This window comes from Cetobacterium sp., assembly GCF_977044495.1.
Genome location: NZ_CDRRQU010000004.1, coordinates 1 through 57671 on the forward strand (window position 1 = coordinate 1; position 57671 = coordinate 57671).

The 57671-nt window shown below is 31.5% G+C and carries 58 protein-coding genes and 1 other RNA gene (1 of these 59 running past the window's edge); 18 read left to right on the top strand and 41 right to left on the bottom strand.

What is annotated here, in order from left to right; all coding sequences use genetic code 11:
• From ACWI69_RS01505 to ptsP, 4 genes are all read right to left on the bottom strand, one after another.
• On the bottom strand, positions 1-789 hold a 789-nt coding region (locus tag ACWI69_RS01505; protein WP_448820101.1), incomplete at its 3' end, for a S1 RNA-binding domain-containing protein.
• Positions 782-1648, bottom strand: coding sequence for a 4-hydroxy-3-methylbut-2-enyl diphosphate reductase (gene ispH / locus ACWI69_RS01510; RefSeq protein WP_448820102.1), 867 nt, complete (start codon positions 1646-1648; stop codon positions 782-784). The genes ACWI69_RS01505 and ispH, both read right to left, overlap by 8 nt.
• Positions 1649-1657: 9 nt before the next feature.
• Entirely contained in the window at positions 1658-1927 is a 270-nt protein-coding gene (locus ACWI69_RS01515; protein WP_448820103.1) for an HPr family phosphocarrier protein, read from the bottom strand.
• Positions 1924-3681 (bottom strand): phosphoenolpyruvate--protein phosphotransferase, encoded by a 1758-nt coding sequence (gene ptsP / locus ACWI69_RS01520; RefSeq protein WP_448820104.1) that lies wholly within the window; start codon positions 3679-3681, stop codon positions 1924-1926. Before ptsP ends, ACWI69_RS01515 begins: the two co-directional genes overlap by 4 nt.
• A 210-nt stretch (positions 3682-3891) precedes the next feature.
• Here ptsP and hrcA point away from each other — a divergent pair, with 210 nt between their 5' ends.
• From hrcA to smpB, 10 genes are all read left to right on the top strand, one after another.
• Positions 3892-4887, top strand: coding sequence for a heat-inducible transcriptional repressor HrcA (gene hrcA, locus ACWI69_RS01525; RefSeq protein ID WP_448820105.1), 996 nt, complete (start codon positions 3892-3894; stop codon positions 4885-4887).
• A complete protein-coding gene (gene grpE / locus ACWI69_RS01530) occupies positions 4877-5407 on the top strand; it encodes a nucleotide exchange factor GrpE (RefSeq protein WP_448820106.1) in 531 nt (176 codons plus the stop codon). Before hrcA ends, grpE begins: the two co-directional genes overlap by 11 nt.
• A gap of 36 nt (positions 5408-5443) precedes the next feature.
• Positions 5444-7255: a molecular chaperone DnaK gene (gene dnaK / locus ACWI69_RS01535; RefSeq protein WP_448820107.1), complete on the top strand. Its 1812-nt coding sequence runs from the start codon at positions 5444-5446 to the stop codon at positions 7253-7255.
• 80 nt (positions 7256-7335) lie between these two features.
• Positions 7336-8505 carry a molecular chaperone DnaJ gene (gene dnaJ / locus ACWI69_RS01540; protein ID WP_448820108.1) on the top strand — a complete coding sequence of 390 codons (1170 nt, stop codon included), beginning with the start codon at positions 7336-7338 and terminating at the stop codon, positions 8503-8505.
• Positions 8506-8580: 75 nt separating this feature from the next.
• Positions 8581-8853, top strand: a complete 273-nt coding sequence (gene yajC, locus ACWI69_RS01545; RefSeq protein ID WP_448820109.1) for a preprotein translocase subunit YajC — start codon at positions 8581-8583, stop codon at positions 8851-8853.
• A gap of 72 nt (positions 8854-8925) precedes the next feature.
• Positions 8926-9957, top strand: coding sequence for an N-acetylmuramoyl-L-alanine amidase (locus tag ACWI69_RS01550; RefSeq protein WP_448820110.1), 1032 nt, complete (start codon positions 8926-8928; stop codon positions 9955-9957).
• Between the two features lie 8 nt (positions 9958-9965).
• Entirely contained in the window at positions 9966-10505 is a 540-nt protein-coding gene (locus tag ACWI69_RS01555; RefSeq protein ID WP_448820111.1) for a GerMN domain-containing protein, read from the top strand.
• A gap of 56 nt (positions 10506-10561) precedes the next feature.
• Positions 10562-11125 carry a bis(5'-nucleosyl)-tetraphosphatase (symmetrical) YqeK gene (gene yqeK / locus ACWI69_RS01560; RefSeq protein WP_448820112.1) on the top strand — a complete coding sequence of 188 codons (564 nt, stop codon included), beginning with the start codon at positions 10562-10564 and terminating at the stop codon, positions 11123-11125.
• Between the two features lie 12 nt (positions 11126-11137).
• Positions 11138-13288, top strand: coding sequence for a ribonuclease R (gene rnr / locus ACWI69_RS01565; RefSeq protein WP_448820113.1), 2151 nt, complete (start codon positions 11138-11140; stop codon positions 13286-13288).
• Positions 13288-13731, top strand: a complete 444-nt coding sequence (gene smpB / locus ACWI69_RS01570; RefSeq protein WP_448820114.1) for an SsrA-binding protein SmpB — start codon at positions 13288-13290, stop codon at positions 13729-13731. Before rnr ends, smpB begins: the two co-directional genes overlap by 1 nt.
• Positions 13732-13767: 36 nt before the next feature.
• Here the strand turns inward: smpB and ACWI69_RS01575 are convergent, their stop codons facing one another.
• The 30 genes from ACWI69_RS01575 to obgE form a co-directional block, all read right to left on the bottom strand.
• A complete protein-coding gene (locus tag ACWI69_RS01575; RefSeq protein WP_448820115.1) occupies positions 13768-15069 on the bottom strand; it encodes an OmpP1/FadL family transporter in 1302 nt (433 codons plus the stop codon).
• On the bottom strand, positions 15059-15652 hold the full coding sequence (locus tag ACWI69_RS01580) for a TetR/AcrR family transcriptional regulator (RefSeq protein ID WP_448820116.1): 594 nt from the start codon (positions 15650-15652) through the stop codon (positions 15059-15061). The genes ACWI69_RS01575 and ACWI69_RS01580 overlap by 11 nt, the downstream gene beginning before the upstream one ends.
• Before the next feature lie 204 nt (positions 15653-15856).
• The gene (locus ACWI69_RS01585; RefSeq protein WP_448820117.1) at positions 15857-17173 is read right to left on the bottom strand and encodes an amidohydrolase; all 1317 of its coding nucleotides are present in this window, start codon (positions 17171-17173) and stop codon (positions 15857-15859) included.
• A 32-nt stretch (positions 17174-17205) separates the two neighbouring features.
• The gene (locus ACWI69_RS01590) at positions 17206-17673 is read right to left on the bottom strand and encodes a hypothetical protein (protein WP_448820118.1); all 468 of its coding nucleotides are present in this window, start codon (positions 17671-17673) and stop codon (positions 17206-17208) included.
• Positions 17666-18475: a DUF3100 domain-containing protein gene (locus ACWI69_RS01595; RefSeq protein WP_448820119.1), complete on the bottom strand. Its 810-nt coding sequence runs from the start codon at positions 18473-18475 to the stop codon at positions 17666-17668. Before ACWI69_RS01595 ends, ACWI69_RS01590 begins: the two co-directional genes overlap by 8 nt.
• Positions 18476-18683: 208 nt before the next feature.
• The gene (locus ACWI69_RS01600; protein ID WP_448820120.1) at positions 18684-19970 is read right to left on the bottom strand and encodes a hypothetical protein; all 1287 of its coding nucleotides are present in this window, start codon (positions 19968-19970) and stop codon (positions 18684-18686) included.
• 75 nt (positions 19971-20045) lie between these two features.
• On the bottom strand, positions 20046-20441 hold the full coding sequence (locus tag ACWI69_RS01605) for a hypothetical protein (protein ID WP_448820121.1): 396 nt from the start codon (positions 20439-20441) through the stop codon (positions 20046-20048).
• Between the two features lie 19 nt (positions 20442-20460).
• The gene (locus ACWI69_RS01610) at positions 20461-21285 is read right to left on the bottom strand and encodes an NAD+ synthase (RefSeq protein ID WP_448820122.1); all 825 of its coding nucleotides are present in this window, start codon (positions 21283-21285) and stop codon (positions 20461-20463) included.
• A gap of 10 nt (positions 21286-21295) precedes the next feature.
• Positions 21296-22192, bottom strand: a complete 897-nt coding sequence (gene ylqF, locus ACWI69_RS01615; protein WP_448820123.1) for a ribosome biogenesis GTPase YlqF — start codon at positions 22190-22192, stop codon at positions 21296-21298.
• Positions 22193-22205: 13 nt separating this feature from the next.
• Positions 22206-22871: a 16S rRNA (cytidine(1402)-2'-O)-methyltransferase gene (rsmI, locus tag ACWI69_RS01620; RefSeq protein WP_448820124.1), complete on the bottom strand. Its 666-nt coding sequence runs from the start codon at positions 22869-22871 to the stop codon at positions 22206-22208.
• Between the two features lie 18 nt (positions 22872-22889).
• Complete coding sequence (locus tag ACWI69_RS01625; protein WP_448820125.1) at positions 22890-24167, bottom strand: S41 family peptidase; 1278 nt, start codon at positions 24165-24167, stop codon at positions 22890-22892.
• Complete coding sequence (locus ACWI69_RS01630; RefSeq protein ID WP_448820126.1) at positions 24164-24970, bottom strand: TlyA family RNA methyltransferase; 807 nt, start codon at positions 24968-24970, stop codon at positions 24164-24166. Before ACWI69_RS01630 ends, ACWI69_RS01625 begins: the two co-directional genes overlap by 4 nt.
• The gene (locus ACWI69_RS01635) at positions 24970-25800 is read right to left on the bottom strand and encodes a phosphohydrolase (RefSeq protein ID WP_448820127.1); all 831 of its coding nucleotides are present in this window, start codon (positions 25798-25800) and stop codon (positions 24970-24972) included. Before ACWI69_RS01635 ends, ACWI69_RS01630 begins: the two co-directional genes overlap by 1 nt.
• The gene (dxs, locus tag ACWI69_RS01640; RefSeq protein WP_448820128.1) at positions 25787-27610 is read right to left on the bottom strand and encodes a 1-deoxy-D-xylulose-5-phosphate synthase; all 1824 of its coding nucleotides are present in this window, start codon (positions 27608-27610) and stop codon (positions 25787-25789) included. The genes ACWI69_RS01635 and dxs overlap by 14 nt, the downstream gene beginning before the upstream one ends.
• Positions 27611-27621: 11 nt before the next feature.
• Positions 27622-28083 carry a divergent PAP2 family protein gene (locus ACWI69_RS01645; RefSeq protein ID WP_448820129.1) on the bottom strand — a complete coding sequence of 154 codons (462 nt, stop codon included), beginning with the start codon at positions 28081-28083 and terminating at the stop codon, positions 27622-27624.
• Positions 28084-28110: 27 nt separating this feature from the next.
• Positions 28111-28419 (bottom strand): ribosome assembly RNA-binding protein YhbY, encoded by a 309-nt coding sequence (gene yhbY, locus ACWI69_RS01650; protein ID WP_448820130.1) that lies wholly within the window; start codon positions 28417-28419, stop codon positions 28111-28113.
• A 30-nt stretch (positions 28420-28449) separates the two neighbouring features.
• On the bottom strand, positions 28450-30354 hold the full coding sequence (locus tag ACWI69_RS01655; protein WP_448820131.1) for a ribonuclease J: 1905 nt from the start codon (positions 30352-30354) through the stop codon (positions 28450-28452).
• On the bottom strand, positions 30351-32141 hold the full coding sequence (gene mrdA, locus ACWI69_RS01660) for a penicillin-binding protein 2 (RefSeq protein WP_448820132.1): 1791 nt from the start codon (positions 32139-32141) through the stop codon (positions 30351-30353). The genes ACWI69_RS01655 and mrdA overlap by 4 nt, the downstream gene beginning before the upstream one ends.
• Before the next feature lie 410 nt (positions 32142-32551).
• On the bottom strand, positions 32552-33556 hold the full coding sequence (locus ACWI69_RS01665; protein ID WP_448820189.1) for a LytR C-terminal domain-containing protein: 1005 nt from the start codon (positions 33554-33556) through the stop codon (positions 32552-32554).
• The gene (mtaB, locus tag ACWI69_RS01670; protein WP_448820133.1) at positions 33534-34856 is read right to left on the bottom strand and encodes a tRNA (N(6)-L-threonylcarbamoyladenosine(37)-C(2))-methylthiotransferase MtaB; all 1323 of its coding nucleotides are present in this window, start codon (positions 34854-34856) and stop codon (positions 33534-33536) included. Before mtaB ends, ACWI69_RS01665 begins: the two co-directional genes overlap by 23 nt.
• The gene (locus ACWI69_RS01675; protein WP_448820134.1) at positions 34840-35556 is read right to left on the bottom strand and encodes an RsmE family RNA methyltransferase; all 717 of its coding nucleotides are present in this window, start codon (positions 35554-35556) and stop codon (positions 34840-34842) included. Before ACWI69_RS01675 ends, mtaB begins: the two co-directional genes overlap by 17 nt.
• 9 nt (positions 35557-35565) lie before the next feature.
• On the bottom strand, positions 35566-35991 hold the full coding sequence (locus ACWI69_RS01680; RefSeq protein WP_448820135.1) for an RrF2 family transcriptional regulator: 426 nt from the start codon (positions 35989-35991) through the stop codon (positions 35566-35568).
• A gap of 4 nt (positions 35992-35995) precedes the next feature.
• Positions 35996-36985: a Holliday junction branch migration DNA helicase RuvB gene (ruvB, locus tag ACWI69_RS01685; RefSeq protein ID WP_448820136.1), complete on the bottom strand. Its 990-nt coding sequence runs from the start codon at positions 36983-36985 to the stop codon at positions 35996-35998.
• Between the two features lie 10 nt (positions 36986-36995).
• Complete coding sequence (locus ACWI69_RS01690) at positions 36996-37598, bottom strand: DUF445 domain-containing protein (RefSeq protein ID WP_448820137.1); 603 nt, start codon at positions 37596-37598, stop codon at positions 36996-36998.
• 149 nt (positions 37599-37747) lie between these two features.
• On the bottom strand, positions 37748-39313 hold the full coding sequence (gene rny, locus ACWI69_RS01695) for a ribonuclease Y (protein ID WP_448820138.1): 1566 nt from the start codon (positions 39311-39313) through the stop codon (positions 37748-37750).
• Positions 39314-39335: 22 nt separating this feature from the next.
• On the bottom strand, positions 39336-39683 hold the full coding sequence (locus tag ACWI69_RS01700) for an STAS domain-containing protein (RefSeq protein ID WP_448820139.1): 348 nt from the start codon (positions 39681-39683) through the stop codon (positions 39336-39338).
• A 1-nt stretch (position 39684) separates the two neighbouring features.
• A complete protein-coding gene (locus tag ACWI69_RS01705; RefSeq protein WP_448820140.1) occupies positions 39685-40077 on the bottom strand; it encodes an ATP-binding protein in 393 nt (130 codons plus the stop codon).
• A gap of 4 nt (positions 40078-40081) precedes the next feature.
• Complete coding sequence (locus tag ACWI69_RS01710; RefSeq protein ID WP_448820141.1) at positions 40082-40468, bottom strand: hypothetical protein; 387 nt, start codon at positions 40466-40468, stop codon at positions 40082-40084.
• A gap of 107 nt (positions 40469-40575) precedes the next feature.
• Complete coding sequence (gene miaA, locus ACWI69_RS01715) at positions 40576-41472, bottom strand: tRNA (adenosine(37)-N6)-dimethylallyltransferase MiaA (RefSeq protein WP_448820142.1); 897 nt, start codon at positions 41470-41472, stop codon at positions 40576-40578.
• Between the two features lie 73 nt (positions 41473-41545).
• Entirely contained in the window at positions 41546-42832 is a 1287-nt protein-coding gene (obgE, locus tag ACWI69_RS01720; protein WP_448820143.1) for a GTPase ObgE, read from the bottom strand.
• A gap of 186 nt (positions 42833-43018) precedes the next feature.
• On the opposite strand from obgE, the gene ACWI69_RS01725 reads away from it, so the two are divergent.
• The 7 genes from ACWI69_RS01725 (at position 43019) to ACWI69_RS01755 (ending at position 47819) form a co-directional block, all read left to right on the top strand.
• The gene (locus ACWI69_RS01725) at positions 43019-44020 is read left to right on the top strand and encodes a chorismate synthase (protein WP_448820144.1); all 1002 of its coding nucleotides are present in this window, start codon (positions 43019-43021) and stop codon (positions 44018-44020) included.
• 14 nt (positions 44021-44034) lie between these two features.
• On the top strand, positions 44035-44526 hold the full coding sequence (locus ACWI69_RS01730) for a deoxycytidylate deaminase (RefSeq protein WP_448820145.1): 492 nt from the start codon (positions 44035-44037) through the stop codon (positions 44524-44526).
• An 11-nt stretch (positions 44527-44537) separates the two neighbouring features.
• Positions 44538-45167: a PAQR family membrane homeostasis protein TrhA gene (gene trhA / locus ACWI69_RS01735; protein ID WP_448820146.1), complete on the top strand. Its 630-nt coding sequence runs from the start codon at positions 44538-44540 to the stop codon at positions 45165-45167.
• A gap of 21 nt (positions 45168-45188) precedes the next feature.
• A complete protein-coding gene (locus ACWI69_RS01740; protein ID WP_448820147.1) occupies positions 45189-46526 on the top strand; it encodes an MATE family efflux transporter in 1338 nt (445 codons plus the stop codon).
• A gap of 44 nt (positions 46527-46570) precedes the next feature.
• Positions 46571-46919, top strand: a transfer-messenger RNA (tmRNA) gene (gene ssrA, locus ACWI69_RS01745).
• Positions 46920-47038: 119 nt separating this feature from the next.
• A complete protein-coding gene (locus tag ACWI69_RS01750; protein WP_448820148.1) occupies positions 47039-47443 on the top strand; it encodes an MBL fold metallo-hydrolase in 405 nt (134 codons plus the stop codon).
• A 25-nt stretch (positions 47444-47468) separates the two neighbouring features.
• The gene (locus tag ACWI69_RS01755; protein WP_448820149.1) at positions 47469-47819 is read left to right on the top strand and encodes a hypothetical protein; all 351 of its coding nucleotides are present in this window, start codon (positions 47469-47471) and stop codon (positions 47817-47819) included.
• Between the two features lie 289 nt (positions 47820-48108).
• On the opposite strand, the gene ACWI69_RS01760 is transcribed toward ACWI69_RS01755, so the two are convergent.
• The 7 genes from ACWI69_RS01760 to ACWI69_RS01790 all read right to left on the bottom strand — a co-directional run bounded on the left by ACWI69_RS01760 (position 48109) and on the right by ACWI69_RS01790 (position 56952).
• Entirely contained in the window at positions 48109-49275 is a 1167-nt protein-coding gene (locus ACWI69_RS01760) for a class I SAM-dependent rRNA methyltransferase (RefSeq protein ID WP_448820150.1), read from the bottom strand.
• Between the two features lie 76 nt (positions 49276-49351).
• The gene (locus tag ACWI69_RS01765) at positions 49352-50746 is read right to left on the bottom strand and encodes a potassium/proton antiporter (protein ID WP_448820151.1); all 1395 of its coding nucleotides are present in this window, start codon (positions 50744-50746) and stop codon (positions 49352-49354) included.
• Between the two features lie 8 nt (positions 50747-50754).
• The gene (locus tag ACWI69_RS01770) at positions 50755-50931 is read right to left on the bottom strand and encodes a hypothetical protein (protein WP_448820152.1); all 177 of its coding nucleotides are present in this window, start codon (positions 50929-50931) and stop codon (positions 50755-50757) included.
• Positions 50932-50975: 44 nt separating this feature from the next.
• Positions 50976-51353 (bottom strand): hypothetical protein, encoded by a 378-nt coding sequence (locus ACWI69_RS01775; RefSeq protein ID WP_448820153.1) that lies wholly within the window; start codon positions 51351-51353, stop codon positions 50976-50978.
• 148 nt (positions 51354-51501) lie between these two features.
• The gene (locus tag ACWI69_RS01780; protein WP_448820154.1) at positions 51502-51765 is read right to left on the bottom strand and encodes a glutaredoxin family protein; all 264 of its coding nucleotides are present in this window, start codon (positions 51763-51765) and stop codon (positions 51502-51504) included.
• Between the two features lie 100 nt (positions 51766-51865).
• Positions 51866-53905, bottom strand: coding sequence for a polyphosphate kinase 1 (gene ppk1 / locus ACWI69_RS01785; protein ID WP_448820155.1), 2040 nt, complete (start codon positions 53903-53905; stop codon positions 51866-51868).
• Positions 53902-56952, bottom strand: coding sequence for a Ppx/GppA phosphatase family protein (locus tag ACWI69_RS01790; RefSeq protein WP_448820156.1), 3051 nt, complete (start codon positions 56950-56952; stop codon positions 53902-53904). The genes ppk1 and ACWI69_RS01790 overlap by 4 nt, the downstream gene beginning before the upstream one ends.
• Positions 56953-57112: 160 nt before the next feature.
• Between ACWI69_RS01790 and lon the strand changes: the two genes are divergently transcribed.
• Positions 57113-57671 carry the start of an endopeptidase La gene (gene lon, locus ACWI69_RS01795; RefSeq protein WP_448820157.1) on the top strand. It continues 1823 nt past the right edge of the window, so 559 of the gene's 2382 nt are visible here — the first part of the coding sequence; it begins with the start codon at positions 57113-57115; its stop codon lies beyond the right edge, outside the window.

The following is a 57671-nucleotide window of genomic DNA, read 5'->3' on the forward strand; positions in this document are numbered from 1 at the left end:
TGTTAAAGCTTTTATAGATAGTTTAATATTTCTCTTATCTCTTTCAATCTCTATAATTTTTGCTTCAATCACATCTCCAACCTTATACAATTTATGTAAATCTGATGTTTTCTTCCAATCCACCTCTGAAATATGAATAAATCCTCTTGCTTCGTCAAGTTTTACTGTCAGACCAAAATCTAACACATCTAGAATACTTACTTTTACAACTTCACCTAGACTTAACTTATCTATTGCCTCTAGCTCTTTTGCTATAACAATCTCTTTTCTTGATAAAAGAATCTTCTTTCCTTTTTTATCCTCTTTTATCTCTTTTACAACAATCGGTAACTCTTTTCCTACAAACGAATCCCCTTTCTCTACTGGTATTTCTGACAGTGAATTAGGAAGGAATGCTTGCTGATGATATACCTCAACAATATATCCACCTTTTACTCTTTTTAAAACCTTTCCAGTTATAATTTCATGATTTTGAAGTGCTTTCTCCAGTTTTTCAGCTCCAACTTCCATATCAATTCTTTTCTTAGAACCAATTAAAACTAAAGAATCCTCCTCTTCAGCTTGAGACACCACTAGAACTTCAACTTCATCTCCTACGGCGTATCCTGTTAGCTCTTCTGTTCTTACTCTTACAGCCTTTGGCTCTCCAGGTACTTCTAAATATGTAAAGTTTCTATCCATGTTTACAATTGTTCCAGTCACTTTACTTTTTATTTCTTCATCCTCTTTTACTGGCATGTACTCATTTAATAATGCTTCAAAATCTTCGTAGTAATCAAAGTTAGACATTAAAGTTCCCCCTTATTTTATTTTCTATTTTTTTTATTATATCCTCTGGTGTTGATGCTCCAGCCGCTATTCCTACTTTCATATTTTCAGAAAAGATAGACATATTTAACTCTTTTTCATTTTGAACTAAATAACTATTTGGATTCTCAGCTTTTGCTACTTCCAGAAGTTTCTTGCTGTTTGAGCTTTTTAAATCACCTATGACTATTATTACGTCACAGATTTTTGCTAGCTTTTTAGTAGCCTCTTGTCTCTCACTAGTCGCTCCACATATCCTATCAAATATCTGAGCTTTTGAATAGTATTTTTCTAAATATTCTTTTATCTCTAAAAATTTACTTTTGTTCAAAGTTGTTTGAGTCAGTACCGAATAGTTTTTACTCCTCTCTAGGGAACTTTCTTTTAATTCTTCCAAATTTTTTAAAACATTTACTTTTTTTCCAAAGGAGATAATACCTTTTACCTCTGGGTGCTCTTTATCTCCAATGAAGATTATTTCATCTCCCAACTTTTCTCTCTCGATTAATATCTCCTTTATTTTATCCACAAAAATACACGTAGCATCATATATATTTACCTCTTTTTTTTTAAGTATATCTATTATTTGCGAAGTTGTCCCATGAGCTCTTATCACTATTGTGTCCCCTTTTTTCAAAGGATCGGTTCCGTCTAGTATTTCTTTCTCATCAACCATCATAAAACCAATATTTTCCATCTCTTTTACAACATCTTTATTATGAACAACCATTCCTAAAATATATTTTTTAGATATATTTTTTCTGGATATCTCATAACAAGTTTCAACAGCTTTTTTTACACCGAAACAAAAGCCCATCTTTTCAGCTCTTATTATCTCCATTTTTTTACTTTACTCCTCATTAAATTTTTTTACCTCAATCAAATCAACTAGATCTGCTATCATCTCATCCTCGTCTTTTCCATCACACTCCAAGGTTAAAACTCTTCCTTGTTCAGCCGCAAGAAGCATCAACCCCATAATACTTTTTCCATTTATAATTTCATCATCAAATATAACATTTATGTCTGAGTCATATTTACTTGCTGTTTGAACAAATAATGACGACGGTCTTGCATGCAACCCAGCTTTATTTTTAATAGTTACTTCTACTTTTTTCATCTCTGATTTCTCCTTTCAATCTCCTCTAAATATTCATTTAAGATATTTTTTATCTCCTGTGAATCTTTAGCTTTTAATAATTTTATTTTGATCTCTCCTAATTCTGCTATTTTTATCTTTCTAATTAAATTTCTAACTTTTGGGATATACGCAGGAGCCATACTTAAATCCCTTATACCTAAGCTTAGTAAAGCTATAACTGCCTGATTTTCTCCTGCCATCTCTCCACATACTGAAACTTTTTTATTTTTTTTAAGTCCTGCATTTGACACCATATCTATTGCTCTTATTACCGCTGGATCATAACAATCATACAATTTTTCAGCTATTGAACTATATCGATCTGTTGCAAGTATATATTGAGTTAAGTCATTGGTTCCAATAGAAAAAAAGTCTACATAATCGATAAAAATATCTGCCAACACCACATTTGATGGAACTTCTATCATCATTCCTACCTCTATATTTTCCTTAAACTCTTTTCCTTCAAGTAAAAGCTCTTTTTTACACTCTTCCACTAATTCTTTAGCTTCAACTATCTCTTTTAAATTTGTTACCATGGGGTACATCATCTTTATATTGTGATGCGTAGCTGCTCTTAAAATCCCTTTGATTTGATTTTTAAAAAGACTTTTATTCGCTAAAGTTAATCTCATGCCTCTACAACCTAAAGATGGATTCTCCTCATCCACCATCTCGTAATAAGATAACTTCTTATCCGCACCTATATCTAAGGTTCTTATTATTATTGGTTTATTTGGTTGAGTTTCATCAAACTCCCTCGCTATATTTTCATATATTTTTTTCTGCTTTTCTTCATTTGGAAACTCTACAGCCTCCATATATATAAGCTCTGTTCTCAGTAATCCTATCCCATCTGGTCTTTTTCGACTGACTTGAGTTATATCCAATCTACCACCTATGTTCAAGTGTAGATAAACCCGCTCTCCATCTAAAGTTACAGTTTCTTTATCGATAGTTTCCTCTATCTCTTTCATCTTATTTTTATATCTATTTTTTTCTTGTGCATACCTATTTAAGGTTTTTATATCAGGATTAGTTATAACTTTTCCCTCCATAGATGTTGTGTCTAAGATTATTTTATCTCCCCAATCCACAGAAAAAATGTCATTTCCACCCATTAAAGTAGGTATTTCTAGTGCCTTTGTCAATATTGCTGTATGGGATGTTTCTCCTATGTATTCCATTATAATTCCACTTAGCTTTACTCCACTGTAATAAATCTTTAAAAGCTCTGATGGTAGCAACTCTCTAATTACCAAAATTTTACCATTCAAGTTCGAATCCACATCATCTTCATGTGTTAAATTCATTATTATTCTTTCGCTTATATCCTTTATGTCTAAAGCTCTTTGCTTATAGATTGGATCCACTATTTTTTCAAACATCTCTATATACTTATTAGATACCTTTTTTACAACAGCCTCTGCATTATTTTCTTCTTTTTTTATCCCTTTTTTTATATCACTAATGAACTGTGGATCATCTAACATCATAATATGAACAGTTAAAATTTGTAAATCTTCTCTACTTATTTTACCCTCTAAATTACTTTTTATTTGCTTTATGTCACTCTTAGCTTTTTGTACACTGGCTAAAAATCTTTCTATTTCCTCCTCCACTTTTTCGGAAGAGATTTTATAATTTTCAATGTCTATCTTTTTTTTTCTCTCTATATAGGGTTGACCTATAACTATTCCAGGGAAAATGCTTTTACCTATAATAACTCCCATTTTACTCACCCCTTGACCATTAATTGATATTAAAAATTATACCGTATTTCTATTTATTTTTAAACTATTATTTGTTCATGATCCATTAAAAAATATTTTTTAAATATTTCAAAAAAACTATTGACATTTATTTTATTTTGTATTATATTAAATGCAAGATTAGCACTCCTCTTAATTGAGTGCTAATAAAAAGTTAAAAAGGGTGATTTTATGGTTGTCAGCGATAGAGAAAAGCTCGTTCTTAGTGCCATTATAGATTTTTATCTTCTTTCCGGGGAAACGATTGGTTCTAGAGCTCTTGTAAAAAAATATAATATAGATCTATCCTCTGCAACAATAAGAAATGTGATGTCTGATTTGGAGGATATGGGGTTTATTTCAAAAACTCATACGTCTTCTGGAAGAATCCCCACAGATAAAGGCTATAAGTTTTACTTAGAAGAACTTCTCAAAATTGAAAAACTTTCAAGAGAGGAGCAAGCCAGAATTAATTCTGTCTACGATTTTAAAATGAGAGAGTTGGATTCTGTCTTAAAAAAAACTTCAATGCTTTTATCTAAATTAACTAATTATGTTGGAATTGTTATTGAGCCTACACATAAAAAAGAAAAAATAAAAAAAGTTGAACTGGTTCATATTGATGACTATATGGCTATGGCTGTTATAGTCATGGAAAATAAGAGTGTTCGAACTAAAAAGATTTTCTTTGAAGAGTTGTGTAGTCAAAATGAACTTCAAAAGTTATCACAACGAATTAACAATGAAATTAGAAATAGTTCTGTTGAATCTCACGAAATTGAAAAAATTATTGACTTTGTCTATAGTGAAGTAGAGGGAAAACTATTTTTAGAAAACTCCTCTGAAATATTTAGAGATAAGCAGGTTAATGAGATTAGTGATGTTCTAGATATTTTTTCTAAGAGAGAAAAAATAAAAGAACTTTTCGAAGAGGCAATTAAATCTAGACCTTTTAAAGATGGTGAAGTCAATGTCATATTTGGTGAGGAATTAGCTGTAAAAGGACTAGAAGATTATAGCTTTGTATACTCTGTTTATAATATGGATAACTCTCCTGGAGTAATAGGCGTCATGGGACCAAAGAGAATGTCTTATTCTAAGACTATGGGACTCATACAGCATATTACAAAAGAGGTTAGCAAAGTTATAAAAGAAATAAGTAATGAAGGAGATAGTGATGGCAGATAAAGAAATGAAAGAAGAAATAGTTGAAGAAATAATTAATGATACTGATAACATAGAAATAGCATCTCAAGAAGATGAAATAAAAAAATTAAAAACTGAAGTTGAAGATTGGAAAAACTCTTACTTAAGAAAACAGGCTGAGTTTCAAAACTTCACAAAAAGAAAAGAAAAAGAATTTGATGACTTAAAAGCTTTTGCTTCTGAAAAAGTGGTAATAAAAGTTTTAGATATAATTGACAATCTAGAACGAGCTGTTGCTGCTGCTGCTGAAACAAGAGATTTCGATTCCCTAGTTAAAGGTGTTGAGCTAATACTTTCTCAAATGAAGAGTACTGTTACTAGTGAGGGTGTCGAAGTTATCGGAACTGAAAAAGTTACATTTGATCCTCATTTACATATGGCAGTTTCTGTTGAAGATTCAGAAAATCATGCCAATGATGAAATTATAGCAGAGTTTCAAAAAGGTTATAAAATGAAGGGAAAAGTTATTAGACCCTCAATGGTTAAAGTTTGTAAAAAATAAGGTTGAAAAATTCAGATATATTAGGAGGTTTTTTAAATGGCAAAAATTATAGGAATTGACTTAGGAACTACCAACTCATGTGTTGCAATAATGGAAGGGGGATCGGTTACTGTAATCCCTAACGCTGAAGGAGCTAGAACAACTCCATCTGTTGTAAGTATTAAAGATAACGGTGAAATTATTGTTGGAGAGATTGCAAAAAGACAAGCTATCACAAACCCTGCATCAACTGTTCTTTCGATTAAAACACATATGGGAACTGATTATAAAGTTGATATTCATGGAAAACAATATACACCGCAAGAGATTTCAGCTATGATATTAAAAAAATTAAAATCTGATGCAGAATCTTACTTAGGAGAAAAAATTACTGAGGCTGTAATCACTGTTCCAGCTTACTTTACAGATGCTCAAAGACAAGCTACAAAAGACGCTGGAGTTATCGCTGGATTAGATGTTAAGAGAATTATAAATGAGCCTACTGCTGCCGCATTGGCTTACGGACTTGAAAAAGCTGGAAAAGAGGAGAAAGTTTTAGTGTTTGACCTTGGTGGAGGAACATTTGACGTTTCTATCCTTGAAATTGCTGATGGAGTTATCGAAGTTATATCAACTTCAGGAAACAACCACTTAGGTGGAGATAATTTTGACGACGCTATCATAAAATATTTAGTTGAAGAGTTTAAAAAAGAGACTGGAATAGATTTAGCTAACGATAAAATGGCATACCAAAGACTTAAAGATGCTGCGGAAAAGGCTAAAAAAGAGTTATCTACATTGATGGAAGCTCATATATCTTTACCATTTATTACAATGGATGCAACTGGACCAAAGCACTTAGATATCAAATTAACTAGAGCTAAGTTCAACGATTTAACTAGAAACCTTGTTGAAGCTACTCAAGTGCCTACAAAGGATGCATTGAAAGCTGCTGGATTAAATCCATCAGATATCGATGAAATTTTATTGGTTGGAGGTTCTACAAGAATCCCTGCTGTTCAAGAATGGGTAGAGTCTTACTTTGGTAAAAAGCCAAACAAAGGTATCAATCCAGATGAGGTTGTTGCTGAGGGAGCTGCTATTCAAGGTGGAGTGTTAATGGGAGATGTTAAAGATGTATTACTTCTTGACGTTACTCCATTATCTTTAGGAATCGAAACTTTAGGAGGAGTATTTACAAAAATAATCGAAAGAAATACTACAATTCCTGTTAAGAAATCTCAGGTGTTCTCAACTGCTGTTGATAACCAACCAGCTGTTACGATAAATGTATTACAAGGTGAAAGAGCAAAAGCCGCTGATAACCATAAACTAGGAGAGTTTAGTTTAGAAGGTATCCCTGCTGCTCCAAGAGGAGTACCTCAAATCGAAGTTACATTCGATATAGACGCCAACGGAATCGTTCACGTTTCTGCAAAAGATTTAGGAACTGGAAAAGAGAGCACTGTAACTATCTCTGGTTCAACTAACCTTTCTGCTGACGAGATTGAGAGAATGAAAAAAGATGCTGAAGCTAACGAAGCTGAAGATAAAAAATTCAAAGAGTTAGTTGAAACAAGAAATAAAGCTGATATGTTAATTGCTTCTACTGAAAAATCTGTAAAAGATTACGCTGAAAAAGTTACTGAAGATGAGAAGAAAGCTATTGAAACGGCTATTGAAGAACTTAAATCAGTTAAAGATGGAGACAATAAAGAGGCTATAGATGCTGCTATTGAGAAATTATCTCAAGCTGCTCACAAATTAGCTGAAGAAATCTACAAAGATGCTCAGACTAAACAACAAGGTGGAGCCGCTCCAGAAGCTAATGAAACTGATGATGTTGCAGATGCTGAGATAGTTGACTAATATTAGTAATTAATATATACTTTACTTAAGGGATAGAGACAACTCTATCCCTTATTTTAAGAAATGGAGGATTTTTGTAAATGGCTAAAAGAGACTTTTATGAAGTTTTAGGGATTGCTAAGGGGGCATCTGATACTGAAATAAAAAAAGCATATAGAAAAGCTGCTATGAAGTACCACCCAGATAAATTTAGTGGTGCTAATGAAAGTGAGAAAAAAGAAGCTGAGGATAAATTTAAAGAGATTAATGAAGCATACCAAATTCTTTCAGACGAAAATAAAAGAGCACAGTACGATAGATTTGGTCACGCTGCTTTTGAAAATGGTGGTGGTGCCGGAGCTGGTGGCTTTGGAGGATTTAGTGGTGGCTTCGAAGATTTAGGAGATATCTTTGAATCATTTTTTGGCGGAAACGGAGGATTTGGTGGCTTTGGAGGATTTGGTAATTCTCGTCAAAGAGGTCCAGAACCCGGTGAGGACCTAAGGTACAATCTTGAATTAACTTTGGAAGAAGCTGCAAAAGGTGTTGAAAAGACATTGAAGTATAAAAGAACTGGAACTTGTAAAACTTGTCACGGAACTGGAGCTCAAGAAGGATCTAAAATGAATAAATGTTCTAAGTGTAATGGAACTGGAACTATTCATGTTACTCAGAGAACCGTTTTTGGAAACTTCCAAACTGCTCAAGAGTGTGATGTTTGTCATGGTAAAGGTGAAATTCCTGAAAAGAAATGTAAAAAGTGTCATGGAACTGGAATTGATACTGAAACAGTTGAAAAAACTATCAAAATTCCTGCTGGTATTGATGACGGTCAAAAACTTAGACTTTCTGGAATGGGAAACGCTAGTACGGAAGGTGGACCTAATGGGGACCTTTATGTCTACATCACTGTTAAACAGCACCCATTCTTTGAAAGAAATGGAGTGGATATAATCTGTAATGTACCAATCACTTTTGCACAAGCAGCTCTTGGAGGAGACATAGAAATTCCTACATTAAACGGCAAGAAAACGATTAAAGTTCCTGCTGGAACTCAAAACGATAAGATGTTTAGACTAAAAGGAGAAGGAATTAAAAATCCTAGAAGTCCTTACACTGGTGATCAAATTGTTAGAATTAAAATTGAGGTTCCTGTTAACTTAAACTCTGAACAACAAGAACTTCTAAAGAAATTTGACGAAAGCTTGAAAGATAAAAACCATAAAGATAATAAAAACTTTTTCGATAAATTAAAAAACTTCTTCTCTTAAAAATTATTGAAAAGTATACTACCTTATGGTATACTTGTGTTAGAAAAATTATATTATCTCTAAGGGGGCTATAAGATGAATGAATTATTTACTAAATACGGTGGTATGATACTTACTTTTGCTATTTGGGCGGCTGTATTCTATTTTCTACTTATTTTACCAAACAAAAAAAAGCAAAAGAAACATCAAGAAATGTTAGACTCATTAAAAGAGGGAGCTGAAATTGTTACTAACGGTGGTATCAAAGGCACTATATCTAGTATCGGTCCTGAGTTCTTGACTATTAGAGTTGATAAAGGTTGTAACATCCAAGTGCTTAAGAATTCTATTTCAAGAGTTTTAAAATAAAAATATTTACAAAGGATGGAATTGGTATACTTTTCCATCCTATTTTATTATTTTAGGTCAATGGAGAAAATTATGAAAAAATACCTTATATTTTTTATCTTTTGTTTATTTTCATTAACTATATTCGCCAATAATACTATAAAAAAAATCAGGCTCAATAACAATCCTCCACAGTTAGTCTTCGATATCTCTGGTTCTATAAAACCAAAATACAATTCAAGTTATGATGAATACAATAGATTACTATTTCTTGAAATTGAGAAAGTTAAAATGGGAACAAAGTTAAATAGTTCAAGCCTTTCTGGTAAAAATATCGAAAAAATAGATATGATTGATTATGGATCAAATATTGGATTTTTTATAAAATTAAAAAAGGGGTCTGGTCATAAAGTTCACACTTTATCCAATCCGTACAGAATCGTTATCGATTTAAAACCTACAAATTCAGCTAGAAAAGAGTTCACTGTTGCCATTGATGCTGGACACGGAGGAAAAGATCCTGGAGCGATTGGTTTTAACAAATATAAAGAGAAGGATATCGCTTTAGCTGTTGCTAAAAAATTACAAACTAAACTCTCAAAAGATTTCAATGTTGTCATGACTAGAAATAATGACACCTTTATTAGCCTTTCTGAAAGAAGTAGAATTGCTAATCGTGAAAAAGCAGATATTTTTGTGAGCTTACACTTAAATGCTTCTAAAAATTCCACAGCCCAAGGAACAGAAATATTCTATTTTTCAAAAAAATCATCTCCCTACGCTGAAAAAATTGCCTCCTATGAGAATAGCTTCGGTGAAAAATACGGTGAAAAAACAACTAGTATAGCTCAAATAATGGGGGAACTTGCATATAACAAAAACATGGAAAAATCTATAACTATCGCTAGGCCTTTAAATTCCTCACTTTCCAAAAGACTTGGTATGAAAGATCGTGGAATCTATGGAGCAAACTTTGCTGTTTTAAGAGGTTTTAATGGTCCTGGTATTCTTGTAGAACTCGGTTTTATAACAAATAAATCAGATGTTACAAAACTTTCTAAGGATGTAAATCAAAACGTTATGGCAGATGAACTCGCAAATAAAATCAGATCTTTTTTCTATTAGGAGGTTTTATGTCAAATAAATTAAAAATATTTTTAATAATTTTAGCAATTCTTGCTATTTTCACAGGAGTATATTCAAATAAATTAAATGAAAGAAGTAAGACAGTCGTGGCTATCTCCACCCCTACTTCAGAAACTATTCAAAAAACAGAGATTAGCACCCCAATTTTTTTTCCTAATCTAAAAGAGGGAACTCTTTCAAAAGAGGATATTCTTTTAAACTCTAATATCTCCAATAATGAAGATATTCTGAAGGACATAATCTCTCAACTTTTAAAAAAATTAGAAGATAAAAATATCTTAAAAAAAGAAAATTTTAAATATGAAGTATACATAAAAAATAGAACTCTTTATTTAGACTTAGACTCTAAGGTTTTATCTTCTGCTAAAACTCCACAGGAAGAATTACTTTTAATTTACTCTTTTGTAAATAGTCTATTAACTCCGGGCGGAGCAAATGATGTGGTCTTACTTATCAATGGTTCACAAACCGAGAAAGTTAATTTTATCAACATAAGTAAAAGCTATAAATTGAATAGCAATATATAAAATTTTGAGGAGTTTCTACTTTCAGAAACTCCTTTTTAAAAATTTGGAGGAATATTATGAATATAGACTTTTTAAAAAAGGAATTGGCTACTGTTCTCTCTAAAAAAAGATATGAACACTCCATAAGAGTTTTGAATACTGCCCTCGCTCTGGGAGAGATATATAACGCTAATTTGAATGAGATTGCAATTGCATCTCTTTTGCATGACTACGCTAAAGAGTTTACAAGAGAGGAACTTATTAAAATTTCTAAGGAGCACTTCACCGAAGAAACGAAAGACTACATAACTAACGTTGAAATTCTTCATAGCTATGTAGCTTCATATATCGCAAAGGACAAATTTAAAATTGACAATACAGATATTTTAAATGCCATAAAATTTCATACAACTGGAAGAAAAAATATGAGTTTAGTTGAAAAAATAGTCTATGTAGCTGATGCTATTGAACCCAAAAGAGATTATCCCTATGTAGAAGAAATTAGAGATTTAGCTCTAGTAAATCTAAATAAAGCCATTTTACTAGAAGTTAATAAAAAAATCGAGCATCTTATAAAAGGAAATTATGTCATTCATATAAACTCCATTGAGATGCGAAATTGGCTTTTAAAAATAAGCTAATCGGAGGAAATTATGAAAATAAATACAAAATTGAATAAAGAGCTTGATAGATTAAAAAATATATTAAAAGGTAGCAAAGCCCTAACTCTAGATGAGATAACCAAAGCTATGGGATGGTCACCTAAATTAAAAAAAGAAAACAGAGATATTCTTGAAACTTGGCTTAGCTCTGGTGAAATTATGAAAAATAAAAAAAATAAATACAACATACCTGAAAATTTAGGTTTTATAAAAGGCAAATTTTCAAATATCAAGGGTAAATTTGGATTTGTTGATACTGATACTGAAGGATACTTTATTCCTCGAAGCAAATTTGGTACAGCTCTAGATGGAGATACTGTTTTAATAAAAGTTATAACACCTCAGGGAAAAGGAAAAAAAGAGGGTGAAATTGTGGAGGTTCTCGTAAGAGAAAAAAATACAATTATAGGAATTTTTGAAAAAAAAGAGAACTTTGGTTTTGTTAGACCAACTCAATCGTTTGGCAGAGATATCTATATACCTAAAAACTTCTTTAATAAGGCTAAAGATGGCGACTTAGTTGTTGTTGATGTCACTTTTTGGGGAAGTGATGAAAAAAAGCCTGAAGGAAAGATTTTAGAATCAATCGGTAGTCCCTTTGATACAGATAATATGATTAAAGCTTTACTTCTTAGGGAAGGATTATCTGAAGATTTTCCAGATGATGTTATAGCTGAAGCTCGACAAATCTCACCAATAATTTCTGAAGAGGAGATTAAAAAGAGAAGAGATTTAAGGTCCCTTCCTATAATAACTATAGATGGTGATGATGCAAAAGATTTGGATGATGCTGTCTACGTTGAGAAATTAGACAATGGATTTTATAAACTTATTGTTGCCATTGCTGATGTTTCACACTACATTCAAACTGGTTCAAAATTAGATAAAGAAGCCGAAAAAAGGGGAAACTCTGTTTATCTTGTTGATAGAGTCTTACCTATGTTTCCTAAAGAGATTTCAAATGGTATATGCTCTTTAAATCCACATGAAGATAAACTTACATTCTCTGTTGAACTTCTTATTGATTCCCAGGGGAGAACAATAGACATTCAAGCCTACAAATCGGTTATTAAGACTGTTCATAGAATGACTTATAAAAATGTTAATAAAATTCTCGCTAAAGATTCTGAAGTTACTGAAAAATATAGCGATATAGTTGATATGTTGTTCACTATGTTAGAACTTTCCAAAATTATAAGAGCTATAAAGTATAATAGAGGGTCTATTGACTTTGATCTTCCTGAAGTAAAAGTTGTTTTAGATGAAAATAAAAAAGTTAAATATTTAAAAAATATTGAAAGAGGAGAGTCTGAGAGAATCATTGAAGACTTTATGATTATGGCTAATGAGGCTGTTGCAGAAAAGCTCTTCTGGTTGGAAATACCGTCTGTCTATAGAGTTCATGAGACTCCTGACCCAGAGAGAGTAAAAGCTTTAAATGAAACTCTTTCTAGGTTTGGATATAAAATTCACTCCTTTGAAGATCTTCACCCTAAAAAATTCCAATCTATTATTGAAGATTCTGAAGCTAAAGGTATCAATATGATTGTTCATAAGATGATTTTGATGTCTCTTAAACAAGCTAGGTACGGAGTTGAAAACTTAGGTCACTTTGGTTTATCGTCTAACTATTACACACATTTTACATCTCCAATTAGAAGATATGCCGACCTATTGATTCATAGAATCTTGAATATTGCTATTCATGGTTATCCTACTAAAAAAGAGTTTGGAATTCTTATAAACTATCTTCCGGACGTTACAGCTCATATCTCTCAAACAGAAAGAAAAGCTATGAAGGTAGAGGATGAAAGTGTCAAAATTAAAATAGTTGAATATATGCTGGATAAAATAGGAGATGAATTTAAAGCCACTATAGTTGGATTTAATAATAAAAAAATATTCTTTGAAACAGAGGAGCACGTAGAATGTTACTGGGATGTAACAACAGCTAAAAACTTCTACGAATTTGACGAAAATAACTACGTTATGAAAGATTTAGATATGAACCGAGAGTTCCATCTAGGAGATAAAATGGAAGTTTTAATCGTTAGATCCGACTTACAAATGCTTGAAATTGAAGTTGTTCCAACTGAATTTTATCATGATTATACAGACAGAAGAAAAGAGAGGAGATTTTAATGATATTAGCTAATAACAAGAAAGCTTTTTTTGACTACTTTATTGAAGATAAATTTGAAGCCGGAATTGAACTAGTTGGTAGTGAAGTGAAATCTATAAAGGCTGGTAAAACCAGCATAAAAGAATCATTTATTCGAATCATAAATAACGAAATTTTTATCATGGGAATGACCGTTGTCCCATGGTCCTTCGGTAGTGTTTATAATCCTGATGAAAGAAGAGTTAGAAAACTCCTTTTACATAGAGGAGAGATAAAAAAACTACACGAAAAAGTTACTCAAAAAGGTTATACAATAGTACCTCTAAATATTCATCTATCTAAGGGATTTGTGAAAATCGACATAGCTTTAGCCAGAGGTAAAAAAAATTATGACAAACGTGATTCTTTAGCTAAAAAAGACCAACAAAGAAATATCGAAAGAGAAGTTAAGGAACGATATTAGTAAAAAAAGCAGATAAAATATCTGCTTTTTTTACTGCTAAAATTTATAGATTAAACCTAATCCAAACGCATCCACGTGCTTACTATATCTTATATTCTTAACATTTTTATCCGTCACATAATCTACATATGAATAAGCTGCTAACAATTCAAGCTGTGAACTGTATCTATATTTAACTCCTATTGAATACATATTTGCATTTAAAACGTAGTCCGTATCGGTATATGTTTTCTCATTTGCACCTGTATTTGTATATTGATATCCTGCCATTAAAGTCCATCTTTCATACAACTGATAATCCACTCCAACTGCCACCTCATATCCATTGTCATAGTGGTCAAAGTTGTTTAAATCATCACTGGCTTCCTTTATAAAATAGTAGTTCCCAGAAGCCAACAATGTCAGCTTCTCTGTCACTTTATAAGAAGCTCCAATCGCTGCCATTGCCGGTAAATTTCTTTTCCCACTCCCCTCAGTCATCCACTGTTTAATCGCTGGGTCTTTTATAATAGTATTGTAGAACGTATCTCCTATTAGGTTACTTCCTGTTGAATTTATAAAACCTTTTTTCAAGTTATGCTCTTTATTATCAAAATCTAACTTAGTTTCAGTTTCATATCTCATTCCTATATTAAATTTGTCGTTTGGATGATAGTTTAATCCAAGTATTCCAGTCACTCCAAAAGCAGTTCTTTCTGAATCAATATCAAATTTTGCCTTTCCAGAGCCTAGATATCCTCCTAAATTATTATACTCAAAGTTTCCTTCACCTTTGAATTCTCTTTCAGCATCAATTAACCTAACTCCGACTGCACCACTCCAAACCTCATTAAATTTTCTAGCCACTCCACCCTGAAATGCTATATAATAGGATTTTCCATGTATTGTTGATCCACCTACGTATTTTGCCCCTATCGTCTCAAACATTGGATTGCTTGTAATTATTTGTGGAAAAGTTGCTATTCCTCCGGTATATGCTACACTTCCCCCACCTGCTATCGCTCCCGCATGAAAGAAAAATGCTGTCTCACCTTTCTTCTTCACTATCTGTAAACTTGGAACTACTGGAGATGCCTTATCACTTTCAAATCTATAACTACCGTATTCCATGCTGTAATCTTTTAAATGTGTTTGATTGCTCACCTGTATATAGGTACCGTCCTCTAGCCACACAGTTCCAGCAGGGTTATAATATGCCCCTGATACTCCTATCTTTCCTACCATAGCAGGATGTGCCAAGTACTCCGCATCCTGTTGTGAAAGATAATCTATACTTCCTCCCATAACATTTGCTGATAAAATTACTCCTAATAGTATTAGCTGTTGCTTAAATTTCATTGTCTCTCTCCTTCGTCATCTCTAAAGCTTTTTCTATCAGTACATCTCCCATTTCAATAATCTCTTTTTTGAAGGTTTCAAATTCTATATCCATATAAAACCCTGTACAGATTAAGGTCGCATATCCGTGAGAAAAATACCACCCTTTTTTTATGACCCACTCGATTATATCTTCAGGAAATTGATTATAATCTTTATTATTATTAAATCCACTATATATTAAATTTCTAAAATCCTCCATTATTTGATCCATAAACTCTCTTGGCAATCCTTCTCTTAAAAAAATTGTTCTAAATAACGCTTTCTCCTCCTTTGCGAAAAGACATATTCCAATTCCTATATTTAAAATTGACAAATCTGTATAATCACGTTTTGTGTATTCAAAAAGCTTTGTCTTAGCTTTTTTAGATAGTTCATTTTTTAGTTCTTCCATGGACTTAAATGCTGAGTATATGGCAATCGTTGACACTCCCAATTTTTTAGCTATATTTCTTGCTGTCACTTCTTTTAAGCTCTCGCTATTTAAAATTTCAAATGCACTATTTAAAATTTCTTCTCTGGTAAAATTAGGTCTTCTTCCCATTTTTTCTCCTATATGTTATGATATTTTTTAAACATGTTCTACATTATACCTTATTGTACATATAAATTCAAGTTTTTTATTATATACTATTGTTATGAAATTTTGTTTTTTTATTAAATATCGTTATTAAATAACTTCAATAAATACAAAAAGAGGCTCTCAAATAGCCTCTCTCCATAAAAAATTATTAAAAATAAATTCTTACTATCCCTTTATAACTTTATCATTAGACTCCATAAAAGCCAAATACTCCTCTTTTGTCATCACTGGTCTAAAATTACCTAAAATCTCTTTTGCTTTTTTTCCCTGTGCAAATAATAGGTCGACAACTGTTAATGCTAAAGCTTTTGCTGGCATTAGTATAGCAACTTCATCATCCACAGTTTTAAACTCTCTCGTATGAAGAGCTCCTTTTATTCCACCAAACATTGGATGAAGAGTCGGCATTATATGAGATACATCTCCAAAATCAAAAGACCCCGTGAAATCTCCACCTTTAATCATATCCTCTTTCAATCCTAAATACTCTAAATTTCTTTCTAAAACATCTTCCATAGAATCATGTCTTAAAATTGGTAAATATCCTGGAATTTCTGTTATTTCTATTTCAGCTCCCACCGCATAAGCACCCGCTGTTAATCCTCTATTTACTTTTTTATTGGCATCAATCATACCTTCTATTGTTCTAGCTCTCACATACGCCTCCATTCTAACATCAGCTGGAACCGAATTTACAATATCTCCACCTTTTGTTATGATTGGATGAAATCTCACTCTGTCACTCTCTTTAAATGTCTCTCTTTGAGCGTGTACATTGTTTATTCCTAGCATTGCTGCATTTAAAGCGTTTATTCCTTCATGCGGTGCCGAACCTGCATGAGCTTCCTTTCCTATGAACTTCACTGTTTTTCCTATAAAGCCATTACTTACAGGACCTGTTAGCACTTTTTTATCCCCCAAATCTAAAGCATGGAACATAACAGCCATATCTACATCATCAAAAGTCCCATTATATATCATCTCTTGCTTTCCACCAAAATATTTTATTTTTCCATCAGCTCTAAGTTGAGTTCTATATCCTAGCTCCACAAACTCTTCCGCTGGAGTAGCTATAAAATCAATCTTTCCTCCAAGTTCACTTAAAACTCCTGATTTTATCAATCCCGTTGCTGCTCCCAACATTCCGGCAATCTGTATATGATGTCCACAAGCGTGAACTGCTCCTAGCTCATTTGAGTCTAGATGGTCACTACAAGATATTGCATCCAGTTCACCTAATATAGCTACCTTAGGTCCTTCTACATCCATATTTGATCTTGCTCTACATCCTGTATAAGCTATCCCTTCTTCCACCTCTAATCCCAATTCATTTTTAAAATAGCTAGAAACTATTTTAGTCCCTTTAAACTCTTTATATCCAAATTCTGGGTTATCATACATATCCTGTCCCGCTTTTAATATTAACTCTCTGTTTTCATCAATAGCTTTTACTACTCTCTCTTTAATTTCATTTATGTTCATCATTCTCTCCTTAAATCTATCTAAGTATTTAATTAAATTGCCCCTTGTAGTTTTAGAACTGCTTGTGCTATCAGAGCACAAGCAAAGAAAATTGTTGTAAATACAACCAATGCTATTATTACTATCTTCCAAGACATTGCTTTTAACTCTTCTATTTTATTTCCCACAGATATTCCTGCAAAAGCAAGTAGTGGTGTACATAAAGGCATAAATTCAACTGTTCCAATCTGTGGTACAAAAAATTTTGATATCGGCAATGCCGGTATACTCACAATCATTCCAACTATAGTCGATAAAGCATAAGCTGGAAGTGGAAATTTTGGAAAAATATCTTTAACAATAAAACATCCCAGTGCTAAAATAATTATTAAAATCATTCCCGGAATAGCCCCGATAAATTGTTTTTGTAATCCAATAGCTTGTCCAGCTAAAACTATAACCCCTGCCATCGACATAAGTATAAAATATAGCATATATTTTTTTATATCTAAACTACGCATTTTGCTTCACTCCCTTTTTTGAAAACTTTGGAGATAACTTTTTATAATACCATTCTGTGAATGGCAAGGATATAAAAACAAGTATATTTACTCCTGTTAACCCCGATAACATATTGCTTGTTGATGCATAAGCAAAAACTTGATCCGCATATTGTGTTCCCACAACTTCAGCCAAAGAGGAGGCTGCCGCAGTCATCATACTTCCACTTCCTACTCCACACGCCATTCCTAATGCCAATGGATGAATTCCTGTATATATAGCTAACGATCCCAATACTCCAAAATATATTGTTCCTACAATTGTTCCAGCTAAATAAACTCCAAGCACTCCACTTCCTTCAAGTGATGAGATTCCATATTTCTCTCCAATTACTCCCAGAGAGGCTTCCCTACTTATACTTGATCCAGCTCCAATAGCTTCTCTTGTCAATCCTAATTTCAGTGCCAATGGAACAGCCACTAGAGGTGCTAATACGTGTCCTAACTCCTGTGCTAAAAATGCTGGACCTGCTTGGATAATTTTATCTAAATTAGGTCCTACAAATGTTCCTAGTTTTATTCCGAGCATTAAAAGAATCAACATAACCATGTCGCTGGCTATTTTCATCTCTTTTTCCCCAATAATCTCTCTCAATTTTCTGATTTTCTTTCCCAATAGATCTGGTGTTAATGTCATTCCAATAATTACAGCGAATAACATTGGGAATAGTGCTACCTTTCCCAATTGAATTTTTCCAACTTTTTCACAGACCAGTGAAATAATTGTTACCACTAAAAATACATTAATTGTGTTTTTGTTCATAGTGCTCACTCTTCCTTGATATAATTTTTATACAAGTTCTATTCGTCTCAAATAGGACTTTAATTGTTATAAAAAATAATACTATTTTTCGAATTTTATGTCAAGTTTTTTTCGAATTTTTCTTTTTATTTTTAATTATAATGTTTTGTTTCAGGACTTTAAAATATATATAAAATAAAAAGAGACGAATAGACTTCATCTCTTTAAGCTAAAAATTAAATCTTATAACTCTTCTTGGACGCCCTGCACTTGTACAAACTTCATACTCTATTATTTCAGCGTAACCGCTTGTTATAATCGGTTTAATTATCCTATTTACACTTCTTTCTGTTATTTCTAAAATTTCTGAAAGCTCCTTGCTTGTGAACTCTCTTTTACCAAAAGTTTTATGTAGTGCCCGTAACTTTGATAAATACTTTGGAGTTATTCCTATTTTTTTAGCCTCTTTTTCAAAATTTTCACTTATTTTAGTTGAATAGTCAAATCTAGTTTTTTTATAGAGAGGACCTCTTATTTTATTATCTGAAAAAAGGAAAATCTCTCCCTTATTATTTACTAAACTTATATTTAAAGCTTTTTTGGCATTTATCGTAGCTCCTTGGATGTTTTCTGCATATCCAATTCCAACTGCCACTTTTGCTCCTAAAATATCTATCTCATTTATTATTTTTAAAAAATTAATCTCATTTTCCTCTGTTTCCAATATCTTCTGAGTCGTAAAAAAGATATATTCATCCTCTGAAATCTCTTGATAATTGCCGTGTATATTTTTTGAATACTTTAAAAATATACCCTCTAAGCCTGTTTTAAAAGCTATTTTATCACTTTCTGTTTCATCTTTCCTATATTTTTTTACAACTTTTACTATCTTTACCCCGATTCTATTCTTTATATTCTCATTAATTTTTATATCTTTTAAAAGTGCTTCCATTTGACCACTAATCTCATTTTTTGTCGATTGCAATCTATAGACTGGTTTTTTCTTGCTCTTAAAATAGTCGTAGACATATCCAAAAGCTGTCAATATACAATGAACCTCTCCTTTAGCTAAATTCTTAATGTGTTCATCTAAAAAATCTAGTTCTGTTTTGTCCTCTTCATATTCTTGGACATCCACTTTAGCCAACGTTATTCCAAATTCATCAAGAGTATCCAATAATATATCTTTTTCAACTATATCAAATCCCACTTTTAAATCATTTATATTGGGATAGTTTTCTCTCACTTCCCAAAGAGCCTTTAAAATACTATCAGCTTCTCTATTTGAGTAAACTGTCGGCACATTTAATCCCAATTTGCTCACAATTTCTGAATGAACACCTATCCCAGTAGAAAATACTCCGTCCACTCTCCCCTTCAAATCTTTTAAACTTTCAATAGAGTCCCTTAGCTGTTTTATTTCATAAGGTAAAAATCGTATGTGAGAATATTGTAGTTCTAGAGTTTTTAAAATTTTTTTTACTGAGTCCGGATAGCCAATAATAGCAATTTTCATTCTCTACGCTCCCTAAATAATTTTTTATTTCCCACAATATTTTTTTCTAGATTTAAGAAGTTCACAGTTTTATAACTATTCATCTTCTTCGTTAAACTCCTCCGATATGTTTTTTAGATTCTCTAACTCTTTTTCTATTTTTTTTACTTTCTTATAAATCTCATTTATTCTGAATTCTAAGGAATTTAAAATCCAAAATTGAAAATGACTGGCTCTCTGTGATTCATAAAACATCCATATCAATTTTATTACACTGAATAAAATAGCTACTTGAACTGCTAATGTTGGAGTTATCCTATTGAATACTCCACCAAAAATTAACAGTGCTGCTATTATTACTATCAAAAGTATATTTATAATTTTATTTTGTTTACTGTTTACTCCACCTATCTGACCTACAATATTCCTAATTCTTTCTTTTTCTCTTTGAAACTCCTGTAACTCTTCTCTTAACTGCTCTTCTCCTCTCAAGTTTAGCCTCCTTTGTATTTTATACTCCCCAATCTCTTGGATATCTAAACTCTCTTCCTATGGTTCTTGTAGATATCTTTGCTATTAAAGGAAGTTTTCTTTTGTATTGAGACATTTTAATTTTCCAGATAATTTTATTCACAATCTCCTCTGGATAACCTTTTTTTATAATCTCATCTTTTTTTTCTCTCTCATCTATTAAAGCAAATAAAATCTCATCTGCCACTCTGTATGAAAATCCTAGTTCACTCTCATCAGTTTGACCCTCCCATAGGTCAGCACTTGGTTTTTTATCTATCAATGGTTGCGGTATTCCCATATACTTTGACAGTTCCCACACTTGAGTTTTATACAAATCTCCTATGGCATTGATAGCGGATGCCGCATCACCAAACTGTGTACTATATCCCAATAACATCTCTGTTTTATTTGATGTTCCCAAAACTAAAGCTTTTTCTTTAGCGGAGTAATCAAACAGAATACACATTCTTTCTCTTGCCATCCTATTTCCTTTTCTTAATCCATCCATGTCTGGATTCATTTGAAAATATGGTTCTACCATTGGAGTTATTTCTATTAGCTTTGATTTTATTCCTAAATCCTCTACAACTAACTTGGCGTGTTCAACACTTTCTTTACTTGAAGTTTTATAAGGCATAAGTATTCCCAAGACATTTTCTGGTCCAAAGGCTTTCGCAGCTAAATATGCCACTAATGCTGAGTCTATTCCACCTGAAAGTCCTAAAACGACCTTTGAAAACCCCACCTTTTTAGCTTCCTCTCTCAAAAAATCAACCAGTATCTCTTCAACCAAATTTAACTCTAAATCTAATTTGCAACCCATCTTTTTTCTCCTACTTATATAAGTTTTTAATCTCTTCAGCTATATCCATATCCAAGCCAAACTTACCTAATTTACAAGCTCTATAGTCTCTTAAAAGTGTATACGTCGCCTGCTGAACATTTAAGTTTCCGCCCTTTTGTAACATATTCATTCTAAGGGCTATCGCTTCTATTATTCCAGCACTAACTTGTTCAAAATCTTCATCTAAAAGTTTATATTTTTCTTTTAAAACATCTTTTTTTCCCATTTTTAACATTTTTTCTATTAAAACACACGCCACTTCATCTATTGGAAGAATTTCATCTCTAATAGCCCCTGTTATTGCTAAATTATAACCAACCTCTTGGTTTTCAAATTTTGGCCACAAAATTCCAGGAGTATCCAGAAGTTCTAAACCTTCTTTGATTCTAATCCACTGCTTTCCTCTTGTAAAACCAGGTTTATTCCCCACTCCAGCACTGCTTTTCCCAACTATTCTATTGATTAATCTCGATTTTCCAACATTTGGAATTCCCGCCACCATCAATCTTGTATTAACTTTTCTTAAGCCTTTTTTTAACAATCTTTCTTTTTTTTCTTTAGAAACTTTTTCTATTATTGTATAGAGAGTCTTTATATTAAAACCCGTCTCTGCTGATAATTCTAAGACTTCGTCTGCAAAATTGTTTTCTTTAAAAAATTTTTTCCAAAAATTAAGTTCCTCTTTTGTAACCAAATCTGATTTATTTATTACAATTACTCTTTTTTTATTTTTTGCAAAACCAGCTATATCAGGGTTTTTACTTGATAAAGGAATTCTTGCATCTACAACTTCAAGAACAATATCTATTAATGGCATATTTTCCTTGATTAAATCCTTTGTTTTTTTCATATGCCCCGGATACCAGTTAATTTTTGTCATTGACATTTATCTCTCACCTCTACTTCTCATTCCCCTTTATTAAAAGAACTATCTCTCCTTTTATAGGGTTTTTCGAAAGCTTCTCTATTAATTCAGTGGTTGTACCTCTTAATATCTCTTCGTAAATCTTTGTAATCTCTCTTACGATTACAACCTCTCTTACGCCAATAAAAGTCTCTATATCTCTTAACGTTTTCTCAATTCTATGTGGAGACTCAAATATTACAATTGCCCTCTCCTCTTCCGCTAAAGATTTTAAAAGAGTCTGTCTCCCCTTTTTCTTTGGCAAAAATCCTTCAAAACAAAATCTTCTGGTTGAAATCCCTGCAACCGAAGCTGCTGCTGTCATTGCGCTTGGTCCTGGAATAGGTATAACTTTTATACCTCTTTTTAAAGCCTCGTCCACCACTTCAAACCCCGGGTCTGATATACAGGGAGTTCCTGCATCTGTTACTAAAGCAATTTTATTCCCATTTTCCAACATATTTGCAATGTTAGAAACTTGATGCATCTTTGTATGCTCATCATATCTATATACTATTTTTTCTATTCCCAAATGATTTAATAATTTTTTTGTTACCCTTGTATCTTCCGCAAAGATAAAATCTACCTCTTCAAGAGTTTTTATGGCTCTCAATGTTATATCGTCTAAATTACCTATAGGTGTTGCTACTATATAAAGCATTTTTTACCTCATTTCTTCCTATTTTTTCTCTAAAAGTTTATTCATCTCCTCAACCGCTTTATCAAGTTGAATATCACCTTTTGAAATTATTTTTTTGGCTTCCTCTTCTCCTTTAACCTCTTTTATTATTTTATTTCTGCTCTCTTTTGTTTCAGCTTCATTTACATTTGTGACAAAACCATCAAAAAATAAGAAATCATCTTTTTCTTCCACTAAGATATCTGGATTTATTCCTTTTCCATGAATAGAAACACCACTAGGAGTATAATACTTAGCTATTGTTAGTTTTATTCCATCTCCATCTGGCAAAGGTAACAAAGTTTGAACACTACCCTTTCCAAACGATTTCTCTCCAATTAGAATACCTCTTTTATAATCTTTTATTGCCCCTGAAACAATTTCAGAAGCTGAAGCACTTCCTTCATTTATTAAAACTATCAGAGGAAAATTCCCAAAATACTTTCCTTCCCTATATGCTATCTCTTCTTCACCAGTTTTTCCTTTTGTACTCACTATTTTTCCTTCTGGAATAAACATGGAGGATATCTTCACTGCCTGACCTAAAGATCCACCCGGGTTACTTCTCAAATCAAAAATAATACCTTTGGCACCCTTTTTAATCAACCCTTCCAAATCTCGACGCACATCTTTATAGACATCTTCACCAAATTGTGTCAATCTTAAATAACCAATATCTTTTCCAATCATTCTACTTTTTACATATTTTAATTGAATAATTGCTCTTTTTAATTCAACATCTTTAGTCTCTTTCGCCTCTTCTCTATAAACCGTAAGTTTTACCGAAGTTCCAGCCGCACCCTTCAGCTTTTTAACACTTTGCTCACTTGTCAATTTGTATGTACTCTCACCGTCTATTGCTATTATTTTGTCCTTAGCTCTTATTCCAGCTAAATATGCTGGTGTATCCTCTATCGGTGAAACTACAACTAAAGGCTCATCTGGTTTTTTCTGAATTACCATTCCTACACCTGCATATTTACCTTCGATATCCTCTTTAAAACTTTCTAAATCCTCTTTTGTAAAATAATTAGAATGAGGGTCATCCAATGATTCCATCATTCCCTTTAATGCTCCTTGCATAAGGGTTGTGTTAGTTGGATCCTTTTCAGCCCCTACATGATTTTCTTTTATGATATTCATAATATCAGAAAGTTCTTTTAATTCTTTTATATTTGCAATAAATCCATTATCTACAGAATATGATGGAACTGTATTGACAATCATAATTCCAGATAAAAGTAGTGCTACTCCAGCATTTCTTAACAGTTTTATCATATGGCTCCTCCCAAGTTCTTTCCTAGCTTTACAACTGATTCTATGTTGATATGTGACTCTTCCTCTCCCATTTCAAATAAAGAGATATATTCAACATTTCCTTTTGTACCTGTTATAGGTGAAAAATCTAACGATTTTAATCTAAGTCCAAATTTTTTAGCTTCCTCCATAACCATTTCTATTGCCATTATATGTTTCTTACTATCTTTTACTATTCCACCCTTTTCAATATTTTCTTTTCCTACTTCAAATTGTGGTTTTATTAATGCCATAAGTTTAGTATCATTTCTAAAAAACTTTATCAGATGCTCCATTACCTTTGTAATAGATATAAATGATACATCCATAACTATATAATCTACTTTCTCATTATCTAACTCTTCTAATATTAAATCTTTGATATGAGTATTCTCTAACGATTTCACTCTGCTATCAGTTCTTAATTTCCAGTCTAATTGGTTTGTTCCCACATCTACCGCATATACAAAAGATGCGCCATTTTGTAATGAACAATCTGTAAATCCACCTGTTGAAGACCCTACATCAAGAACTCTTTTTCCCTGTAAATCCAGTTTGAAAACATCTATAGCCTTTTCAAGTTTTAATCCGCCACGACTTACATATTTACAAGCGTCACCTTTAACTCTTATCACAGGCTCTTCATCTATTTTTATAGATGTTCCGGGCTTATCTATTTTCTTGTCATTTATTACAACCAATCCAGCCATAATTGCTCTTTTTGCTTTTTCTCTAGTTTCATAAAATCCTTTTTCAACTAGTAGAAGGTCTACTCTTTCTTTCATTAATTTCCTTCCTTTTCAAAAATCTTATCATCCTCTAGATAGTTCAACAGTGGATTTTCTAAAATCAGATTTTCAAATCCTAATCTATCGACAGCTTTTATTAATTTTTCAGTTTCTCTAACTCTCTTTGTAAAAAAGTCATCTCCTATGGGGATTTTCTTTTTACTTCTATAGTAACCTAATAACTGTTTTGTATTTTTTAATCTAAGTTCATGCTTTGCTCTTTTTAACCGGTCCTTTATAACCCCAGTCGTACAATTGAATCTTTTAGCTACTTCATCTAGATTAACACCCTCACTCATAAGCTTTAAAATTTTATCCGCACCAATTGGGTTTATTCTATGGTATTTTGCTGAATACATATCAGCTCTATGCACTATGTGAGCTTCTTTTGTATTGGGTTGAATCTTTCCCCATTTACCATGATGTGATATAACAATATGAGTTATATTTTTCTTTATTCTGTCTATTATTTTTAAATTTAAAGCCTCTTCTATCTCCGACAATACTTTTTCAGCTTCTTTAATAATATATTCAGGTTTTTTTATCATCATTTGAGAGTGAGAAAGTTTTTCATCAGCTTTTCTTATGCTTCCTTTGCTCAAATCATGAATTATTACTCCAACTACAATTGAAAAAAAGTCAACTTTCTCTCTTGCTTCTTTTAAATCTCTATAATCTCTTCTGATTTCCTCAAAAGATATTTTTAGTACATCATATGTGTGAGTTGTTACTTTAACTCCTTGATCATCATGATGATCTAAATCTAAAACCATTTCATGGCTCAGTAGAAGTTTTATAAACTTCAGTGCATTACTATTTTCCGTCATTAATGCTACCCTCTATTCTCTCTATTAGTTTTTTACCTCTCAGACCATAATCTTCCAACAATATATTTCTTGAACCGTGAGGTATTGATACGCTATCCAAAGCTATTATATTTATATTAATTTTCATTTTTTTCTCATTTAAAACTCTCAATATCTCATTGCCGAACCCACCTCTTTCATAACCATCTTCAAATGTAAATATATTCTCATATTTTGAAAATTCATTAAGAATGAAGTTGACATCCAAAGGTCTTATAGATGAACAATTTACAATAGTTCCATCCAATCCTTTTCTTAAAAGTTCTTCCTCTATATCGAGTATCTCTTTTAACATTGCTCCAGTCACCAAATAAAGGTTTTTCTTTCCTTTTTTAATCTCTTTCCATCTACCTAATTCAAAACTACTTTTTGAAGTTGTTTCCAATTCAAACGCATTTCCTCTTGGAAATCTAATTGCTAAAGGTCCCTCTTTAAAATCCTTAGAAAACTCAAGCATCTCCCTCAACTCTGTCCCTGTAGCTGGAGCAAGTACTCTATAATTTGGCATACTTAAAAACATATTTATATCATGTATACCTTGATGTGTTTTCCCATCCTCTCCAACTATCCCTGCACGATCTATTATAAATTTAACTGGCAAATTTTGTAATCCAACATCATGTATTAGCTGATCTAAAGCTCTTTGAAAAAATGTTGAATATATTGCTACATAAGGTTTCTTACCAGATATCGCCAGACCTGCTGAAAATGTTACGCCATGCCCTTCGGCTATTCCTACATCTATACATCTATCTTCAAATCTACTTTGAAATTCACCCAATCCCGTTCCTTTTACCATTGCTGCTGAAATAGCATAGATACTTCTATCATTCTCAGCTAACTCAACTAATTTTGAACCAAAAATGTTAGAATATGTCTTTCCTCCTAACTCAACCTCACCTGTTTCTGGGTCAAATGGAGATATTCCATGAAACTTTTCTTTATTCTCTTCAGCTAATTGATAACCTTTTCCTTTTTCTGTCTTTACGTGTATAAAAACTGGTCCTTCCATCTCTTTAGCTACTATTAAAGTCTTTATTAACTCCTCTAGATTATGCCCATCTATCACACCTAGAAATTGATACCCTAAGACTTCTGATATGCTCGAAGGTAGGAAAAACTGTTTTACAGAGTGCTCTATTCTCTCCAATACATTTTTTACCTGCTTTCCAACTTTTCCCCTACTTATGACACTTCTTACATCTTTTCTTATATTCATATACACATTACTAATCATCAGTCTTCCAAAAAATTTAGATAGCGAACCTACATTTTTTCCAATAGACATCTCGTTATCGTTTAATATAACTATCAAATTTTTAAGGTTTTCTCCAATATTATTTAATGCTTCCAGAGAATGTCCATTTGCTATTGAAGCATCACCTATGACCACAATAACTTTATTTTCAGGATTTGCTTTAGCTATTCCTGCTCCCGCAGAAAGAGCACTCCCAGCATGTCCAGCTATAAAAAAATCAAAATTACTTTCTTTTGGATCTGAAAAAGGACCTATTCCATCTCTTGTTCGTAAAGTTTTAAATTTTTCTTTTCGTCCTGTCAACAATTTATAAACATACGACTGATGCCCCACATCAAATAAAAGTTTATCTTTTGGCAACTCAAAAACTTCAACTATTGATTGTGTCAACTCAACTACCCCTAAATTCGGTGCCAAATGTCCACCATTTTTGCTTGTAATCTCTACAAGAGTATCTCTAATTTCTTGGCTTTCCTTTTGTAACTTGTCAATATATTCTTTATCTACCCTCATTTTTTCCACCCTTAAGCTTGAATATAACCTTTAAACACAAAAGCTACAACCACTCCTAATATAGCCCCTACTAACACCTCTAATGGACTGTGTCCTAAAAGCTCTTTTAATTTTTCATCATGCAATTTCTCTCCAACTTTTGCTGCAAACCTATCCAGTAAAGTGTTTAAAAGTCCTGCGTGTTTTCCTGCTGCTCTCCTAATTCCAGCAGCATCATACATCACCACTCCAGCTAACACAAACGAAATAGCAAATATCGCACTTTGTGTGCCATGTGCTAACCCGATAGCTGTACTTAGTGATGCCATAGTTGAAGAGTGGGAACTCGGCATTCCTCCAGTTTCAAAAATTCTTTTCATATTTAGTTTTCTATCAATAAATATCGTAGTTGCAACTTTATAAAACTGAGCTATGAACCAAGCTATAAACACTACATCTAGAATCCTATTTCCTAAAATTATTCCTTTTTCCATAGTTTCCCCACTCTCTTTTTTAATTTTTTATTTAACTGCTTTTAATTCTAGTGATATTGTCGGTTTATCCTGATTCTCTTTATAGAATATTATAGTTCTTCCAATTATTCCTACAACTTCAGCCTCTATCTGCTCAGCTATTTGATGAGCAATTTCATTTTTTTCCACTTCAGAATTTTGAAGTATTTTTACTTTGATAAGCTCTCTTGGAATTAATGCTTCTAAAACTCCTTGAGCCAATGTCTCAGAGAACCCTTCTTTTCCCACTCTAAATATTGGCTCTAAATTGTGAGCTCTCTTTCTTAAAAACGCTCTTTTTTTACTTGTTAAACTCATTTTTTCTCCTCTTTATCTTTAATAATATTTTTATACATCCATAATTATTGGCAGAATAACTGGGGTTCTCTTTATTCTATTATAGAAAAACTTTCCTGCCACATCTCTAACACTATTTTTTATAACTGTCCAATCTTTTATAGCACTATTTTCAAACTCTTTTAATTTTACTTTAATCTGCTCATTGGCCTCGTTTAAAATTTCATCCGAATCTCTAGAATACACAAATCCTCTAGTTACAATATCAGGTCCACTCAATACTTTTCCTGTTTCTTTATCTAAAGCGAATACCACAATTACTACTCCATCTTGCGATAACTGTTGTCTATCCTTTAAAACTATATGCCCTATATCTCCAACACCAAGTCCATCAACTAACGTTGCTCCCGCATTGACTTTTCCCTTTACTTTTGCACTAGATTTTGTCACTTCTACTTTACTTCCATTGGTTGCTATCACGATATTTCCTTTAGGAATCCCAGTTTCTATAGCCGTTTCCTTATGGGCCTTTAACATTTTAAACTCTCCGTGTACCGGCATAAAATGCTTAGGTTTTATTAAGTTTAACATCAATTTTTGTTCCTCTTTACTCGCGTGTCCTGAAACGTGTATCCCAGCTATTTTTTTAAATACAACTTCTGCCTCGTATTTTAAAAGACTATTTATATTATTAGAAACAGCTCTTTCATTTCCCGGAATAGGTGTCGCCGAAATTATAACAGTATCTCCCTCTTTTACCTTTGTATGTTTATGCATATTTTTAGCTATTCTCGATAATGCTGCCATAGGTTCACCTTGAGTTCCTGTACATAGGATAACAACTTTATTATCTCTCATTTTATCAACATCCGATAAACTTATCATAATATCTTCTGGAAGCTTCAGATATCCCAATGTAGATGCAATATCAAAAACTTTAATTAAACTTCTTCCATCTATTGCAATCTTTCTTCCATGTTCATGTGCAATGTTTACAATTTGCTGAAGTCTATGTACATGAGATGCAAAAGCTGCGATTATAATTCTTCCCTTCGCTTTTGTAAACTCCACTTTAAAAGCTTCTCCTACACTTTTCTCAGATGGAGTAAATCCATCAATTTCTGAGTTTGTGGAATCTGAAAGCAGTAAGTCTACTCCCTCTTCTCCAATTTGAGCAAGTCTTAAAAAGTCTACTCCATCTCCATCAACAGGCGTTAAATCAATTTTAAAGTCTCCTGTATACATCACTCTTCCCGCTGGAGTTGTGACAACAACCGCATAGGCATCCGCTATCGAGTGAGTAACACCTACAAACTCAACTTCAAAATATTTTCCAACTCTAATCTTATCTCTTCCTTTGACTTCTCTCATCTTAGGAAGTATCTTTGAAACCTCACCACTTTCAAATTTAGCTTTTATCAATGCTAACGTTAACTTTCCTCCGTGAAGTGGTACATTTTTGTCTATTTTTTGATACAAGTATGGTACCGATCCAATATGATCCTCATGCCCATGTGTGATAAATAACCCTTTTATTTTATCCTTGTTACTTTCTATATAGCTAAAATCTGGAATAACCAAATCTATTCCCAACAGTCCATCATCTGGAAAAGTAACTCCTGAATCAATAATAATAATCTCATCTCTATACTGAACTAAAGTCATATTTTTTCCAATTTCGTCCAAACCACCTAGAGGAATTACATACATTTTTTCCTCTTTTTCAGTTTTTGATACTGTTTTTTTAGTTTCCTCTTGAATCTCTGCTTTTGTAATCGGAACTCTTTTTTTTACAACTTGAGTTCTGTCCTGTTGATTTTCTTTTACTTCATCTAAAGTTTTTGTTTCAACAACTGGAGATTTCTCCACCTGTTTTGCTTTATTATAATATTTTCTTCGTCTTGTTTTTTTCTTTGTTACTTCTTTCTCCTTTTCGACAATATTTTCTAAATTCATTTCATCTCCTCATTGTAATATTCCAAATATTTATCCACAAATTTTTTAGCAACTCCTCCAGCGACACGTCCTCCTCCTCCAGCTCCTTCCAATAGAACTGTAAATACAATCTTAGGCTGTTTATCTGCCGGAAAATATCCTGCAACAAGGGCATGTGTTTCATCAAATCTCGAATTTTGAGATGATCCACTCTTTGCCCCTATAACCAATCCAGGGGTTCTTAATGCTTTTGTAGTTCCATTATCTTTTTCAACAGTATTTATTAATGCTTTATTTAAAACATCATAGTACCAGCTCGGATAATTTGTTTCATACAAAACCTCTGGTTTTATTTCTACTTTTTCATTACCATTCTCCATATAATCTACAACATGAGGCACATAAGCTTTTCCTCTATTTGCAAGACCCATATAAGATACTGCAACTTGCATAGGTGTTGCCAGAAGATACCCTTGTCCTATTGATAAGATTATTGTATCTCCTTTGAACCACCCTTGTTTAAACCTTTTCTTTTTCCACTTTTCATTCGGCAATATTCCTGCTCTCTCTCCAAAAACATCTATTTTAGATAGTTTTCCATAACCAAAACTTCCAGCTACATCAACAATTGGTTCATGTCCAAATTGATCAGCATACTTGTAATAATATGGATTTACAGATTCCACTATAGATTTTTCAAAATCAACTGTTCCATGTCCACCTTTTTTCCAAGCTCTCCAACTCCACTTTCCTATACTATAAACACCATTATCAAATATTTTTGTTTTCGGATCCAATCCATTATTAAAAAATGCAAAAGCAGAAAATGGCTTGAATACAGAACCCGGTGGATACTCTCCTGATATACTTTTATTTGTTAAGGGCTTTCTTGGATCGTTTGTTATTTGATCCCAATCCTCCTGAGAAATTTTAGAACTAAATGTAGTCAGTGAATATGTCGGATAACTTACCAATGTTAATACTTTTCCTGTTTGAGCTTCTATTGCCACTAAAGCTCCTGACAAATTTTCCTCTTGGAAAATTTGCTCCATATACTTTTGTAATCTCATATCTAAAGATAGATGTAAATCATACCCTGGGTCTGGTTCCTTACTTTTTTCAATCTTTTGAGCTCTATTTAGAGCGTTAACCTCAATATAATCATATCCCGGTTTTCCCTTCATTTGAGCGTCATAAATTTTTTCAATTCCAGTTTTTCCCACAATATCTCTTGGAGAATATCCATCCTCTTTCAAACTTTCATACTCTTTTTCTGTTATTTTTTTTACATACCCAATTGTGTGTGCTGCCAATGAATCATATATATATTTTCTTTTAGAGTAACTTTGAACCTCTAAATATGGATAATCTCCAATTTTTTCCATTAACTTGTGTGCTAAATCTAAATCCAAATCTTCGACTAAAATATTTTCTTTAGTATATGGTACAATCTCTCCATATTTTATTCTTCTTTGTAAATAATCCTCGCTGTACCCTGTTACTTCACTCATCTCTTTCAACTGATTCTCAGCTACAACCCTTTGATTCAAATACACCAATCTATACCCCAGTGTATTAGTGACAATTAACTCTCCATTAGAATCGTATATGTTTCCTCTTTCTGCATCAATTTTTCTCAATTTAACTCTATTTTTTTGAGCCAAATAATTATATTTATCTTTTTTTAAAATTTGTAAATATGCCATCCTACTTACCAGTAGTGCAAATACTAGAAAAATAAAAACTTTATATATCTCCCCTCTAAATTCGAAACTCTTTCCTAATTTTATTCCAAAACCTTTTTTCACTTAGTTGCTCTCCTCATATATAATAAATTAATTATAAAATAAATTACTGAAAACAATAATATGTTCACTATTACAAATGGACTTTTTATAAAAAATTTCCACGCTATTATCTGTAAAAGCGAAAGTATATAGAGATTTCCAATATTATAATCAAAATTTATAAAATATAGGTAATAAAAAATAATATTTATGCCCACAAACAAAAAAGCAAATGCAGGTTCTCTCGAATGAAGAGCTAATATAATTGCCAACAACGGAAATAAAAATGCTATTTTTTTATCCTTTCTATAGGATAAATAAGCCAAATAAGGCATTATTAAAAAACCTTTTGATGTTGTTTGAGGGATGTTATCCAATATAAAAATAAATAAAATTGAGATAAAATCTAGCATTTTCACTCCTTTTTAATTCTAATCTATTAAAACATTTATCTTGTTACTTAAACTATTATTTTCTAACATATTACTTATGTTTAATTTTTTTGCAATTTTTAATGCTGTATAGTAGTCTTCACTGTTGTACTCTATTACAGACTTATCCAATTTTTTAGAGTCTTCCTTTAAAGTTACATTTTTATATCCAGAGCTCTCCAGCTCTTTTAAAGCTGATTTTGCCTCAGCTGTCGTTCCTTTTATTTCAATTTTAAAATCGATATCCTTTTCTTTTCCAAGTATCAGTACAACACTTGCTAAAGTAGGTATATCACTGTCCTCTTTTATTTTGAAATATTTTTCATTGACGTTAGCCAATATATTTTCAATATTTTCTTTACTAATTTCATTAATTTTAATCAAGCTATAATTCGTATTTTTTTCATAGTTAGCCGCTGTATAAGTCAAAGCTAATTTATTTTTTAAATTCTCTCCAGTTTTTCTAGCGTATCCTCCAACTCCATTTGCATTCAATATATCCACAACTAAATTTTCCGAACCTTTTAGCTCTCCACCATATAGGTCAGCAAATAGAGACTGAGTTCCTGATGTTAAGATATATTTTTTATCATCTATCACCATCTCTGGAATATTTCTTGCATTTTTTACATTTAAAGCTATTTCACTATACTTTATAACTTTATAGTTCTGAACTTTTTCAGGTAAAAAATTATTTATTGAATCTATTACCATTTTATAATTTTTAGAATCCACCAAGTTTTTTATTGTTGTTTCCTTATCGACTTGAACATCAAAGGGTATTTTTACTGCTAATTTATCCTCATACACTACAATGATATTATTTTTACCTATTATTGCGTATCTTTCCCAGTTTTCTAAATTTTTGTTAGTTTTATTCAAATTATATGTCAAAAACACACCTAAAGCACCTATAACTATTAGTGCTAATAGTAGTCCTCCCAGAGCTCTTCCCGCTTTTTTCGTTGTTTTCTTTTGTCTACTAAACCCTTTTTCCCTTCTCATTTCCAATTAGTAACTCCTTTTCTAAATTTGAAATTTCTACTTTTACTAATTCATTGACACCAACTACCGCCTCTAAAGTTTTTACTCTTAAATAATTTTGGCTATATCCGTATGAACATCCATCTTCTTTTATCTCTTCAACTAAAACTTCTAGTTCTTTTCCTATATATTTTTCTCTTCTCTCTTTTCCCATCTCTTTTCTTAAATTTTCTAAAATTTCAGCTCTTTTCTTTTTTATATTTCCATCAATTTTATCTGTAAAAGTATTTGCCAAAGTTTTTTCTCTATCAGAGTACTGAAAAACATGTAAATCTGCAAATCCTATACTTTTTATGACATTATACGTATTGCTAAACATCTCATCTGTCTCTCCAGGAAATCCTACAATGACATCCGCTGTATATTCTATACCTTCAACATTTTCTCTAAGTTTTAGCAACCTTTCTTGGATAAGCTCTGCACCATAGTTTCTTCTCATTCTTTCTAAAACTGTATTGTCACAAGATTGCAACGATATATGTAGATGTGGCATTAACTTATTGCTGTTATCTCTCATAATTTGAATAAATCTATCAGATATCTTATCTGGATACATTGACCCTATTCTAACTCTTTCTACACCTTCTAATTTTATTACAGTTTCCAAAAGTGTTTCTAAATTAATATCAGAATCCAAATCTTCACCATAAGCACCTAAATTTATTCCAATGATAATGAACTCTTTGAATCCCTCTTTTGTCAGTACTTCAATCTCTTTGCAGATACTTTCTAAAGAACGAGATCTGCTTTTTCCTCTTCCAAATGGTATCTTGCAGTATGAACAAAAATTATTACATCCATCCTGTATTTTTATATATGCTCTTGACATCTCTCTTAAAGTAGCGAATTCATATTCCTCGTACGCTCTTTCTTCAAAAATATTCTCTGTTAATACCTTTGATTTTTTATTTTCAATATCTTGGATAAAATCTACTAGACCACTTTTGTTACTATTTCCAACAACAAAATCAATCTCTTCAATCTCCAATAGTTCTTTTGAATTTGTTTGAGCATAACACCCTGTAACAATAACAATTGAGTTGGGATTCATTTTTTTAGCCCTTCTCAACACATTTCTTGTTTTTTTGTCGGCTATACTAGTCACCGTACATGAATTGACAATATATATATCTGCCTTATTTTCAAAGCTTTCTTCTTCATATCCTACTTTTATCAATTGATTTTTTATACTTTCGCTTTCATATTGATTAACTTTACATCCCAATGTATAGAAAGCTACTTTTTTATTCTTGAAATTCATTTACTAATATTCCTCCTACTATAATTGAAGCAGTCTCAGCTCTTAGTATTCTTTTCCCCAAAGATACAGGTATCACACCTTTTTTAGTTAAGAACTCGATCTCCTCCCTATCAAATCCCCCCTCTGGACCAATTATATATAAAACTTTCTTAGGTTTATTTTCAACTCTATTTAAAATACCTCTCAATGAGTTTTCCTCTTCACACTCGTACGGAACAAATACCAAATCATATTCCTCATAATCTAATTCCACTAATTTTTTAGGTTCATCAACCTCTACTAATTTGACAGCTTGGCACTGTTTCGTCGCCTCTTTTACAATTAAATCCCACTTGTCCTTTTTTTCAGCGATTTTAGCTACACCTCTCTTTGTTAGTAGTGGCGTTATTTTGCTTACTCCAATCTCTGTTAATTTCTGAATTGTCAAATCCATTTTATCATTTTTTAAAATTCCAATAGCTGCTTCTATATATACTTCTGATGAAAATTTATCTTCATTTTTTTCTAAAATTTTAGCTTCAATTATCTTTTTTTCTATATTTAAAACTTCACAAATATATTCATATTCCCCATCTACAGCTCTTATTCTCTCTCCTAATTTTATTCTAAAAGCATTTTTTAAATGGTTTATATCGTTTTTATCTACTATTTCTATTATTTCATCCGTTATATTCTCCTTAGATATTATAACACTTATCATTATAAACTCCTATATCATATCCTTATTTTTTATTAGCTCCGCTAAAGTTGTATCTTCTAGGATTTTAGTCATAGCTATATCTAACTTACTCCAAATACAAGCCGTCGAACATTCATCATCCACACAAGAACAATTTTTACTTTTATTGTTCTCATTACAATCGATAACTTTAACTTCATCATCCAATATTTTGTATAATTCATGCAATGTAATATCTCCCGGCTCCATCGAAAGTTTGTATCCTCCATTCGGTCCTCTTTTTCCTTGAATTATATTTTCATTTTTTAATTTAAATAAAATTTGTTCTAAATATTGCACTGAAATATCTTCTGATTCCGATATCTCTTTTATCCGAGCTAGGTTCCCTTTCTGAGAAGCCTCAGCTATATATACTAACGCTTTTACTCCGTATCTAACTTTTGTACTTATTTTCATCCTCTTACTCCTTTATCCCAAAATGATTATAAGCCTTTTCTGTAACCATTCTACCACGACTAGTTCTTTTTATATAACCAATTTTAACTAAATAAGGTTCATATACCTCTTCAATTGTTCTTCTGTCCTCTCCTAGCATCAAAGCTAAAGTTTCAACTCCCACTGGACCACCACCATAATTTTCTATTATAGCTTTTATGATATCTCTATCTAATTCATCCAATCCTTGTTTATCCACTCCTAAAATGTTCAGCGCTCTTATAGCACTGTTCAAATCAACAACTCCATTTCCCTTAATTTCGCAATAATCTCTAACTCTTTTTAATAGTCTATTTGCAATTCTTGGAGTTCCTCTACTTCTTAGAGCAATCTCTTTTGCACCTTCTTCTTCAACTTTTACTCCTAAAATAGCTCCACCTCGCTTTACTATTCCTTCAAGCTCCGCCTCTTTATAGTAATCCATTCTATGTACCACACCAAACCTGTCTCTAAGGGGTGAGCTCAAAAGTCCAGCTCTAGTTGTAGCACCTATTAATGTAAATGGTGGTAACTCTATTCTTATCGATCTTGCTGATGGTCCTTTTCCAATAATAATATCCAGCTCTCCATCCTCCATAGCTGGATACAAAATCTCTTCAACTGAAGTATTCAATCTATGTATTTCATCAATAAATAGTATATCATTCTCCTCCAGTGATGTTAAAATAGCTGCTAAATCTCCTGCTTTATCCAATATCGGTCCCGAAGTTATCTTTAAGTTAACTCCCATTTCAGTAGCTATTACTCCAGCTAAAGTTGTTTTTCCCAATCCCGGTGGACCATATAAAAGAATATGATCTATGCAGCCACCTCGTTTTTTCGCAGCCTCTATAAAAATGCTCATCTTTTCTTTGAGTGACTCTTGACCAATGTAATCATTCAATCTTTTTGGTCTGAGATTTTTTTGAACTTCTCCTTCATATTCCAACTCTTCATTAGAAACTATTCTATCCATTCTTTTCTCCTTAAATAAAAACAGTTATCACAAATTGTACAACTCCAATAATTCCACCTAAAATAGCCCCAATTATCTCTATATGCTTCAACTCTTTCTTTGCCAAAGAAAAAGTTATCCTCTCTAACTCCTCCAAAGAAAAAGCGTCTACTTTTTCAACTATAATCTCTTTAAAATCAACATTTTTTTCCAAAGTTTCAAATAACATCTCTATTATTTGTTCTTTATTTTCCATTATTGATTCCTTTATAGCATCCTTTATTTTATTTAAGGCTGACTCATTTAAAAACATTGCTATCATTGGAAACCTAGTTGTTATCTCAGAAGCCAACTTTTTTTCTAATATACTATCTATTACTTTTTCCATCTCAATATCTAAATCTGCATTCTCTAATTTTTTTGTTATATCCTCTAATGATATCAGCTCATTTTGAATTGTATCTGCTAAAGTTATCCCTATCTCATGCCTTCTTTTAGGAATTAAACCTTGAATTTTAAAAAAAATTAAATTTATCTCTCTATATGGTCTAAATAACATTTTTATTGCAATATAGTTTGTTATCCATCCAATCATGGATCCAATAACTATTAAAAGTAACGCTTTTACTAACATCTTCTCACCTTTTCAATTCCTTATCAATTTTATAAATTATTATTTATTATACCATTTTATACCTATATATCCAATATATTTTTTGACCTTTTCATCTAATAATAATAAGTAAAAAAGGAGAAAAACTATATTTTCTCCTTTCTTATTTTTTATTTAGCGTACTCTACAGCTCTAGTTTCTCTCAATATTGTTACTTTTATCTGTCCTGGATACTGCATTGTTTCCTCTATTCTCTTCGCTATATCTCTAGCCATCTTTGTAGCAGCATCATCCGATACAATTTCAGGGTTTATTATAATTCTTATCTCTCTACCTGCTTGTATTGCATAAGAAGATTCAACACCGTCAAACGAAGTTGCTATCTCTTCCAGTCCCTCTAATCTCTTTAGATATGTCGATAATGTTTCTCTTCTTGCTCCCGGTCTTGAAGCCGATATCGCATCTGACGCTTGTACTAAAATAGCTTCTATACTTTCAAATTCAACTTCATTATGATGAGCCATGACAGCATTTATAACCGCCTGTTTTTCACCAAACTTTTTCAGGAATTCTCCACCAATTATTGCGTGAGAAGCTTCGATATCATGATCTAAAACCTTTCCTACATCATGTAAAAGTCCAGCTCTTTTTGCCAATTTAGTGTCTGCACCCAATTCAGCTGCTAAATTTGCAGCCAATTTAGCCACTTCAATCGAATGTGTTAAAACATTTTGTCCATAACTTGTTCTATATTTTAACTTACCTAAAGTTTTAATTATTTCCATGTGCATTCCTGGAATTCCTAACTCCAATAAAGCTTGCTCTCCAGCTTCGATAATATCTTTATCAATCTCTTTTCTAGATTTATTGACAACTTCCTCTATCTTACCAGGATGTATTCTTCCATCATTTATAAGCTTTTCTATCGCTCTTCTAGCGACCTCTCTTTTTACTCCATCAAAACTTGATAAAACAACCGCTTCTGGAGTATCATCTATAATTATATCTACTCCTGTTAATGCTTCTATTGTTCTAATATTTCTTCCTTCCCTACCTATGATTCTACCCTTCATTTCATCATTTGGTAGATTTACAACCGATACAGTAGCATCCGCAACAAATTCTGAAGAAGCTTTTCCTATCGCTGTTGATAAAATTCTCTTCGATATTCTATCTTTTTCATCCTCTAATTTATTTTCATACTCTCTTATTGCCAAAGCAGTTTCATGAACTAAATCATCTTTTAATTTAGATATTAGCATCTCTTTAGCTTCACTTCTTGTCATTTCTGAAATTCTTTCCAAAGTTTCCTCTTGAACCTTTTTCAAATCCTCTATTTCAGTTTTTTTATTCTCTAGCTGCTGATTGATCTCTTCCAACTCCACAGCTCTGCTTTCAACCTTCTCAATTTTAGCTTCTAGAGTTTCCTCTTTTTTAGCTAATCTCCCCTCTTTTTGTAACAACTCATTCTTCGCTACTTTTATCTCTTTTTCAGCTTCCTCTTTCATTTGATAAACTGTCTCTTTTGCCTTTATCTCTATCTCTTTACTTTTTGCCAAAGATTCTTTCTCTGCTCTTTCTAATATCTCTTTCGCTTTTATCTTGGCTTTTATCTTTTCATCTTCTAAATTATTAAGTTCCTCTATTTTCTTATCTATAGTAGATTTTTTATACATAACACTGAATATTATTGCAAACCCAACTATAGCTAATCCAACTCCCAATATTAAGTTCATTAGTCTCTCCTCTCTGTAAATATTATCTAAAACTAGCTATTGCTTCCTCTTCCGTTGGATAGATATCAAACAATTCATCCAATCCAATCATTTCAAATATAGTTCTTATGTGGTCATTTAATCCAACCAATTTTATATCTCCACCTAAATCTCTTACAACTCTTAATTTTCCTCTTAGTATACCCATAGCTAAGCTATTTATATGAACTAAGTCAGTAAAATCTATTACAAATTTATTTATATCAAGTTCTATTTGCTTTGCTATTCTCTCTTTCAATTTTGGTGCCACCAATGCATCCAATTCTCCGCACACTTTTATTACTCTTACATCATCCACTGTTTTTTCAGTTATTTCAAAATTTGTAGTCATATTAAACTTCCTCCTTCACTTTCTTTTCAACTTTTATTTTTGTTCCGTTAATCTTTTTTTCAACTTTAAAGTTATCCGCCATAGCTCTTGCCAAAAAAAGTCCCATTCCGCCTTCGTCTTTACTAATCTTAGATTCATCAAATCCAATGCCATTATCTTCAACTACCAAGTGAATAATATCATTATTTTTTTGAAGTTCTATAATTATATCACCAGATTTATATTCGTAACCATGTTCTATAACATTTGTTGCTAACTCATCAACAATAGATAAAATTTTCATTATATCTTTTTGCTCAACTTTCTGATGCTCTAAATACGTTTTAGTCATTGCTCTAATGATAGAAAGATTTTTTAAAGAGGACGGAACATACAGCTTTATTTCATTCTGCATTTTTTCACCTTCTCTCTGTAAATTTGGTTATTTTCCAATCACCATTTGAATATTTATACTCTACATTAAAATAAAGCACTTCTTCACCAAACCTAATTCCTATGGTATTTTCACCCAAATTTTTGGAAACTTCTGGTTTTGTAAAGTAGAACTTTACTTTAGACAAGTCATATTCCGAAAGTTTATTTATAGCATATCTCTCACTAAATGAAACGTCTAAACTCTCTTTTAAACTTATCACACTGTTCACCTGTAAATCTTTTTGAATAAGCTCCAATTTAGATACTAACTTTTCGTCAATATTTGATAAATTTTCATTATATCTTTTATCTGAATTTGAACAAGAAGCAGTCAAAATAACTAAAAATATAACATAAATCTTCTTTATCATTCAACACTTCCTTTTAAAGCTTTTCTGTACAATAATACCATACGAATACTTTTTTATCAAGACTATTATTTTCAGTAATTTTATAAAATAATATACTAGTTAAAGCATTATAAGGTATTAAACCTCTGTAAAATATCTGAAAGTATTTCATCTTGGGTCATTTTATCCAAGTCGTACCAAATATATTCATGATCATTTTTAAACCATGTAAACTGTCTCTTAGCATAATTTCTTGAATTCTTCTTTATCAACTCTTTGGCTTCCTCTAAAGTTATCTCTTTATTTAGGTACGAAATTAATTCCGAATAGCCTATAATGTTTATTTTTTTTAACACATCTCCATATTTTTTATAAAGAGATTTCACCTCTTCTAAAAGTCCATTTTCCATCATCATCTCTACCCTTAGATTTATTCTATCATATAGATGTTTTCTATCTCTTTCTAGAGCAACTTTTAAGAATTTAAAACTATTTCCTTTGATATTTTTTTTAGATAAAACCGAAAACTTCTCTCCAGTTTGATAGAATACCTCCACCGCTCTTTCAACTCTTCTTTTATTATTCGGATGAATATTTTCCGCACTTTCTAGATCAATCTCTTTCAATATTTCAAAAAGTTTCTCTCCATCTATTTTCATCAATTGTTCTCTTATAACTAAATCACTCTCTGGTAGAGCAGAAAGCCCCCTCACTACCGAATCTATATAAAGTCCTGTTCCTCCAACCAATAAAACATTTCTATCACTACGAGTTTTCAATAACTCATCTACTTTTCTTTGATAATCACCAACACTATATTTTTTTATGGGCTGAACAAAATCTATCATATGGTGCACAACTCCTTGCATCTCATGTGCAGTTATTTTAGCAGTTCCTATGTTTAGTCCCTCATACACCTGTGCTGAATCTGCTGAGATAATTTCAGCATTTAAAGCTTTTGCCAGTTTTATTGATAACTCTGTTTTCCCTACTCCAGTGGGTCCAGCTATAACTATCCCTTTCAATTTTTCACCTCTAAAATATTTTAATAGATAAAAAAGCTGAACCTAATAGCTCAGCTTAACAAACAACTCTTCATTACTCAACAAAATCAAATTCTGTATCCGCAATTCTCACTGTATCTCCATCTTCAACGCCAGCTTCCTTTAAAGCATCTTCTAAACCTAAATTTCTAAGCATATGTAAAAATGTAACAACTGATTCATCATCATGAGTTATAATGTACTTAGCCAGTACACCATCTACAATTGAACCATCTACTACAAATACTCCATCTTCATCCTGTGTTACAATAAATGGTTCTTTTCTAGTTTTATTAGCTTTTAATACTTCAATAATGTCAGTTTCTTCCTCTAACTCTTCTCTTTCTGTTTCTTGTAAAATGTTCCAAGTCCTGTTTAAAACTTCTTTTAATCCATCTCCCAAAATAACAGATACTGGAAATATTTCATTGTCTTGAGATTCTACATAAGCTTTAAATTCCTCATATTTATCCATATCCCAAATCAAATCCATTTTATTAGCTAAAACAATCTGTTTCTTATTTGCTAGTTTTTCACTGAATTTTATTAACTCATTATTTATTCTCTCATAGTCCTCTATTGGGTCTCTCCCTTCAATTCCAGCTACATCCACTATATGGTATATCATTTTGCATCTTTCGATATGCTTTAAAAATTTATCTCCTAATCCTACGCCTTCATGAGCTCCTTCAATTAATCCCGGAATATCTGCTACAACAAACGATCTCCCTTCACCAAGCCTAACAACTCCTAACTTAGGTTCTAAAGTAGTAAAATGATAATTTCCAACTTTAGACTTTGCTGCCGATATTTTATTTATCAAGCTCGACTTTCCAACTGAAGGATATCCAACTAACGCAACATCTGCTAAAAGCTTTAACTCTAATTTAACCTTTAGCTCCATTCCCTCTTTTCCTTTTCCTGCCATAGTCGGTGTTCTTCTAACTGAGTTTTTGAAGTTTGTGTTTCCTAAACCTCCTCTACCCCCTCTTAGAAGTACTCTCTCTTCACCGGGAACACTCATATCTAAAAGTAATTTTCCTGTCTCTATGTCTCTCACTTGAGTTCCAATTGGAACTTTTATCACTAAATTCTCTCCAAATTTTCCAAACATATTTTTCTTTGCACCATTTTCACCGTTTTCTGCTTGGAATAATTTCTTGTATTTGAAGTCAATCAATGTGTTTATATTAGGGTCAGCTACAAAAACTACGTCTCCGCCTCTACCTCCATCTCCACCGTCTGGACCTCCAAATTGTATACACTTTTCTCTTCTAAAAGTAGCGGCTCCATCTCCACCATTACCTGCTTTTACCGTTATAACTACCTCATCTATAAACACAGCTATCTCCTCCAATTATATTCAATCTATAATATAAAAATCCAATTCATTTCAATGCGTTAATTGTTATATTCTACACCTTTTTCTAATATTTTGCAATTAATTTTACTATGTTTTTGTTTAATATTTCTTATGTTTTATGATAAAATTAAATTATATAGATTATTTCAATTTAGGGAGGATTTTATGAATAGTTTTGGTTCTCTTTTTAGAGTACATATTTATGGAGAATCTCATGGTTCTGGTATTGGAGTTTTAATTGACGGTGTTCCATCAGGCATAAAACTCACTCTTGAGGATTTCACCATAGACCTTTCCAAAAGAAAATCTGGAAAACTTGGTACCACTCCCAGAAAAGAGGATGATATTCCCAAAATTATCTCAGGAGTTTTTAACAATTTTACAACTGGTGCCCCTATAAATATTTTTTTTGAAAATAAAAACACTGACTCTAAAGTTTATACTGATTTCAAATCACATCCTAGACCTGGACATGCTGATTTCTCTGCAACTGAAAAGTATTCTGGGTTTAATGATATTCGTGGTGGTGGTCATTTTTCTGGTAGGCTAACATTGGGTCTTGTTGCTGCTGGGGTTATTGCAAAAAAAATTTTAAATAATGTTATTTTTTCTAGTGAGATTGAATCAATCGGTCTTTTAGATAAAACTAAATTTAGTGAAAAATTGGAAAACTACCTTATTGAGACTAGAAACTCCGGTGATTCTCTAGGAGGTACAATCTCTTTAACCATTAAAAATATTCCAATTGGTTTAGGAGAACCCTTTTTTGGTTCCACCGAATCTGTTATTTCATCTATGCTTTTTTCAATTCCTGGAATTAAAGGAGTTGAATTTGGAGCTGGTTTTAAAGGAACTGAATTTTTAGGTAGCAAATTTAATGATTGTTTTATTGATAAAAATGGGAAAACTTCGTCTAATAACAATGGAGGGATTAACGGAGGAATTACAAACGGTAATGATATCTTTCTAAAAGTTGCAGTCAAACCGACCTCTAGCATTTTTAAACCACAAGAAACTTTTAACTTTAAAGAGGGAAGTATTCAAACTTTAAAAATTAATGGTAGACATGATGTTGCATTTCTTCTTAGAGTTCCCATCATTTTGGAAAATTCTGTGGCTATCGCCCTCGCAGATTTATATCTGCAAAATACAAAAAGTATTTTTTAATTTAGGAGGATAAAATGTCAAAAAGAACTGATTATATCGATTGGGATGAATATTTCATGGGAGTAGCAATTCTCTCTGCAAAACGTAGCAAAGATCCCGGAACACAAGTTGGAGCATGTATTGTAACTCCTGATAGAAGAATTGTCGGTGTTGGCTATAATGGTCTCCCTGCCGGATGTTCTGATGATGAATTTCCTTGGGATAGGGAGGGGGATTTTTTAAATAGTAAATATGCATATGTTTGTCATGCCGAATTAAATGCTATCTTGAATAGCACTAAAAATTTAAAAGGATGTACTATTTATGTTGACCTTTTTCCATGTAATGAGTGTGCTAAAAGTATTATTCAAAGTGGAATAAGTGAAATAGTTTATCTCTCAGATAAATACGATAACACCGTCTCTAATATAGCATCTAAAAAACTTTTAAACGCTGCTAACGTCAAATTAAGGCAACTAGATCCTAAATTTGATGAACTTATTTTAAACTTCAGAAAAAATGGATAGGAGGTATTTGTATGAATACTACATTAACGAGATTGGAGGAATGGATCAACTCCATGACACACTACTTTGGTGCTATCTTAGCCCTTATTGGTACTGGTGCTCTTTTAGTCCACTCTTTAAACACAGGTAATATCGGTTATATTATCGGTTCTATGGTGTTTTGTTTTTCACTTATTTTACTCTACACAATGTCTGGAACTTACCATATACTTTATGTTGGAAAAATTAAGAAAATTTTTAAAATTCTTGATCATTCAGCTATATATATTTTGATATCTGGATCTTATACTCCATATCTTCTTGGAGTTTTCGACGGGACCACCAAGTGGATTCTTTTCTTTATTCAATGGGGAATGACTCTTTTAGGAATCCTTTTTAAAGTTTTCTTCGTCGGTAGATTTAACTTTGTTTCTACTCTAATCTATCTTTTTATGGGATGGATGGTCATGTTTGTATTTAAAGATTTACAACTACTTGCTTCCCCACTGTCTCTGAAACTTTTAATTTTTGGCGGAGTTAGTTACTCTGTTGGTACTATTTTTTATCTGATGAAAAATAAAAAATTTGCTCATGGCATTTGGCATCTTTTTGTTTTAGCAGGTAGCGTTTTTAATTATTTTTCAGTATATTTTTTAATATAATATTTTTATAGGGGGAGCATTTTGCAAGATTTAAGTTTGAAGTTCGAGAAACAAAGCACCTTAACCACCATTTTAAAGTTTAGCATACCGTCATCACTTGGTGCCATTATAGGTATGCTTTGTGTTTTAACTGATAGATACTTCATCGGTCAAGTAGCTGGAAGAGAGGGCATGGCAGCCATTGCCCTTGTTTTCCCCTACGCCATGATTATAAATAGTTTCAATTTCGCATTTTCTGGAATAGCTATTATAATCGGAGTCAAATTAGGCTCTCAAGATAGAGAAGGAGCTGAAAGAGTTTTATGTACTGGATTTTTATGGATTTTTATTATGGGAACTCTTCTGTCACTTTTTTTATTTATTTTTAATATTCCAATTCTAAAAATTTTAGGAGCTACCTCTTCCAATATGGCGTCAGCCATAGAATACACAAATTTTTTAATACCTATTGCCACTTTTCAAATAATTTTAGGACAAAGTACTCTCGTGAGAGGGATTGGAGATTCCGTTACTGCTATGGGAGTGAATATTTTTACAGGCATTTTCAATGTTGTCTTAGACTATCTCTTTATTATTAAATTTGATATGGGAATTGGAGGAGCTGCGTTGGCTACTTTAATATCTACAGCTTTAAGTGCTTTTTATGTTATTTTTTATTTTTTCAAATCAGATGTCATTACATTTTCAAAACAATACTTCTCTCTCGATTTTAAAATCTTAAAAGAAATTTTTAAAATAGGAAGTCCTCGTTTTTATAACCAACTTCTACAATCTTCAGTTATTACTGTCACAAATAGACAAGCTGGAGTTTACGGAGGTGACATTGCCACCGCTGCAATTGGGATTATTTCAATCTGCAGAAGTGTTATGAATACAAGTTTACAAGGATTTAATCAGGGAACTGCGGCTATTATATCGTATACCTTTGGTTCTAAAAATTATGACCGTGTGAAGGAAGTTCTGAAAATACAACTTTATACAGTTATCAGTGTCTCAACTATCTTGGTTTTTCTCATGCTTTTCAACACTGAAAAAATAGTTTCTTTTTTTATAAAAAATGACCCTCCTCTAGTTGAATTTACAGTTTCTGCTATGAGATTAAATCTCTTTTTAATGCCTTTTACAGCTATATTTTTAGCGTGTAATAACTTTTTTCAATCTATTAAAGACAGTATTATAGCTACCAGATTTTTTATGTTAAGAATTATTATTTTAAACATACCTCTTGTTTATATTCTGGGATATTTCTTCAAAGAAATTGGCGTTTGGTTAGCATTTCCAATATCTGATACACTAGTAGCTGTAGTCATGTTCTTTTTAACAATAAAAAAAGTGAGAAAGATATCATCTGACAATTGAGTTTAAAGAAAATTTGTGTTATAATAATCTATAATTTAATAATTGGGGATGCAAAGGTTTCGACAGGGTTGTGAGGTTATAGGTAGCAGGCCAGGTTGATCGCTGTGAGAGATCAACTCATCGTTTAGATGGAAACAGAAATTACGCTTTAGCTGCATAATGTCAGCTCACCTCTGAACACTCTCTTCTGTAGGAGGGTTCAATCAAGGTGTCACTTAAAATACAGATTACCCTAGACGATTTCTCTAAGTTGTAGGGGACATTTTAGAGGATAGCTTTAGTTAGCCCTGTTTGCGGGAGTAACTATCGCGAATTCAAATAGCAGACTAAGCTTGTAGAAGCTTATGGCGCTTGCAATTTTGGACACGGGTTCGATTCCCGTCATCTCCACCAATGAAAATTTACTAACTAAATGTTTAGTTATTTAAGAATAAAGAAAGAAGACCAAATTTTTCTATTGTGAGAACTCGGTCTTCTTTTTTCTTACAAAACATTAAAAAAAAGGAGAGCAAATGTTAATAATTCCATTAGTTGAAAACAAAAAATCTGACAATGATGCTTTAAAAAATGAAAAAGGTTTAAGTTTATATATAGAAACTGGAGATAAAAAAATTATTTTCGATTTAGGTGCTACTAATATTTTTAAACAAAATGCAGTCCAACTTAATATTGAATTAAAAGATATTGATTATTTCATTGTTTCTCATGGACACAGTGACCATATAGGAGGTTTTACCTTTTTAACAAATTTTGAAAAAAGAAAAATTTTCCTACACAAATTAGTTAAAAATAATTTTTCCTTCTCTATATTTGGAATTAACTTTAACATAGGAAATAATACCCAATTTAATATTAATGGTATAGATAAAAAAATCATTGAAATTAGTCCCACTATTTTTTTTATTAAATACTTCTAAAAAAAAACCATCAATTTTTTATAAAATGAATGGCAAAGGAGACTACTTTAATCACGAATATCATTTGATAATACTAGAAGATGATAAAATAAATATTGTAACTGGTTGTTGCCATTGCGGGCTCATGGTACTAATCGATGAAGTTAAAAATAGCTTTCCTAATAAATCAATAAATTCTTTAACTGGAGGAATTCACACTCGAAATTTTGTTTTAAATTTTATTTCAATTATAAAAATCATTTTTATGTTAAGAACAGAAAAAATCAAACATATTAATTTAGGGCATTGTACTGGAATAATAACAATAAAAATATTAAAATTTTTCACAAATTTAAATGAACTAAATCTTTCAAAAGAAATACAAACAAAAGGATAAAAGAAACAGATGGTGATTCTTATGAAAAATTAAGGTCACTAAATCAAAATCTTACTTTCGATTATGTTGAACAGATTATGAAAAAGAAATAATAATAAAAATTGGACAAGGAAAAAATATAAGATATTCAATAGAAAAATAGCAGTTTGTGAAAAGCAAACCGCTATTTTTCTTTACTAATTTAAAATGTTATCTCATCTTTCCAATAAAAAGCTCCTCTCTTGGAATTTTTAGACCCATTACAGATATACTTTCCCCACTCCCCTTTTATTTTAAATTTGTTTTTGCTTTAAATTATTCTTACTAAAAACCCTTTTAAATACTCAGTTTCAGGAACTGCTACCGAAATTGGATGGCACGGACTTTGGTGCAATTGATTCACTATCACAGCTTTTACTCCAGCATCCTTAATAGCATATGCCAAAGCCATTCTTAAATCTGTACTTGTGACAGCTCCACTACAACTATAAATCGAAAGTAAACCACCTTTTTTTGTGAGTCTTATCCCATTTAAAATTATATCTTTGTACGCTTTTAGAGCTTTATCTAAATCTCTTCTGTTAGGAGCTAATTTTGGCGGATCTAAGTTCACAATATCCCATTGATGTCCCTCTTTTATTAACTCTCTTAAAACATTGAATATATTTCCCTTGATAAATTCAACATTTTTATAGTCGCTTAAATTTTTTCTGGCAACATTTAAAACATCTTCACTAACATCTATTAGAGTCGACGAATTTGCTCCATTCACCATAGCATGAAGTGAAAAACCTCCTGTATAGCTACACACATCTAAAAAATCTTTATCCTTTGATAGAGACCCCATCAAAAGTCTACTCTCTCTTTGATCTGAGTAAAATCCTGTTTTTTGTCCTTTTAAATCTATGGTGAACTTAGCATCCCCTTCAAAAATTTCAATCTCATCTGGAACTTCACCAAAAAGAACTCCTGAAATTTCAGGAAGACCTTCCAGCCTTCTTCCATCTCCCTCACTCTTCTCATATATTCCCTTCACTTTTGGAATCTCTTTTTTCAAAGCTTCAATTAAAAATCCTTTATCTTTTTCCATACCTAAAGTTGAAGCCTGAACCACTAAGTAATCTCCAAAACGATCCACTATAACTCCCGGTAGCAAATCCGATTCACTATGGATTAATCTATAGCCATCACTATCAATATTTATCATTTTTCTTAAAGCATATGCTTCCCTTACTTTCTCAGAATACCAATTTAAATCTATTTTTTTATCGACATCTTTTTCCAGCATACGTACCATAATTTTTGAATTTTTATTGTAATGACCATACCCAATAAACTCCTTCTTCCAATTGTACACCTCTACAACCGAACCTGCTTCCGGATTTCCTTCTATTTTTTCTACCGCTCCAGAATACATCCAAGGATGACCACTCTGCCACATTTTTTCTCTATCTTTTTTTATAAAGATTTTACTCACTTTTTCACGTCCTTTTAGTTTTTAAAAAAACTAATATATTATATTACATAATATAACTATATCTAAAAAAATACAATTAATTTTGTGAAAATAGAAGAGTGTCCCCCATCAAAAGAGTTACATCCCCTTTTGGAGTTATATAATTTTCTGCTCTTTTTATAGATACAATTAACATTCCTTTCGGTAATTCGAGTTCCTTAATTTTTTTGTTTATATATTCTGAGTTTTTGTCCAATATCATTTTCTTTAGAGCCAATTCCTCTAGTTCCTCTAGCTCTATAACTCTATCGTCCTCTTTTTCATCCTCAAATAAATTCAATCTCTTACCTACATATTTTAAAGACATTCCCTGAAGAAGCACAGAAAATACAACAATATAAAAAGTCAAATTAAATATCTCTTGTGCATTAGATAAGCCCTCTGTTGCAGCCATCGTTGTAAAAATTATAGGAACAGCCCCTTTTAATCCGGCCCATGATATAAAAAACTTCTCCTTGCAATTGAACTTAAATGGCCATAGCAAACTATAAACAACAACTATTCTCACCACTATTATCATAATTACAGCCAATAGGCTACCTATAAATATATAGCCCAATAATTGACTTGGAAAAACCAATAACCCCAGCATTACAAACATTCCTATTTGCATGAACCATGTTATCAATCTCATATTTCTAAGTGAGTTTAATTTGTAATTAAACTTCTTATTTCCAATCATTATTCCTGTAAAGTACACCGCTAAGAACCCATTTCCCTCTAAAATCGTCGCCAATCCAAAACAAATGAAAAGTATCGCAATTAGATGTATAGTTAAAAACTCCTCTCTCACTATCTTTATATAATTAGCCAATGGAATAGCAATTACACCAAATATATACCCTACAATTGCTCCCAAAATTAATTGTTTAAAAAGAAAAAATACTCCCATTAAAATTGGTGTACTCTCCCCAACCTTAAAAAATGATAATAAAAATAAAATAAGAGCATATGCCATTGGGTCATTACTTCCCGATTCTATTTCAATTACTGTCTTTACATCTTTTTTTAACTTCATATCTCCTAAAATAGACATAACTGCTGCCGCATCTGTTGATGATACCATGGCACTGAATAGTAATGCTTCTTTAAGAGTAAAATTTGTTAAATAGTAAACTGCTACTCCTGATAAAGCTGCAGTTAGTAGAACCCCTAAGGTTGCCAAAATTCCACTGGGATATAGAGCTTTTTTTACATCCTCTTTATTCGTGTCCAATCCCCCTGTAAAAATTATAAACATTAGAGCTATCGTCCCCAAATTTTGAGTAATTACAGCATTATCAAAATATATTTTTCCTATACCTTCCGATCCTGCCAACATTCCAACTAGTAAAAACATTATCAATAGAGGTATCTCAAATTTTTTAGATATTCTCATTGAAAATAAACTTAATAATATTATTATTCCAGCAATTAATATCTCTATTCCCATATACTCACCTACCCTGAAATACCGTATTTCACTATATGTTCTATCAATTTAAAACTAGTCACTCCTACTAATACTAAATATGATCCAATAAACATCAATAAAAATAATACTTTAAAAACTTTATCAAAAAAGCTTTCCTTTTCTCTCAGAATCTCATTTTCTTCAACTAATAATAGTTTTTTCATTTTTTCCTCCAATTTTATTTTTATATTTCTGAAAAAACTATTTTTTAAATTCTTAAAACTCTTTCTTTATATCTATTTAAAATTGTGCATATTAAATTATTTTTTTTTAAAAAGTGAAAAAATCGAACCTCAATTAAATTAATTCTAAAAATTGGAGAAAAATTAGAATTAATAAAATAGGTTGCAATATCATCCACACCAAAACTCTCATCATCTTTATCTCGACCCGACGCTGTCACTACAACAATCTTTTTATTTGATACTTTCAGAAATATATGCTTATCTTTTCTTTGATTTCTTAACTCTCTTATTTCAGAGCTTACAAAAGTATATAGGTGGGATCTATCTTTAAACTCCTCCCTAATACCTCCAACAATTGAAATAATAGAAAGAAGCAAAAATAGAGCTAATCTTTTTCTCATCTTTTTCACCTCTTATTGTTTATTCTACAAGTTTAAATTTATTCTTTCTTTACACCTGTAAATTTAATTAAATATTATACATTTTTTTTGAATATTTTCCAAGAAAAAATAAAAACCATGCAATCGCATGGTTTGCATGGTTTTCTTATTAATGACCGCAGCTACATCCACATCCACCTGATGAATGTCCATTTTCATCAACGAATTTAGCAATTTGATCAAGCCCTGTAAATGTTTTTGTTCCACTACATTTCTCTACAATTAGACACGGTACAGACCTAATTCCATACATTGCCGCTAACTCTTGATTTTCTGTAGCATCTATAACCTCTACACCTTCAGTGTCCGCTAAAAGTTCCTTCGCCGGACCACAATATTGACAAGTCGGTGTCGTGAATAACATAATTCTCATTTTTTATACCTCCATTTATACTCTTTCTGTATATATTGATATCATATAAAACTTTAGTGTAAAAGTCAATAATTTTTAAAATATTTTAATCATTTTTCTCCTATTCACTAGATTTTCCTCTGTAATACTCTTGATAATTAAATCTTGGTGTCGTTTTCTTCAACTTTTGACCCACTAAAGAATAACCACCAGTTTTATTTTGAACTCTTAACTTAACATTATCTTTTAAAATATCCTTTATAAGTTGGATAATTTTTTTTCTATCCTCTTTATTTTCTAAAGGAAACATTGCTTCTACTCTTCCATCTAAATTTCTTCTCATACAGTCTGCACTTCCAAGATAAAGCTCTTCATCTCCGTTGTTTTCAAAATAATATATTCTATCATGTTCTAAAAATCTTCCAACCAAACTATAAACTTTTATATTTTCACTAAGACCTGCTATTCCACTTTTTAAGCAACAAGCTCCTCGAACGATTAAAGTGATATCAACACCAGCTTTAGAGGCATCATAAAGCTTCTCTATCACCCCTTGATCTGTCAACCCATTTACTTTAATAACTATCCTACCTACTCCACCTTTTAAAACGTTATCTATCTCTCTATCGATAAATCTATATAGCGTATCTCTTAAATGTGTAGGTGCAACTATCAATTTTTTCCAGTCATCTATCTTAGAAAATCCTGTTAATTTATTAAAAAGATAACTCGCATCTATCCCCATCTCTTCATCTTTTGTAAAAAATGAGTAATCTACATATAATTTAGCTGTCGAATCATTATAATTTCCTGTTCCTAAATGTATGTATCTCTTTATTCCATCCTCCTCTTTTCTGATTATTAATAGACATTTAGCGTGGGTTTTTAATCCACTTAATCCATATATTACATGACACCCAGCTTCTTCCAACTCTCTTGCCCATCTCACATTTCTTTCCTCATCAAATCTAGCTTTCAACTCCACCAGCACTGTTACCTGTTTTCCATTTTCAGCAGCCTTTTTCAAATATTTTATTATTGGGGAATCTCCGCTCACCCTATAAAGCGTTTGTTTTATAGCTAAAACTTTTGGGTCTTGAGCTGAAGTTTTCACTAAATCTACAACATGATCAAAACTTTCAAAAGGGTGCCTAAGCAAAATATTTCTTTTGGCTAAAACCTTAAATATATTTTCTCCGGCTAACTCTTTATAATATATTGGAATATTTTTCTCAAACTTCAGTTCATCTGCCGCATCAACATCTATCATACCCCACAAAAATGTCAAATCCAAGGGACCTAAAACTGGATAAAAATTCTCCTCTTCTAACTCTATTTGATTTTTTAAAAATTCTAAGCTTTTATCTGAAACTCCTCGAACATACTCAACTCTAACTGGATTTCCCCACTTTCTGTTCTTCACTTCTTTTTCAATTTCAACCAACAAATCTTCTGCTCCACTATTTTCATCTATCCCCAAATCTTCATCTCTCGTTATCCTAAAATATCCTATATCTATTATCTCATAACCATTAAATAATTTATTTAAATTATTCTTTATTACCTCTTCCAATAGAATAAAATTATTTCCACCCGGCAGTTTAATCAATCTATTTACTACCCTTGGAATTTCTACTATAGCAAAGGATATACCATCCTTCTCTTTCACATTTAAAATTAAGTTTATAGCTCCACTATTTAGATGGGGGAAAGGTCTGAAAGTGTCTATTGCCATTGGTGTCAATATTGGGAACAAAGTTTCATTATAATAATTTTCTATAAAACGTAGCTCTTTTCCTGCTAACTCCTCATATGTTTTTATAAAAATATTTCCTTCGGTTTTTATCTTCTCCATAGTTGCATTATAGAGCCTGTATTGTTTATCTATAACTTTTGTGACATCTCTTCTTATCATATTGAGTTGCTCTTTTGGAAGTAGTCCCGCTATATCTCTCAATTCTAAGTTCGATTCCTCTTGAGCTTTTAAGCCAGCAACTCTCACTTTAAAAAATTCATCAAAATTTGAACTTACAATCGCTAAAAATTTTATTTTTTCTAAAAGTGGATTATCATTTGTTTCAACCTCAGCTAACACTCTTTTATTAAATTCTATCCAACTTATTTCGCGATTATAAAAATCTTTTCCAATATAGGTACTCATTCCCCAAACCTCCTACTTATTTTAAGTTCTATATCCAAATCAAAAAGATATTTGAATAGTTTTGATTGCTTTTCAAAACTACTTTTCTCCATATAAAAATCCTCATTCGTATCCATCTCTATTATTAGATTGTTTTTATTAAGAGTTATTTTTTCATTTTGTAGCCGTCTTTTTTTCCCTCTATCTAAAGAGGTTGCTATTTTAATAATCGCTATAATTTTCAATAATTTTATTAATTCTTCACCTTTGAAACCGTAGTTATAAAGCGATTCTAATTTTGCATTTGACGTATGAGCTCTAACTATAAATCCAATTTTTTCAATCATCTCTCTATTCAAGCCAAATATTGTTGTATTCTCAAGTATATATGCCGAGTGTTTACTGTGATCTTCAAAATCTATTGCTTTCCCTATATCATGCAAATAAGCTGCGACTGTAAAATATTTATAATCTTTTAATCCCAAAGAGTGATAACCTTTTAAATTATCCAATAGTTTCGTTCCTATTTTTTTTACAAACTCTGAATGCTCTCTATCAAAATCAAACTTTTCGCCCAAATCTATCACTGAATCCAAAGTTATTTTCCACAGTGTTTCTTCAAAACAATGTCTTATATCTGGATTAAACTTTTCTAAAGCACATAAATCCTTTATATTAAAATCCAAAAACTTTATCTCTTTTATTCCAAAATAATCAGCAAAACTTATAACCAAACATAGAGATATAACCATCAATTTCGCTATGGGAACACTGCATTTATATTTTGTAGAAATCTCATTATACGAGTGTTCCTGTAAAATTTTTAATTTTTCTTTCAATTCATTTAACGTTATCCCTTTTAAGTCTTTTTTCTCAAACAGTAATTTTAAAAGTTTTTCCTCCAACTCACCTTCTAAAATCAATTTTTTTATAATTTTTCTTCCCACATCTCTTCTTATGAACTCAACATAGCTCTCCATATAATCACAAATAAAATCAAAAGCTTTTTTGGAATTAATATTGTTCTCCTCAAGTATTGAGTATAACTTTTCCGTACCCAAATTTATATGTTCATTTATACACAGTTCTCCTTTATAAAAAAGATATACTCCAGAACTAAAAGATTTTAAATTAAAGAATAATCGGCTCTCTTTTTTAGAAAAAATCTCTTTCTCCAAATAGATCAATTTTTTTATAGAATAGTATGTTTTTTCACTTAAGTCTATATTTTCCAGTGGTAGATTTACCTTTAGTTTTATTTGATCCAAAATCATTGGAAAATTTGTTATCGTTTTAAAAAATTCACTGAACATAATTTTCTTTTCTATAACTCCGTAATCTCTAGATAAATTATCCATTTTTTTTAATATTTCACACAATTTTCTCATTTTTTCTAAGGATATTTCATCCTTATCTTTAATCTCTTTTAAAAAATTTATATCCTCTGTCACTTTCTCTAAAATTTTATATCCATCTTCTTTTTTTTCATATATTTTCATCTCTACAAAAGTCGAGTTAACCTCTATCACTGTGTAAGTTCCCATTTTTTTCTCCACTCCTTTCATTTTAAATTTTAATTTTTTATCGAAAGTATTCACAAATTTCTTTTGAGAAATAAATAAATCAATAATTTTTAAATCTTCCTCATCCTTTTCTTTTATAAAAAATATAATTTCATCCTCTGTAATCTCTATTTCAAAATTTTCTTCCTCTAAAAGTAAATCATCATAAAAGATATTAGTCATATTCAATATTTTAGAAAGCATCATCAACTCGTCTATTTCGCTCTCTTTAAACAGTTCCTTGTACTTTTCTAACCCCTTATATTTCTTATTTCCTCTAGCTATAATTAAAGCTGAAGACACAAGATCCTTTTGTTCAATACCTTTTATTCCTAAGTTTAATATCATATAAGCAGAGTGTAATGGGTAGTTCACAAAATTAATGCTCTTTCCTATATCATACAAATAAGTTACTATTTTTGTAATTTTTTCATTTAGCCCCTCAAATTTATACTCTTTATCCAATGATAAGCATATTTTTTTAAATATTTTACATTGTTTCTCTTTTATTTTTATATCGATATCTAGAACCTCTAAAATTTCCTTAAATCCATCTTCAAAAGGATTTTCTATAACTTTTCCACACTCACTTAGTCGCTCATATAAAACTCCCTCTCTAATTCCATAACCACTTATTATCAGCTCTTCCAAATCAAAATATGTCAATACCTCTTCCACAGCTATTGCTGCTCCAATAAACACATCAGCTCTATCTTTGGATAATCCCTGTACATCTTGTTTCTCCTTATAATCCTTCTCTTTTAAATAGTCAACGACCTCTTCTACACCTTTGATACTCACTCTATAATTATGTAATAGTTCCAATGGATAATTATTCATATATAGGTTTACTCCCCCAATATTTCTAACCGTTCCTCCCACTCCTATAAGTGGCAATCCTTTTATCTTATCTTTCCATTGAACTTTTCTAAATTGTTCTCGTATAAACTCTCTCAATATCTCTTCATCTTTTTTGCTCAGTTTATCTTTCAAATCAGCAATCTCTGATAGAGTTACTGCTCCAAAATTTAAACTTATACTCTCCAAAACTTCTCTATTTTCAAAATGCACTATTTCTAAACTTGATCCCCCTAAGTCAATTACAACTCCATCTTTTATATCAAGCGTATTTATAGCTCCTTCAAATGAAAAATATGCTTCATCCTCTCCTTTAAATACAATTACCTCTATTCCAGTTGTTTCTAAAATCTCTTTCAATAAAACCTCTGCATTCACAGCAATTCTTAGTGCTGCTGTACCAAATGCTATAATCTCATCTACATTATTTTTTAAACACACCTTTTTAAATAGCTGTATTGTTCTTAAAGCTATCTTTATTTTCTCCTCTTTTAACTCTCTTTTTTCATTTATTCCCTCTCCTAATCTAACAGTTTCTTTTATATCCTCTATTGGAATAAATGATTTATTTGAAGTAATTTCATATATAACCATTCTAATGGAGTTGGACCCTATATCCATAACACAAATTCTTTTTCTTGAAGCCATTTTAACCCCCTCCGAAACTTTTATATTTTTAGAAGTGTACTACTTATCTACCTACATTCCTTCTTAAAATAAATTTCAATTTTTATTTTTTATTTATAAAAGGAAATATAAGTATTTATATGTACTCTAAATATAATAATAGAAACAAAAGGAGGAGTCTATGACTAGTACAAATAATCATTCTACCGATCTTGTTAATATAAGGGATTTACTACCTGAAGATATTCCGATTTTACCGCTTGTGATAAGACCTATTTTTCCAAATATCTTAACTCCAATAGCTTTTACAGGAGAAAATTTTTTAGAAGCTATAAAAGATGCTGAAGAAAATTACAATGGTTTTATCGGTTTAGTTTTTGTAAAAGATATTGATGACAACGACTATTTTAATTCGACTCTATACGACGTTGGAACTGTCGTTAAAATAAATAAAGTTACATCTATCTCCCAAGACTCTGTACAAGCTATTGTTTTTGGTATAGAGAGATTTAAAAAGAAAAAAGTTCTTCCTGATACTCCTAGATTATGTTGGAAAGTAAAATATAATAGAGAAACTGCGGACTCTTCAATTGAGCTTAAAGCCTATATGTTGGCTATCATGACCTCTTTAAAAGAGATTTTTGAGGTTAATCCAATCTTAAAAGAGGAGCTAAAACTCTTAGTTTCTCAGGCTTCCTATGATCATCCAAGTATTTTTATAGATTTTGTCTCTTCTATGT

Coding starts and splice junctions, on each gene's coding strand:
- ispH (WP_448820102.1), bottom strand. CDS start 1,648: ATGGAGATAATAAGAGCTGAAAAGATGGGCTTTTGTTTCGGTGTAAAA.
- ACWI69_RS01515 (WP_448820103.1), bottom strand. CDS start 1,927: ATGAAAAAAGTAGAAGTAACTATTAAAAATAAAGCTGGGTTGCATGCA.
- ptsP (WP_448820104.1), bottom strand. CDS start 3,681: ATGGGAGTTATTATAGGTAAAAGCATTTTCCCTGGAATAGTTATAGGT.
- hrcA (WP_448820105.1), top strand. CDS start 3,892: ATGGTTGTCAGCGATAGAGAAAAGCTCGTTCTTAGTGCCATTATAGAT.
- grpE (WP_448820106.1), top strand. CDS start 4,877: ATGGCAGATAAAGAAATGAAAGAAGAAATAGTTGAAGAAATAATTAAT.
- dnaK (WP_448820107.1), top strand. CDS start 5,444: ATGGCAAAAATTATAGGAATTGACTTAGGAACTACCAACTCATGTGTT.
- dnaJ (WP_448820108.1), top strand. CDS start 7,336: ATGGCTAAAAGAGACTTTTATGAAGTTTTAGGGATTGCTAAGGGGGCA.
- yajC (WP_448820109.1), top strand. CDS start 8,581: ATGAATGAATTATTTACTAAATACGGTGGTATGATACTTACTTTTGCT.
- ACWI69_RS01550 (WP_448820110.1), top strand. CDS start 8,926: ATGAAAAAATACCTTATATTTTTTATCTTTTGTTTATTTTCATTAACT.
- ACWI69_RS01555 (WP_448820111.1), top strand. CDS start 9,966: ATGTCAAATAAATTAAAAATATTTTTAATAATTTTAGCAATTCTTGCT.
- yqeK (WP_448820112.1), top strand. CDS start 10,562: ATGAATATAGACTTTTTAAAAAAGGAATTGGCTACTGTTCTCTCTAAA.
- rnr (WP_448820113.1), top strand. CDS start 11,138: ATGAAAATAAATACAAAATTGAATAAAGAGCTTGATAGATTAAAAAAT.
- smpB (WP_448820114.1), top strand. CDS start 13,288: ATGATATTAGCTAATAACAAGAAAGCTTTTTTTGACTACTTTATTGAA.
- ACWI69_RS01575 (WP_448820115.1), bottom strand. CDS start 15,069: ATGAAATTTAAGCAACAGCTAATACTATTAGGAGTAATTTTATCAGCA.
- ACWI69_RS01580 (WP_448820116.1), bottom strand. CDS start 15,652: ATGGGAAGAAGACCTAATTTTACCAGAGAAGAAATTTTAAATAGTGCA.
- ACWI69_RS01585 (WP_448820117.1), bottom strand. CDS start 17,173: ATGAACATAAATGAAATTAAAGAGAGAGTAGTAAAAGCTATTGATGAA.
- ACWI69_RS01590 (WP_448820118.1), bottom strand. CDS start 17,673: ATGCGTAGTTTAGATATAAAAAAATATATGCTATATTTTATACTTATG.
- ACWI69_RS01595 (WP_448820119.1), bottom strand. CDS start 18,475: ATGAACAAAAACACAATTAATGTATTTTTAGTGGTAACAATTATTTCA.
- ACWI69_RS01600 (WP_448820120.1), bottom strand. CDS start 19,970: ATGAAAATTGCTATTATTGGCTATCCGGACTCAGTAAAAAAAATTTTA.
- ACWI69_RS01610 (WP_448820122.1), bottom strand. CDS start 21,285: ATGGGTTGCAAATTAGATTTAGAGTTAAATTTGGTTGAAGAGATACTG.
- ylqF (WP_448820123.1), bottom strand. CDS start 22,192: ATGTCAATGACAAAAATTAACTGGTATCCGGGGCATATGAAAAAAACA.
- rsmI (WP_448820124.1), bottom strand. CDS start 22,871: ATGCTTTATATAGTAGCAACACCTATAGGTAATTTAGACGATATAACA.
- ACWI69_RS01625 (WP_448820125.1), bottom strand. CDS start 24,167: ATGATAAAACTGTTAAGAAATGCTGGAGTAGCACTACTTTTATCTGGA.
- ACWI69_RS01630 (WP_448820126.1), bottom strand. CDS start 24,970: ATGAAAGAAAGAGTAGACCTTCTACTAGTTGAAAAAGGATTTTATGAA.
- ACWI69_RS01635 (WP_448820127.1), bottom strand. CDS start 25,800: ATGACGGAAAATAGTAATGCACTGAAGTTTATAAAACTTCTACTGAGC.
- dxs (WP_448820128.1), bottom strand. CDS start 27,610: ATGAGGGTAGATAAAGAATATATTGACAAGTTACAAAAGGAAAGCCAA.
- ACWI69_RS01645 (WP_448820129.1), bottom strand. CDS start 28,083: ATGGAAAAAGGAATAATTTTAGGAAATAGGATTCTAGATGTAGTGTTT.
- yhbY (WP_448820130.1), bottom strand. CDS start 28,419: ATGAGTTTAACAAGTAAAAAAAGAGCGTTTTTAAGAAAGAGAGCTCAC.
- ACWI69_RS01655 (WP_448820131.1), bottom strand. CDS start 30,354: ATGAATTTAGAAAATATTGTCGAAAAGGAGAAAGAAGTAACAAAGAAA.
- ACWI69_RS01665 (WP_448820189.1), bottom strand. CDS start 33,556: ATGAGAAGGGAAAAAGGGTTTAGTAGACAAAAGAAAACAACGAAAAAA.
- mtaB (WP_448820133.1), bottom strand. CDS start 34,856: ATGAATTTCAAGAATAAAAAAGTAGCTTTCTATACATTGGGATGTAAA.
- ACWI69_RS01675 (WP_448820134.1), bottom strand. CDS start 35,556: ATGATAAGTGTTATAATATCTAAGGAGAATATAACGGATGAAATAATA.
- ACWI69_RS01680 (WP_448820135.1), bottom strand. CDS start 35,991: ATGAAAATAAGTACAAAAGTTAGATACGGAGTAAAAGCGTTAGTATAT.
- ruvB (WP_448820136.1), bottom strand. CDS start 36,985: ATGGATAGAATAGTTTCTAATGAAGAGTTGGAATATGAAGGAGAAGTT.
- ACWI69_RS01690 (WP_448820137.1), bottom strand. CDS start 37,598: ATGTTAGTAAAAGCGTTACTTTTAATAGTTATTGGATCCATGATTGGA.
- rny (WP_448820138.1), bottom strand. CDS start 39,313: ATGAACTTAATATTGGGAGTTGGATTAGCTATAGTTGGGTTTGCAATA.
- ACWI69_RS01700 (WP_448820139.1), bottom strand. CDS start 39,683: ATGACTACAAATTTTGAAATAACTGAAAAAACAGTGGATGATGTAAGA.
- ACWI69_RS01705 (WP_448820140.1), bottom strand. CDS start 40,077: ATGCAGAATGAAATAAAGCTGTATGTTCCGTCCTCTTTAAAAAATCTT.
- ACWI69_RS01710 (WP_448820141.1), bottom strand. CDS start 40,468: ATGATAAAGAAGATTTATGTTATATTTTTAGTTATTTTGACTGCTTCT.
- ACWI69_RS01725 (WP_448820144.1), top strand. CDS start 43,019: ATGAATAGTTTTGGTTCTCTTTTTAGAGTACATATTTATGGAGAATCT.
- ACWI69_RS01730 (WP_448820145.1), top strand. CDS start 44,035: ATGTCAAAAAGAACTGATTATATCGATTGGGATGAATATTTCATGGGA.
- trhA (WP_448820146.1), top strand. CDS start 44,538: ATGAATACTACATTAACGAGATTGGAGGAATGGATCAACTCCATGACA.
- ACWI69_RS01750 (WP_448820148.1), top strand. CDS start 47,039: ATGTTAATAATTCCATTAGTTGAAAACAAAAAATCTGACAATGATGCT.
- ACWI69_RS01755 (WP_448820149.1), top strand. CDS start 47,469: ATGAATGGCAAAGGAGACTACTTTAATCACGAATATCATTTGATAATA.
- ACWI69_RS01765 (WP_448820151.1), bottom strand. CDS start 50,746: ATGGGAATAGAGATATTAATTGCTGGAATAATAATATTATTAAGTTTA.
- ACWI69_RS01770 (WP_448820152.1), bottom strand. CDS start 50,931: ATGAAAAAACTATTATTAGTTGAAGAAAATGAGATTCTGAGAGAAAAG.
- ACWI69_RS01775 (WP_448820153.1), bottom strand. CDS start 51,353: ATGAGAAAAAGATTAGCTCTATTTTTGCTTCTTTCTATTATTTCAATT.
- ACWI69_RS01780 (WP_448820154.1), bottom strand. CDS start 51,765: ATGAGAATTATGTTATTCACGACACCGACTTGTCAATATTGTGGTCCG.
- ppk1 (WP_448820155.1), bottom strand. CDS start 53,905: ATGAGTACCTATATTGGAAAAGATTTTTATAATCGCGAAATAAGTTGG.
- ACWI69_RS01790 (WP_448820156.1), bottom strand. CDS start 56,952: ATGGCTTCAAGAAAAAGAATTTGTGTTATGGATATAGGGTCCAACTCC.